37 protein-coding genes and 1 pseudogene (1 of these 38 running past the window's edge) are annotated in these 57,671 nt (G+C 41.7%); 17 read left to right on the top strand and 21 right to left on the bottom strand.

All coding sequences use genetic code 11. The annotated features are described in order from the left end of the window. On the bottom strand, positions 1-2,235 hold the 5' portion of the coding sequence (locus C942_RS17225) for a DUF6035 family protein (protein WP_007468078.1). It extends 3 nt beyond the left edge of the window; the window shows 2,235 of its 2,238 coding nt (coding positions 1-2,235); the start codon lies at positions 2,233-2,235; the stop codon falls past the left edge of the window. 702 nt (positions 2,236-2,937) lie between these two features. On the opposite strand from C942_RS17225, the gene C942_RS17220 reads away from it, so the two are divergent. After that, the gene (locus C942_RS17220) at positions 2,938-3,633 is read left to right on the top strand and encodes a hypothetical protein (RefSeq protein ID WP_007468076.1); all 696 of its coding nucleotides are present in this window, start codon (positions 2,938-2,940) and stop codon (positions 3,631-3,633) included. Between the two features lie 141 nt (positions 3,634-3,774). Here the strand turns inward: C942_RS17220 and prfH are convergent, their stop codons facing one another. The 3 genes from prfH to mobI all read right to left on the bottom strand — a co-directional run bounded on the left by prfH (position 3,775) and on the right by mobI (position 6,718). Further along, positions 3,775-4,389, bottom strand: a complete 615-nt coding sequence (gene prfH, locus C942_RS17215) for a peptide chain release factor H (RefSeq protein WP_036800804.1) — start codon at positions 4,387-4,389, stop codon at positions 3,775-3,777. Further along, on the bottom strand, positions 4,386-5,528 hold the full coding sequence (locus tag C942_RS17210) for an RNA ligase RtcB family protein (RefSeq protein ID WP_007468072.1): 1,143 nt from the start codon (positions 5,526-5,528) through the stop codon (positions 4,386-4,388). The genes prfH and C942_RS17210 overlap by 4 nt, the downstream gene beginning before the upstream one ends. A gap of 929 nt (positions 5,529-6,457) precedes the next feature. Then, the gene (gene mobI, locus C942_RS25770; RefSeq protein WP_036800801.1) at positions 6,458-6,718 is read right to left on the bottom strand and encodes a conjugative transfer protein MobI(A/C); all 261 of its coding nucleotides are present in this window, start codon (positions 6,716-6,718) and stop codon (positions 6,458-6,460) included. 1,146 nt (positions 6,719-7,864) lie between these two features. On the opposite strand from mobI, the gene C942_RS17200 reads away from it, so the two are divergent. The 3 genes from C942_RS17200 to C942_RS17190 all read left to right on the top strand — a co-directional run bounded on the left by C942_RS17200 (position 7,865) and on the right by C942_RS17190 (position 14,234). After that, positions 7,865-9,130: an SIR2 family anti-phage-associated protein gene (locus C942_RS17200; protein WP_007468069.1), complete on the top strand. Its 1,266-nt coding sequence runs from the start codon at positions 7,865-7,867 to the stop codon at positions 9,128-9,130. Beyond that, entirely contained in the window at positions 9,127-10,962 is a 1,836-nt protein-coding gene (herA, locus tag C942_RS17195) for an anti-phage-associated helicase HerA (protein WP_007468067.1), read from the top strand. Before C942_RS17200 ends, herA begins: the two co-directional genes overlap by 4 nt. 1,301 nt (positions 10,963-12,263) lie before the next feature. Next, positions 12,264-14,234 (top strand): hypothetical protein, encoded by a 1,971-nt coding sequence (locus C942_RS17190; RefSeq protein WP_007468063.1) that lies wholly within the window; start codon positions 12,264-12,266, stop codon positions 14,232-14,234. Positions 14,235-14,347: 113 nt separating this feature from the next. Here C942_RS17190 and C942_RS24760 read toward each other — a convergent pair whose 3' ends face one another. Continuing rightward, entirely contained in the window at positions 14,348-14,626 is a 279-nt protein-coding gene (locus C942_RS24760) for a ParB family protein (RefSeq protein ID WP_269744769.1), read from the bottom strand. Between the two features lie 444 nt (positions 14,627-15,070). On the opposite strand from C942_RS24760, the gene C942_RS17180 reads away from it, so the two are divergent. Continuing rightward, positions 15,071-15,727, top strand: a complete 657-nt coding sequence (locus C942_RS17180) for a S24/S26 family peptidase (RefSeq protein WP_007468059.1) — start codon at positions 15,071-15,073, stop codon at positions 15,725-15,727. Continuing rightward, a complete protein-coding gene (locus C942_RS17175; RefSeq protein ID WP_007468057.1) occupies positions 15,715-16,983 on the top strand; it encodes a Y-family DNA polymerase in 1,269 nt (422 codons plus the stop codon). Before C942_RS17180 ends, C942_RS17175 begins: the two co-directional genes overlap by 13 nt. A 146-nt stretch (positions 16,984-17,129) precedes the next feature. On the opposite strand, the gene C942_RS17170 is transcribed toward C942_RS17175, so the two are convergent. After that, entirely contained in the window at positions 17,130-18,050 is a 921-nt protein-coding gene (locus C942_RS17170; RefSeq protein ID WP_007468055.1) for a LysR family transcriptional regulator, read from the bottom strand. Between the two features lie 121 nt (positions 18,051-18,171). Here C942_RS17170 and C942_RS17165 point away from each other — a divergent pair, with 121 nt between their 5' ends. From C942_RS17165 to C942_RS17150, 4 genes are all read left to right on the top strand, one after another. Next, positions 18,172-18,840, top strand: coding sequence for an SDR family oxidoreductase (locus C942_RS17165; protein WP_007468053.1), 669 nt, complete (start codon positions 18,172-18,174; stop codon positions 18,838-18,840). Between the two features lie 80 nt (positions 18,841-18,920). Further along, complete coding sequence (locus tag C942_RS17160; protein WP_007468050.1) at positions 18,921-19,445, top strand: ester cyclase; 525 nt, start codon at positions 18,921-18,923, stop codon at positions 19,443-19,445. Between the two features lie 320 nt (positions 19,446-19,765). Further along, positions 19,766-21,031 (top strand): hypothetical protein, encoded by a 1,266-nt coding sequence (locus C942_RS17155; protein ID WP_007468048.1) that lies wholly within the window; start codon positions 19,766-19,768, stop codon positions 21,029-21,031. Between the two features lie 363 nt (positions 21,032-21,394). Next, the gene (locus tag C942_RS17150; RefSeq protein WP_007468046.1) at positions 21,395-21,814 is read left to right on the top strand and encodes an AGE family epimerase/isomerase; all 420 of its coding nucleotides are present in this window, start codon (positions 21,395-21,397) and stop codon (positions 21,812-21,814) included. Between the two features lie 124 nt (positions 21,815-21,938). Here the strand turns inward: C942_RS17150 and mrdA are convergent, their stop codons facing one another. Further along, a complete protein-coding gene (mrdA, locus tag C942_RS17145; RefSeq protein WP_051035853.1) occupies positions 21,939-23,879 on the bottom strand; it encodes a penicillin-binding protein 2 in 1,941 nt (646 codons plus the stop codon). Positions 23,880-24,059: 180 nt separating this feature from the next. After that, on the bottom strand, positions 24,060-24,629 hold the full coding sequence (locus C942_RS17140) for a cysteine hydrolase (RefSeq protein WP_036800792.1): 570 nt from the start codon (positions 24,627-24,629) through the stop codon (positions 24,060-24,062). Positions 24,630-24,745: 116 nt separating this feature from the next. Here C942_RS17140 and C942_RS17135 point away from each other — a divergent pair, with 116 nt between their 5' ends. The 3 genes from C942_RS17135 to C942_RS17125 are packed head-to-tail and all read left to right on the top strand — an operon-like array spanning position 24,746 to position 27,265. Next, a complete protein-coding gene (locus C942_RS17135; protein ID WP_007468044.1) occupies positions 24,746-25,600 on the top strand; it encodes a LysR family transcriptional regulator in 855 nt (284 codons plus the stop codon). After that, positions 25,594-26,544, top strand: a complete 951-nt coding sequence (locus tag C942_RS17130; RefSeq protein ID WP_007468042.1) for an FUSC family protein — start codon at positions 25,594-25,596, stop codon at positions 26,542-26,544. The genes C942_RS17135 and C942_RS17130 overlap by 7 nt, the downstream gene beginning before the upstream one ends. A gap of 16 nt (positions 26,545-26,560) precedes the next feature. Further along, on the top strand, positions 26,561-27,265 hold the full coding sequence (locus C942_RS17125) for a hypothetical protein (protein WP_007468040.1): 705 nt from the start codon (positions 26,561-26,563) through the stop codon (positions 27,263-27,265). 243 nt (positions 27,266-27,508) lie between these two features. Here the strand turns inward: C942_RS17125 and C942_RS17120 are convergent, their stop codons facing one another. The 9 genes from C942_RS17120 to C942_RS17075 form a co-directional block, all read right to left on the bottom strand. Beyond that, positions 27,509-27,790, bottom strand: coding sequence for a hypothetical protein (locus C942_RS17120; protein WP_007468038.1), 282 nt, complete (start codon positions 27,788-27,790; stop codon positions 27,509-27,511). A 406-nt stretch (positions 27,791-28,196) separates the two neighbouring features. Beyond that, positions 28,197-28,634 carry an RHS repeat domain-containing protein gene (locus C942_RS17115; protein ID WP_007468036.1) on the bottom strand — a complete coding sequence of 146 codons (438 nt, stop codon included), beginning with the start codon at positions 28,632-28,634 and terminating at the stop codon, positions 28,197-28,199. A 453-nt stretch (positions 28,635-29,087) separates the two neighbouring features. Continuing rightward, positions 29,088-29,555 (bottom strand): hypothetical protein, encoded by a 468-nt coding sequence (locus tag C942_RS17105; RefSeq protein WP_036800783.1) that lies wholly within the window; start codon positions 29,553-29,555, stop codon positions 29,088-29,090. Further along, complete coding sequence (locus C942_RS17100) at positions 29,552-33,172, bottom strand: RHS repeat-associated core domain-containing protein (protein ID WP_007468032.1); 3,621 nt, start codon at positions 33,170-33,172, stop codon at positions 29,552-29,554. The genes C942_RS17105 and C942_RS17100 overlap by 4 nt, the downstream gene beginning before the upstream one ends. Before the next feature lie 44 nt (positions 33,173-33,216). After that, positions 33,217-40,332 carry a LamG-like jellyroll fold domain-containing protein gene (locus C942_RS17095; RefSeq protein ID WP_007468030.1) on the bottom strand — a complete coding sequence of 2,372 codons (7,116 nt, stop codon included), beginning with the start codon at positions 40,330-40,332 and terminating at the stop codon, positions 33,217-33,219. A gap of 278 nt (positions 40,333-40,610) precedes the next feature. Further along, positions 40,611-41,168: a GNAT family N-acetyltransferase gene (locus tag C942_RS17090; RefSeq protein WP_036800780.1), complete on the bottom strand. Its 558-nt coding sequence runs from the start codon at positions 41,166-41,168 to the stop codon at positions 40,611-40,613. Between the two features lie 127 nt (positions 41,169-41,295). Then, positions 41,296-41,931: an HAD family hydrolase gene (locus tag C942_RS17085; protein WP_007468026.1), complete on the bottom strand. Its 636-nt coding sequence runs from the start codon at positions 41,929-41,931 to the stop codon at positions 41,296-41,298. A 119-nt stretch (positions 41,932-42,050) separates the two neighbouring features. Further along, entirely contained in the window at positions 42,051-42,506 is a 456-nt protein-coding gene (locus C942_RS17080) for a GNAT family N-acetyltransferase (RefSeq protein ID WP_007468024.1), read from the bottom strand. Between the two features lie 241 nt (positions 42,507-42,747). Next, a complete protein-coding gene (locus C942_RS17075; RefSeq protein WP_007468022.1) occupies positions 42,748-43,320 on the bottom strand; it encodes a DUF2913 family protein in 573 nt (190 codons plus the stop codon). A 2,434-nt stretch (positions 43,321-45,754) separates the two neighbouring features. Here C942_RS17075 and C942_RS17070 point away from each other — a divergent pair. The 3 genes from C942_RS17070 to ltrA all read left to right on the top strand — a co-directional run bounded on the left by C942_RS17070 (position 45,755) and on the right by ltrA (position 50,382). Then, positions 45,755-47,008, top strand: a complete 1,254-nt coding sequence (locus C942_RS17070; protein ID WP_007468018.1) for a ParA family protein — start codon at positions 45,755-45,757, stop codon at positions 47,006-47,008. Further along, a complete protein-coding gene (locus C942_RS17065; protein WP_007468016.1) occupies positions 47,008-47,982 on the top strand; it encodes a ParB N-terminal domain-containing protein in 975 nt (324 codons plus the stop codon). The genes C942_RS17070 and C942_RS17065 overlap by 1 nt, the downstream gene beginning before the upstream one ends. 927 nt (positions 47,983-48,909) lie before the next feature. Beyond that, the gene (ltrA, locus tag C942_RS17060; protein ID WP_036800777.1) at positions 48,910-50,382 is read left to right on the top strand and encodes a group II intron reverse transcriptase/maturase; all 1,473 of its coding nucleotides are present in this window, start codon (positions 48,910-48,912) and stop codon (positions 50,380-50,382) included. Between the two features lie 271 nt (positions 50,383-50,653). Here ltrA and C942_RS17055 read toward each other — a convergent pair whose 3' ends face one another. Then, a complete protein-coding gene (locus C942_RS17055) occupies positions 50,654-52,069 on the bottom strand; it encodes an MFS transporter (protein ID WP_007468010.1) in 1,416 nt (471 codons plus the stop codon). A gap of 109 nt (positions 52,070-52,178) precedes the next feature. Here C942_RS17055 and C942_RS17050 point away from each other — a divergent pair, with 109 nt between their 5' ends. Further along, on the top strand, positions 52,179-53,015 hold the full coding sequence (locus C942_RS17050; RefSeq protein WP_007468008.1) for a helix-turn-helix domain-containing protein: 837 nt from the start codon (positions 52,179-52,181) through the stop codon (positions 53,013-53,015). Between the two features lie 93 nt (positions 53,016-53,108). On the opposite strand, the pseudogene C942_RS25535 reads toward C942_RS17050, so the two are convergent. The 3 genes and pseudogenes from C942_RS25535 to C942_RS17040 form a co-directional block, all read right to left on the bottom strand. Next, positions 53,109-53,402: pseudogene (locus C942_RS25535) on the bottom strand (IS66 family transposase); the annotation flags it as partial. A gap of 560 nt (positions 53,403-53,962) precedes the next feature. Beyond that, positions 53,963-54,358, bottom strand: coding sequence for an H-NS family histone-like protein (locus C942_RS17045; RefSeq protein WP_007468006.1), 396 nt, complete (start codon positions 54,356-54,358; stop codon positions 53,963-53,965). A 512-nt stretch (positions 54,359-54,870) separates the two neighbouring features. Next, positions 54,871-56,838 (bottom strand): replication initiator protein RctB domain-containing protein, encoded by a 1,968-nt coding sequence (locus C942_RS17040; RefSeq protein WP_157372648.1) that lies wholly within the window; start codon positions 56,836-56,838, stop codon positions 54,871-54,873. Positions 56,839-57,671 lie beyond the last annotated feature (833 nt).

Genomic DNA, 57,671 nt, shown 5'->3' with positions numbered 1-57,671 from the left:
GGTGATAGGCTCGAAGGAAGAGCTGTTCCGTATCTCTTCATAACTCTTAAATACCTTACATAACCAATCCAACTGCTTGCCATAACGCTTATAAAACAATCTTTTAATATCAATTTCTTTTGCGTCTGTTTGAAATGATGAGGCATAGAGATCAAAGTCTTCTAATACTTTTTTCGCAGCCAGACAGTCATCTTCATCATAGCTATACCCTTCTCGGCTAACCTTGCTGAAGATGTCGGTCAGAGCCTTACAGATGGAGTCAAAAAAAATCGTGGCAGCCTCTTGCGCCAGACCCACATAGCTATTCCGGAGGAGTGGCAGATATTGCAGAGACTCATCCTTACAGCCAAGCAGTGTGGTTATCGCCACTGGCATACCTTCCGAGCACTGAACAAGCAGAGGAAGAGTATTATCGTAGTCAGTATTTCTGTCCCACACTGAAAACTTAGCAAAGTCCTCCCGGCCTTTAGCCTGATAACGACGCACCATTGTTGTCATTAAGTTATTGGCCTGCTGCCTGAGGCCGGCAATCATCAGTGAATCATTCATCCCGAGAACCTCATCCAATAAACCCGGTCTCAACTCGGATTTTGTCAACTCTGCAGCCAGACGACAGTAAGCAAGATAGGCAGCGTGGTTATCGAACGCAGGAAGTATTTTTTCCAGTAGTGACTGCAACTCCACTTCTTGAAATGCTTTTGTATAACGGATTAGCGACATTACTCGCTTCCGGCTATCAGATAGCCACTGATCCGATTGCTGATGTGCCAGAGCCAGTTGGAGCGAGTCAGTATATTCAATAATGTAACGGTGATGACAGTTATTACAGACAGACTTCAGCCGACTTGCCGCCTCATCCAGCTCAAGCAATTTCAACTGTCTGAAGAGCTGCCGTCCTTGGTCACTCAACTTACTCTTTGGATCCAGCGTGTTTCCCCGGATTTGCTTAACAAATACCCGAGCCTTTTCCTTCAACTCCTGCTGCTGTACCTCTTTGGCTGCTTTCTCACAGAGGTAACTGTCTATAACAGACTGCACTTTGCTTTCTGCCCTTGCTATAACCAACCGGATCCGCAATGTCCGTGGGACAGGAAAAACATTCAGCTTATCCCCACTGCATTGCTTCAGTAATTCTCGGCATTGTTCGACAAGAACATCATTCATCGGCACCCGGCGGAGCAAACGGCGAAGCTGGCTGAGATCCCGACGGATGCTACTGAGCACAGACGCCTGTTGCTGGCGTTGCTCCTCTTCTTCCTGCCGGGCAAGAATCTCCCGGGCAGCATCCAGATGAGTTTTAGCCTGCTGCAACTGAACCGCCGTCATAACCCCGAACGGTAATCTTTCCTTAGGAGAAAGAGACAGCGAATGCATACTCATGATTTGGCGCTGATAAGTGATATCGATAGCTCCAATCGTCTCATCGACCTTGAAGTGCGGGTAGACCACCTCCAAATGCAGAGCCCCCTCAGATTCACTCTGGCTGATAGCAGCTTCAGATAACACAAATGCATTAAACTGAGCACCGTCCTGCCCTAACCTTTCTGGCGGCAAATCTTCGCAGTAATTAGCACCATAGAGCAACAGATGAAATGTCGAACGATTCTTCTCCTGACAATCAGGGCTGAACAGCCAGACCAAGTTGTATCCCAACTGACGGTAGAAGCGCTGACGAGCAAGGGCGGTTTCAGGGTTCAACCACCAACGGGTCAGTTCAAAGACCCAGTGATTACCATCCTTATCGCAACAGTAAATATCTGGCTTGCGGTGGGTATTAATCTCGTGGTCTCGCTTGAAGATATAAGGCTGCATTGCCACTGAGTCCGCATCAATACGCGGATCGCCGGACAAAATCTCCGCCACTTTTTCCTTATGACTGAGATGCCAGTCCCCCTCACCACGAAAGACTTCATTGTATAACTTACGCTGCTCACGATCAGGATGACAAAAAGGACAGTCTTCAACTTTCTGCTTATGCTCGAGGGATTTTGTAAAGTGACGGAAGTGAAGGCACTGCGAACCTTTACCTTCATGTGTCCCCCCAGCTAAATGTACGGGTACCAGGCAGTGCGCACAACGGTAACGGTTATTATCTTCTGCGATTTCCTGACGGGTAATCCCGTTAGTTAAATCTGAACCTTTTTTGATTTGTTCTATTAATCGACGGGCCAAGATAGGACGGGTATGAGTACTCAACAATATCTCCCAACCGTTATGATCACTGCGATAACTCATCCCCCCTCCCGGTAAGCGCAACTTAATAATATCAAAAATTTACAGCCTGCCTGTATATTTAACCCAGCGCGCCTTGCAACTCAAGTGATTGCATATTAAGACTTACCTGCCTACCCGATCCGTATCAAGTTATGAGCTTCAGCGCCAAAATTTATTTCGAATAAGGCCCGGAACAACAAAAATAACGTGACACCGTCACTATAAGAGTTCGACTGGCGGTCTCTTCCTCTCAGAAAGACGCTCAAAGAAGACCCATGACTTTCAGATTACTGAGGTTGCCAACATCGTAGAAGAGACCATCAAGCAGGGTATTTCATACTTTCAGCGGCTGAATCTAGTTGGCTGTAAACATGCTCGTTCTCCTTTTCTCATTCACATAAAATGAAATTCAGGCCCTTGTTCCTAAAGCGGCTCTCTAAAGAGAAAGAACTTAGATCAGATTATGCGGTCTCTCAGTTACTCCCAGGACAGACAGCCCACCGCTTGCCGGGCAATAACCCACAGATTGTCGCGGTTCTGCCTTCAGATTAACTATTTTCCTCTATTGTTCGCCCTTTTATATCAACTGATTTGATATTGCCCATATGGGCACTAAATTGTATATGCCGATTGGATATTTTGCCGTTTTCCTGAAGTAAAGGTCGATGTACTAACGCTACATCCAGAACATTTATCTGAACAATCAAATAAAAGGAAACAAAAATGGCCAGTGCATTACATGAGTTGCAAGAAACTCTGCTTAACCTCAAAAGCTCAGTAAACCTTTGGACAAGCAGCCTTAACAAAGCCGTTGTTACGTCCTCAAATACTGTAATGATTGATGAAAAAACAGTACTGAACAGTAACCTTGGCGGTCTGGGAGCCTTTGTTGGTGTATGGGAAGGACTGAGTGCGCCAAAATCGATGAACGAAATTGTTGGTTTGACATACCTAGACGGAGTATCTCAAGGGCAGTTTGCCAATAAAACAATCGAAACCAATCATGCCGGTGTCAATTTATTAGATGGCCTTTACAGCATTGGGCTGTTTATGCGCCAAAATGACGTTACTTCTCTGGTCGCCACCGCCATATTAAATCAGTCCACCCCGCTGAACTATCAGTCGACCTCTGTCTTTGTTCAAAACGCGACAACACAAAATATTAGCGTGAGATACCAGATACCTGAAAATCTTTCACCACAGTCACGTTCTGACTGGATTTACCTGTTTAAAGGTGATCAACCTGTAATGAATAACAGCGATTACTTACGCCATGTCAGCGTTGGTTCTTCTCCTGCAGGAGTGCTTAATATTCAAGTAGACGATATCGTTCTCAAACCAGGCAGTTATATTGTGCAATACAATCCTGGTCACTCATTAGCAACAGTGGGTGCCGCCTACTCGTTTGTTATTGAATAATCAGCTGTATTACAGTTGCTGAAAAGTGACACACCAAAATTAGCCGCACATCGGATAGAGCAGAGAACTATCAAATATTCGATTGCGAACATTATTGCACTAATAATTAAGCCGGCGATGTATACCGCCGGCTAATCAACTTTACGCTTCCTTGAACCTCTCCCCTTTAAATACTCGGACAGGATTTCCGCGTTCGAGCTGCAAGTGTGCCAGCCAACGCTCTTGGGCTTGAGCACTGACCTGCTTCTCCCTTAACTCAGCCAACTTGTGAGCCAGTAATGCCTTCGCAAGACGCTTATTCGCATGCTGACTGCGCTCCGTCTGAACCTTGACACTAATACCTGTCGCTAAGTGCGTCGCATGCACTGCTGAGTTGGTTTTGTTCACATGCTGCCCACCTGCACCGCTGGAACGGCACGCCTGGAAGGTAACTTCGCTATCTAAAACAGCGTCAGCGTCTTCGAATAAACGACAGCTGATAAACCAGTTCTTACGACCATGCTTAGGTCTCAGTGGACTTTTACAGACCCACAATACAGACCCAACCCAACGCGTTGTAAGAGTTGTTGAAGCATCGCCATCAAGCCCAACCAGGACTGAACGCATGGAGCCTTTCACCGGCCCTTCAAGAGCCTCCAACACCGTTATTGTCACCTTTTGCTGTATCGCTTCCTTCTCAAGCTGTCTTAGCGCCTGCTGAACAGCCAAACAGCATTCTGCTGGACCTTGCCCAGCACTGAGTTGCAACATCATCATCCCTGCGTCCCTCTCGTCTTGTAGGTCAACACAGGACGAAATCGGGCGACAATATCGATTAACCCAGCCTCGCTCATCGCACTGATCACGTTGTCGATAGATTTGTACGCCTGAGGCGCTTCCTCGTACATCAGCTCACGACTGCCGCAGATAACACGACCACCCAGCTCAGTACGCTTCATCTGCTCCACCGTGTACTTACACGATAGCCGCGCCTTGCAGCCACTGCGGATCCACTTACGCCCGGTGCCATGAGCCAGAGAACATAAGCTGGTGTCACTAGGTCGGGCTTGCACCAAATAGCTGTAATCACCACGAGAGCCAGGGATCATCACCATCCCTTGCTCTGCAGGTGTCGCCCCCTTACGGTGAACCCAACCTGAGCCAAGTGAATACGGCTCAACAAGGTTATGATTCACGTCCAGAACCATTTCACCACGAGTCTTTAGGTTTGATAAAAGCCTTCTGGCAATGAACTCACGATTAAGCTCAGCAAAGCGCAAAGCATGATTGTGACGCTCCACATACTCATGGAAAGCGTCCGAGCCAACATCCAGCCCTTTATGAGAATACTTATCTACATGCTGCCTGAGGATCTGCTCACCTAACCCACGTGAGCCGCTGTGTACCAGCAAACAGAGATGTTTAACACTCAGGTTTACCGCAGCGAGTTGCTCCGGCATATAGACTTCGTCAACCATTTGTAGCTCAGCGAAGTGATTACCCCCACCAATGGTTCCCAGTGCCGAATCAAACACACCAGGCATAACCTGCTTGTCTTGTTGGCGCTTCCTGACCATCTCTTGCCAGTCATCGCCTAAAGGCTGATCGATATTGCCCAATTGCTTTTCGAGCTTATCCAGCTTGATTTTGTGCACAGCTAGATCCGTAGACCAAACAGCCATACCACAGCCAATATCATTGCCTACTAGAGCCGGATAGATATACCCCTCACTCAAGAAAGCTGCACCGATCGGATAACCGCGCCCGGGATGCAAGTCAGGCATTCCCACAGCTCGGATCACACCAGAAAGTTCAGAGGTTTTGATTAATTGTTGGATCGCATCGCTTTCGATCCAGGTGTCCCCGCGTGCAACCAAAGAGGCTCGCGCAGAAACGTTTTGAATACAGTTGCCCATAGTCCAATTCCATACAGAATTTGAATAGATATATGTGGATAGACAAGCCTAAGGCTGGGCAACAAACAGAGAGGTTGGATTAACCCAGACGAGGCTTGTAAGAAGATTTATTACGTCGCATTGTCGTTCTCCTTATCAAGTTGAGTGAATATTAGTCGGGCGGATACTAACGTAATTGCAGTTGTTATGCAAACACCAACCACGGGCCTGAAGAGCTTACCAGCGGAGGTAAACAAAGTGTGTTTGAAACTTTCTCGGTACAAACTACCAAGCTACGCATAAAACTTAAAACAGGACAAAGGCGACTTAGAGTAGGTTGTCAGATCTAGTCGTGTTGTTAGTTTGTAATTGCTATCTACAACCGCATAAATCGAATACTTCTTAAATCGAATACTTCTCATCCAGATGCACTTTTCGGAATCTCCACATATTGCGTTCCGGCATGTAATTAACTTAAATTCATTTGCTTTCGTCATGCCAAACCCATTCAACATTAGAGTTTTTCTGGTTTTATGTCGGGTTTGGCTGAATGTACGACCAAATCATCCTTCAGATACTCCCCCAAACGCTGCCTGACGACTTTAAACTGTTTAGGTTACAGGTCACTAAAATATAATACCGGAAAGCACCAGAGGCTTTTTAGGGCGCTTCAGCGCCACATGGAAAATCTTTAATTCCTCCTGCGTCAGTTAACCATTGACTATACGTTCGATACGGACTTCCTTTTAAGTGTTAAAATCTCACAATAAATTTTGAAGTGTTTAAGCGAATTGTTGCTTGTAGTCGCTGATGGACATTTTGTTGACTTCTACCCGCTCGTAAATATTTACGTGTTCAAACTCAACACCTTCAGTCTTTGTCAATTCAGTTAACACTTTGTGCATAAGGCCAAGTTTTTTCAGCTTCATCCTATTGGTTGAAAGGCTTCTTCAATACGCATTGATAATTTCCAGCTCCCATTCACCAGCACACTTAAAATCACCACGTTTGTATCCTGATTTGGATTTTGGTTGTGGGACAGTCTTCAATAACCTGTGACGCCTCCCTGACTGAACTACCCACTTGATTTGATGCCACCTGATTGAAAAGTTATAACGTGGAAAAATCACCTGTAATTCATACGTGGTTTTCTCCGACGAATCGACCTTTCTTTGTGAACGTACAACTCCCCTTTTCGCAACATCCCTCATCCCCGCCTTCTATAACATGGATGTAAAACGAAATTCTTCATCAATTAAATCGTAAATATTTTTTTGTAGCTACGCGATTTTTTCCATCACTAAAATCCTCCCTCTAGCAGTTTAATAAATAACACTACTAGTCTACTGAAGTGACAAATGACCACCTATTTGTCTCTAACAAAAAGCAGCAACTCTATTTGTCTCTTAGAAAATGACGAGTCTATTTGTCTCTAGCTATATATTAAAAATGTAGTTTGTTTTTTTGACGATAAAATGCCAAATTTCTTCAAAAAAATGAGGCTTTATTATGGATATAGCGACAAACAATTAAGCTAACAACTCAACCATACTAACCAATTTTAACCATTGGAGGTGTGTTACATTTCAATATAATCGCAAAGAAACACATTCAATAAAACACCCTTCTGAATTTTTCTCTTCTGAATTTTTCTCTTCTGAAAGTTAACATTACAGTAATCACAGGGTGAAAAAAATTGTTAACTTAGCCAGCGAATTAAATACAGGCTAGATTCAATCGTTATATTAGCATTTTACAAATTCTGCATTGGGTGGTTTTAAACAGCACTCAATTAAAAATAAAGCTTGGAGATTTAGCATCTACGATTGCATTAAAGATGTTGGCATTATTGATTTTACCACCGTGAAATCAATAACATTACGTAAATCAAGTTCAAAAAAACACTACAATATGCGTTGGATTTAAATACATTATCATTGGTTAATAATAGCAAAATGCAATACGACCTAACTGATAATTATAGCAATGAACAGTAAAATCCACAGTGAAAAGCTATAACTCTCCATTAGTTTTTATAGTTATGTCTTAGTGTACTTGCCTTCCAAGATACAGATTTTGGGTACGGATTATTTTCCTATTTATAGCGATTAGCGTTAGGAGCACCTGGCTCTGAAACTCACAATTGGACAATAGTGAGTTAGGACAACCACTTCACTCACTTGTAAAGCATAAGAATGTTTAACGACCAACCTTGCAAGCCTACACACTCATCCCATGTGTAGAAAGTACAATAAGATACTTGTCTTTCCTCAGCTCATTTGACTACGTGATTCATTGTTTTTATACACATAAAGTTGCACAATATTCTCAGTGTGTTTTTATTTGAGAATAATCAAATGAGTAACTTTATCTATCAAGGTGGTATTGCAATTTCTGAGGATGACTTTCAAAGTCATCTAGGCTCTTTATGCCAATTAGAAAACATTGGTGTTCTTCTTGGTGCTGGTGCATCCGTAGGATGTGGCGGTATGACAATGGAAGGAGTATGGCTTGATGCAATAAACTGTTCGCCTGATCTACTCGATGAATTACTTACTTTTAATCTCATAACTCAAGAAAATATTAATAATAAAGATGTAAATGTGGAGCAACTTTTAGATCAAGTAACTCAATATTTATCGGTATACAAAAAGACAACACCATTAAACATCGAAACAGATTTTGAGTCCCAACCAGTGGGCAAGCTTCAGAAAATCCTCCTTTGCTTATATCAATCAGTAACTAAAGCTGCACTACTGGTAAACCAAGAATCTTTTGGTGATGAGAAATTAGGGTCTCAAGACAAGTTCAAATATCACAGAGAACTGCTTGAAAAATTAATTTCAAATCGCCAGCCAGGTCAAGCAGCCCCGATGCTTTTCACCACCAACTATGATCTGTCATTAGAATGGGCAGCCGAAGAAATAGGCATCCAACTTGTTAATGGTTTTTCTGGACTTCATACGAGAACTTTCCAACCCCAAAATTTTGATTTGAGCTTCAGAAACGTTAATGCAAAAGGTGAAGCCAGATTTGGACACTATCATGCTTACTTGCATAAATTACATGGCTCATTGTCATGGATTCAAGAGCATAACAGTGACATTAAAGAAATCCCCTCTGCTCTGGCTAAAAGTCGCTATATTGATCCATTGCTAAATGGAGAGCCTGTTTATGACAAGCAATTCTTAATTTATCCAGGTGCGAATAAGTACCACCATACAATCGGCTTTGTATATGGCGAGATGTTTCGTCGGTTTAGTGAGTTCTTATCAAAGCCTCAAACAGCTATCATCATCAACGGATATGGTTTTGGTGACTACCATATCAATCGGATAATTCTAGGTGCACTACTAAACCCATCTTTACATATTGTTATTTTTTATCCTGAACTTGATAAAATCTCGGTAGATGCCGAAGGTTTAAGCGAACCTCAAAAGTGTATTAAAAAGCTCAAATCACTGTCATTGAATCAAATTACAATTGTTGGTGGAGGCTCATCTGCTTACTTCGATTCATTTGTTAAATACATCCCGAAACCAGTTTTATTCCCTCGAGATACTTCAACGCAAGATCTTGTAGCTGCGATCAATGATTTAGTTCAAAGTGGAAATCAGATATGAGCATTGAGACTATTGATTCTATTGGGTATGTGGTTGCTCTTGAGGGAACGAAAATTCGCGTTAACTTACTGGAAGGACATAAAGGTCAATTAGCATCTCACCGACGCGGTATAAGTTCTGTTTCTCAGCCAGGTGATTTAATTGGATTAGATGCAGGTACTAATCTTGTGATTGCCAGAGTTACAGACATGGCATTTGTTGATCCTGATAAAGCCCACTCTTCTAATGTGGGGACGATGAATGTAATTGACACTCCTTTAAGGCAACTCATAGCGTATTCCATCGGCTATGTATGTCAGGATGGCGATAATCGAAAATTTATTTCTGAGAGTTGGAAGCTACCTACGCTAGGCGCGAAAGCTATTCCACTATCGAGCGACTACCTAGAAAGTATCTATGGTGTGAATGAAGATGAAAAGAATTCCACTGTTGAGCTAGGTCGAGATTCTAGAACCAAAACAACGAAAATTAATGTAGGCATCAACTCGCTACTTTCTAGACATCTTGCCGTGCTAGGCAGTACAGGTTATGGAAAATCAAATTTCAATGCTTTGTTGTCACAAAGAATTCGTGGAAAATTCAAAAGTTCTAGAATCGTTATATTCGATATAAATGGCGAATATGCTGATGCTTTTATTGGGCAAACACGAGTTAAGGAGACAATCTTAGGAAGTGTTCCACCTTCTCCCGCTAAATTATTCTCGCCTTTAGCAGTACCACCTCCGCCCCCCGAGGTTTTTGACGGTAAACACCCTGTTTATCATCGAATCCCCTATCAAGCATTTGGCTATGCTGGATTAATCAAGTTACTAAGACCAAGCGATAAAACGCAACTACCTGCACTACGAAATGCATTGAAATCACTCCATATGGTTTGTGCAGACTCTAATAGCTCCATATGGACTGGAGAAACCATATCACCTTCAACCACTCAAACTTGGTTCGAACTAGTTGATGATTGTCGGCAAGACGGGCAAGAGCAATTAAGCCTGTGGCTGAAAAAGTTGAGAAGTAACGCAATACCCCCCTTTCAAAAATGGCCTCCATTTAAGTCACTAGCTAACCTCGTCGCAGAGTTCGGCTGCCAAGCATTCACACCTAACGGCGCAAGTAAAAGGGATGCTTTTAGCTATGGTAACGTATTACCATTAGTTAAGATTATTCAACAACTCGCCGATGACCCACGCTTTAATAATGTAGTTAACCTATCAGGTGACCAAGCTATCAACAATCCTGCAAGTATGTGGCAAGAAGAAGTTGAAAAAGAAGTCGATTATATTTTTGGTAAAAAAGTGGGGGAAGCACAAGATTGGGATGTCCATATCATTAATTTAAAGAACATTGCAGACGACCATGCCCCAATGATCTTAGGTTCACTTTTAGAAATGTACTCAGATGTGTTATTTCAAAGAGGTCAATACAACAATTACCCCACACTGCTTCTTTTGGAAGAAGCCCACCACTACCTTAGAGACCCTTTCGCTGAAGAAGGAACTCAGCTTAAAGCATACGAAAGACTTGCAAAAGAAGGGCGTAAATTTAATTGCTCATTGCTCGTAAGTACACAGAGACCATCAGAGTTATCTTCAACTGTTCTCGCCATGTGCTCGAACTGGATCTCTCTGCGTTTAACTAACGAGAGGGATATCAATGCATTAAGATATTCAATAGAAAACGGCAATGAACATACACTTAGTGAAATTTCAGGTTTGCCTAGAGGTGATGCTATCGGTTTCGGTTCAGCTTTCAATATCCCAATTCGCTTTTCCATTGATGAAGCTGCACCAAAACCAAAATCTTCAGATGCTGCATTTGCATCAATATGGTCATAAGTATCTCTATTGGAATATTGGCTGTAGTTGCCAGACTTAATAACAAGTCAAAATTGATTAGCATTTGTATGGCACATTAAAACTAAAAACTCGTAGTAGTTATGTCGACCTAAAACGTTTTGGGGCACTTCTGAGTTACGATGTGCCAATTGTGAAGTTTCTGGACAAAATCGTGCCAGTGATGAAGCTGGCACGAAACGGGATGAAACTGCGCCAAATTTTAGCTGTTAGAGCCATAACCGTTTGTATGGAGTCTTTTTGTTAAAATTAAAAGCTTATTGCTTACTCACTTTCACGTCTGCCTCCAGTGATAGAGTGAGTTGCGTTTAGGCTCGGAATTTTCTGTTTTTTGTTAATTTAGATTGGGCGAATGAGCTAGACAACTTTGTTGCTTGAGAGCATTGACTGCTAACGCGGTCTGAATAGACCTATAACGTTGTGATAATGGACTCTATTAGGCCCTAGAATAAACCACAGAGCGAATAACTTACGCAGTGTTTCGCCTATAGCGAGAAGGATAAAGGAAATTAGGTGATTGAAGTATAATAAAGAGAGCTTAGGTTAGTGGGCCTACCGAGGCCAAAAAGCTTGCCCCCAGTGCCAACGCTACATCAGCGACTGAAGCAACCACATATTTTGCGTACATTTTTGCTTTCCCCATATTGCTACCCTCCTTGCCCGGATTTTGGCCAGGCTCCAATGTTGTTAGTACACGATTCTTCACATAAGAACAAACGATCAACAAAGTAACGGCAGCTGAGGACAAGACAAGATGGGCAGGATTTGAACCCACACCACTAACCACTAACCTAAGCACTCGAAATCAAGATAAATATAACACGATAAACAAGATTTACAATGGGATAGCAATGATATCTATTGGTAATTAGTACAGATATGGCCACTACACCTACCTCTTATCGCTTCACCATACCACTACATAGAGCTATAAAAAGTAGCTCCCTGCTCAGAATTCACTGCGCTGCTTAGCGCATCATTCCGTTCACCTCTTTGACCAAAAATTCCCTCAACTCTGTGATTTAGTTCACATCACACTGCACAGAATAATCCATGCTTATGAGTTAATAGGCATAGTGAAAATGATACTCGCAATAAGTCGACTCAAGCTTGGGTAAAGTCAACGTTATGGCTATCACGTATGGTTCTGTCGTAAAACGAAATCACACTATCTCTAATTGGTTAGCTCATTAAGTGGACGTGATTGCTTGTCGTGAACAGCGATTTAACGCGGCTGCATTTGGTTCAAGAAACAAAACTTTTAGCTAATATAAGGGATTAACATGAAAAAATCTGTTCTGATATGTTCCAGTCTAATCGCTGCTTTATTCGTTATCTACATCAGTTTTGAAGGCGTCACGGCACTAGTTAACAAGCTAATGCCGCCTTTAGATACATACTCGGTACGAAAGGCATCAGTAGACAATAACTTGCAAAAATTAAAGGACAATCGGTTTAGTCCAGAACTTTGGGTTTCCATTTCAAAAGATGACTTTGTGGCAATTGCTGATGAAAGCATTCAAAAATCAAGAGCTATGAATAAGATACAGCAACTTGATATTGAAGGGCTGTCAGATATCTTTATCAAAGACTATAAACTGAAGCTCGTAGAGCAAGGTATTGAGATAAATATTGATGCTACTGTGACGATAGATGCTCTTGAACTTCCTGTTTATGCATATTTGAAAGGGCTTCTTACGGTCGATCCTGGCATCAACAAAATCGCTCTGCGGCCTTCAATTCACAGCTTACAATTGGAAGCTGTGAACAAATTTAGCGACCGTATTATTAGATTTAAAGGCGTAGATGAACCGGTTATCTCCTCTATATCGTCTGTACTAGATTTATTCATTGATAACATTAATGGCATGTTTTTGTCTGACCCTATACCAGTCCGGCTTGACCTTGATTTCTTCGAGCCTATCAAATGGTCTGAATTAGAAAATGTACCACCGAATATAACGGTCAGCGGTGACAGTTTAGACTTAAACCCGCAACGGGTAGACATGGCATTTATCATGACTCCCAAAAACTTAAATGTCATCGCGTCTACTGTGAGCAAGGGATCCGAGAACGCTCCATTGGAAGCCCAATCCGGTATAACTGTGGAAGATTTTTCTCAACGATATAATGAGTTAATTAGTCAGGCTGAGTTAACCCTCAAAGATAAATTTGGGCTCACAAAGCAACTGAGATCAAGTACTACTATTGCAGCTATCGAGAAAAGGGCTGTGTCAGGCTTGATTAACAGAAATCTCGCACATCTCGATTTGAAAATTGAAGCTAAACACATTCTCGATGTTAAAGATGGCTTTAAGGAGAAAGTCAGAATTGCTGACCGCCTAGAACTTCCTAACTGCTCTGGACTGCGTAGACCTTTTGAAGGGGATAGTTGCGACTATTCCTGCAGTTATTCTAGTATGTGCGATGGATACGATTGTGGATGGCGCCATCCTGACGAATGCATTGCAGAGGCTGCATGCAAAGCAGAAAGAGAAACAAGAAGAATCAATTGTCAACGCCGTAAAGCCCAATGTAAAGTTGATAGGGAGTCGAAAAGAGTAATTAATGACACAGAAAATGAGATACGCGTTGCAAAATGCAAGACAATCCGAGAAACAATACGTATCGGAGATCAAGCACTAGAGGTTGTAGAAGTTAAAGGGCATTACAAGATAGAAAACAGTCAAATTGTGGCAAATCTTAGAAGCTTAGCTGTATCAGATGCATTAACAAAAGCAACTATACATGGTGCGATTCAAGTATCAGTCGATAGCAACCTTGACGTAGATGTAAATCCCGAGGGCCTAGGGCATATCGCTTGCGTGTTCAACTTCAACCAAGAACTAGATACTCATGCGGAATATAACAACCCGAGCCAACTTGTAGTTGGCGACATGTCGTTTGTGAATAGCGCAAATAAGTTAAAGCTGGTGATTACGACTAGAGAGTTGGAGCTTCAGGACATAGAGCTGAGTCCTGCTCCTTATAAACAACTGGTAACTGACCCCAAATTTGCGCTTAACTGCAGCTTCCTAACTATGGCCATGCCTGTTTTAGCTGGCGCTGATCTGTTGAACAAGGAGTTAATCACAAAAGGCGATCCAAATAACGAGCTTCAAACTATGTTTGGGCGGGCAAATTACACAGTCGAAAGTGAGGAGTTATCAATATCTATTAAACCGATAGAGTTAGGTATGGATCGCTCTCTTTCACCTAGTGTTGGCGAGAAAGCTATATACTTTACTCTATAGTGAGCAAGGCTAGTACCAGTAGATAACTATTAAACCAAATATGTACCTATCAAAAAGGGAGCCCAAAGGCTCCCTTGATTACTAATAACTTATTTTGTTGATAGTAGGAAAATTCAGGTATTGTGCTTCCCAATCACCCGATCCAATTCATTCAGCATCGCTCTAGGCAAACGACCAGACTCATACGAGAAATTCCGTCCCTTCACCCGTTTGCGGACATAAACGCCTTTGGTCTCAAAGTCTGCGATAGGGGTGTCCAAAGCCTTGTCGCTATCCTTCTTCGCCGCGGCAATTTTCAGCTCGCATTTCACAGCGTTGATCAGGGCATCCTTTTGCTCATCGTAGCTCTGTTCAGGCTGAACATTGACAGAGGCAACGCTGATTTTCTTGATGAAAGCCGTCAGGCCTTTGCTGTCTATCTAACACTCATGTCCCGAGTCATTAGGTATAGTAAGTCAATACGCGATGAACAACATACGAGTCATACGAGTGAGTCTTTACTCTAACTAGAAAAGGGGCATAAACGTGCGAGGTGAAGTTAACCATTCGTAAACCAGATAAATACATCATGTGCTCGAGCATCAATTCGCAGCAATGTACTTAAGGTTTTACGAAGTAGATGGCGCCTTTTACAATTTCTAGCTCTTCTGCTTACTCCGCGTGTTGCCGCTTCAGCTTGGCGACTTCAGCTACTCACTCAGTTTTCAGCGGCTATTAACCTCCTGCAAAGCCAGCAATTCTGATGAATTACCAACCAAACGAAATAGCCTATGGTTGTCAGGATTCATCACTAGCGCTAACATATACTGTATACATAAACAGTATCGGTACATTCAATGTCTGGTTTCACAGGGTTTGAGAACCCAACAACCCCATATCGAGAAAAACCACTGAATTTGGGTGATATTATCCTGCGCCCTGCATCTACGTTCATCTATCAAAAAGCTCATTCCGATAGATCGGTCCTTGTTCGTAAAGATGACTGGGTGGTGGTTGATGCGTCCATGAAACCGGAATCGACGGATTTAGTCTTGGCTGAACAATATGGCGAGCAATCAATTGTACCTTTAGCCAAAATCCATAACATCCAATCAGAATTAACCGTGATAGGTACCGCCACAGCCATTATCCGTCACCACCGCCCTGCTCCACCGCTACCTAAAGGTAAACTGCAGCAAGAACTTCATGCCGCACTTATTCCCATGCCGGCCGCCGCTTTTTTATCAAAAGCAAATGGTTCACGGATGGCTGGTTTAGGAGTAAGGGACAACTCATTGCTTATAGTCCGCCGTGATGTTGATTATCAGCAAGGTGATCTAGCGGTCGTATATGCCGACAATGCATTTCAATGCCGCCTGCTGAACTTATCAAATGGCACACTCGATGACGGTTTGGGTATCCAAACACCAATTACAGGACCACTGGCTATCGAAGGGGTTGTTACAGCTTCAATCTCGTTTCAGCGACAAGTGATCCCACAATGGCAGGCTTAATAGCCATCCTAGATGGTACCCGCTTCTATGCCTCAGCCAGTGGTATTCTGCACCCTGAATACCGCGAAAAGCCGGTAGTTGTCACAAGTGGTAACCAAGGAATTATTATTGCAGCGAACCGGCTTGCAACGGACAAGTGTGGCCTGAAAAAATTCAAACCTGTATTTGAATACAAAGACAAAATAGATACGCTAGGCGTACAAGTACTTGAAGCCAACTTTAACCTGTTTGGATATCATTCAGAACAATTCCAATCCATAATCAAAAGCCATTTCCCAGAAAGCAGCAGTTACAGTGTCGACGAGGTGTTTTGCCAGATGCCTTGCCACATCAATGCGTTACATTATCTTCAAAAGGTTAGGCGCAATGTCTACAAGCTCACCCGCACCCCCATTGGCGCAGCGGCAAGTCACAACTGCACACTGGCTAAAGTGGCAGCCTGGGCATCAAAGAAGCAACCGGGCTATAAAGGCCTGTGCGTACTAGAGTCACTCCCAGAAATCGACCGGATACTCTCAACAATCCCAGTTGGAGATTTATGGGGTGTCGGCCGGAGAATTGACGCCCGGTTAAAGCACATGGGTATTAATAAAGCCATTGAACTCAAACATGCCGATGTAAAAAAGATGAAAAAGGAGTTCGGCAGGCCTATTACCTCATTGATTGCTGAACTGCATGGACAGCGAATCTTTAACTGGCGAAAGCCCGATGAACTACACATCAAAGACATGATCAGCAGCACCCGCAGCATCAAGGAACGACTGCATAGCGTCGAAGAATTACGACAAGCATTGGCGTACCATGTCCATGAAGTCTGTGCCAAGGCACGCAACCAACAGAGCAAAATCAAGACGATCCAGTTCTTCTGCCGAACATCACCTTACGATAATCAAAAATATTCTGGCGGCACATGCGTGAAACTGGATTATCCAAGCAGTGACACCGCAATGTTTTTGAAGTTACTCTCAGAGGCCATACCCAGACTGATACCACAGAAAGGAACGTGGATACCTTTATATAAGATAGGCGTCACCGCCCTTGAAGTGACCGATTCCAGGCATGATCAAGGCGACTTATTTGCCCCTATTGAAGACACGAGGAAAATGTCAGCGCTCGATAGCATTAACGCACTTTTTGGTAAAAACACACTATTCCTGGGCGCCAAAGGCACAGGAACCACAGGGGAAAGAATGGAGTCAGGCCAGCTCAAAAACCCTCACTCCCGATGGAGCGATGTACCCACTGTCTTTTGCTAAAAAGGAAGAGTTAACTAGAAGGCCATCACTCTATTCATAGAACAATCACTCGCAACAGCCGACCAGAGGCCTTCATCAGTGCGAATGTGCCAGGTATCGGGCGTTTAGATTAGAAAAAGTTACCGAAGCGACAATGAGGATTTGCGTTAACCGAACTTTGCAGCAAAACGTTCAATCAAGAAATCGAGGAACAAACGAAGTCGTTTCGGCTGATACTGACGGCTTAAGTATATTACGTTCAAGTTAGCCCCCGTAGAAGAAGTCGACGCGTTGAAATTCTTCATATAACCATTGAGCACCGTAACTAAGCGCTGCTGCTTGATATCCTCTTGTACGTCGAGAATCGACTTCAGCGCAATACCTGCCCCACCCAATGCCCATTGGCGAATGATCTCACCATCATCGGAGAAACGCTTTGGCACTACGGTAACCACATTATGTTGCTTTTCATCTTGGAAATGCCATGTTTTCAGCTCTTCATTGCTACGCACCATGGCTAGGCAATCATGTTCAGCTAAATCTTGTGGCGTTATTGGCATGCCTTTCTTCGCCAAGTACTGAGGAGAAGCGCACAAGACACGTCGACTGGAAGCGAGCTTACGAGAGATAAGGTTGCTGTCTACCAACTCTCCGTAGCGGATTACGATATCTAGCCCCGACTCCGCCAAATTAGATAAGTTATCGTTCAAGTATAAGTAAGGTACCACATCAGGATATTGCTCACTAAACTCCGACAATATCGGTGAGATGTATTGTTTACCAATATCTCGAGGAGCGGAAATTTTTAACGTTCCGCGTACTTCTTTCGTTCCCGTTTGGAGCAGATTTTCCGTCTCTTTGACGCTGTCAATAATTTCCAGGCAAGCTCGATAATACATACTCCCAGTTTCTGTCAAAGAAATGTGCCTTGTACTGCGATGGAGCAACTTAATCCCATAGCGATCTTCCAGCGCTTGCAGTCTTGCCGTGACAGTTGCAGGAGATAAACCTAACTCTCTACCTGCTGCTGCTAACCCTTTATTCTTAACGATACTGGCAAACATCGTCATATTAGAAAACTTGTCCACGGCCTCTCCTTTAACTTTATTATTCGGCTGAAGTGAAAAGTGAATTCGAATATCACCTAATTATCATATTCACTCAATTTAATATACTAACTTCATAAAAACGACATTAGAGAAACAAGTTATGACAGCAGAGAAAACGTCTTACGTCGTATTAGGTGGCACATCAGGCATTGGTGCTGAACTTGCCAAACAACTAGAGAGTGAAGGCACCATCGTATACGTTGCCAGTCGCAAAACAGGATTAGACATCAGTGACGAACAATCGGTGTACCACTACTTCGAAACCATCGGTACCTTCGACCACCTAATCATAACAGCAGGCTCTTATGCGCCAGCAGGCAAAGTTGTAGATGTTGACGTCTCCCAAGCGAAACACGCCTTTGATACCAAGTTCTGGGGTGCCATTAATGCCGCGAAACACGGCGCACGCTACATCAAGAAAGGCGGTTCAATCACTCTAACTTCAGGCATATTGTCACGCAAAGTCGTAGCCAACACCTACGTAAAAACAGCCATTAATGCCGCAATCGAAGCGACCACCAAAGTATTAGCAAAAGAGCTGGCTCCTATTCGTGTTAATGCCGTCAGCCCGGGGTTAACCAAAACCGAGGCCTACCAAGGCATGAATGAAGACGACAGAAATGCCATGTATGAAAGCACTCAAAATAGCTTGCCCGTAGGAAAAGTCGGCGAAGCCAGTGAAGTGGCAAAAGCATACCTGCTTCTTATTCAAAATACATATATGACAGGTGCCGTGATTGACGTCGATGGTGGCGCTCTGCTTGGCTAGCGCTTGATTGATACCCTGTATCAATGCTTGCAAAAGCTTGGTGCCAATGGATTCAAGCTAAATAAAAAAGAGACTCCCCCATGAAGAAAAACAAAATTTTAAATTCAATTCAGACCACAGCTATAGGTATCGCCATGTTAGTAGGTAGTACAGTTCAAGCTCATGAAATTACACCCGAAATTTTTGTCAGTGCCGTTCCATCAGCACATACAGAAGAAATTAAACAAGCAGCCATGAACTACGCCAAGTTTTGGGATACGGGCGACGAAATATATGCTCGTGAAGCTTTGTTTGAAAACTTTAAAGATATGACTCCGCCAGAAGGTAGAAAAGAAGGTGTTGAAGGTGTACTGGAAGCCTCTCAAAATTTCCGTAAAGCCGTACCTAATTTACATGTAGAAGTTGAGCATTTACTCATAACTGGAGACTTTGCAACGATTCGATACCGTTTTAAAGGCAACTTTAACGGCAGAATGGGAGATATTATAGGTCAGGGACAAGTTGTTGACTTTCCAGCGGTTGATATTTATGAAGTACATGACGGTAAGATCATAAAAAATTGGCATTTAGAAGACTATAATACTTTCTTTTCTCAAGTGAAATAATCTCAGCTATCAGCTCTTTTCATAATTGTCAGCAGGATCTAGATAATATTCATGTTTATGATGAGCTGAACTGTCAATTCCAGACAGTACATAAAGAATACTTGTAAGCGCACTATTATCTCTAGGCATGCTTACACTAATTTATTTAGACAGTAGAGATAATCCATATCAGCACAATATAAAACTGGTTAATCGCAATATTTAAAGCCAACAATTAATTTTTCATATAAGTACGTTGAATGAGCAATTATTCAAATATAACTTTGGATTTGAATATAAATCAGCTCTCATATTTAAATTACAATTCAAAAGGAAGAATTATGTTTAACAAAAATTTATTAGCTATATCAATAAGTGTAACCATGTTAGCTTCTCCTGTGTGGGCAAGCTCGGATTTTGATTCGACTTCTACTCGATATGAGACTCTGCAACAAAAGCTAGTTTCACAAAATAACAAACTGGAAATACGATTATTTAATGGAAGTGGAATGAATTACGGGAATGGCCACCTACCTATTAATGCTAAATTACAGGATGAGGACTCACGGTTAACATTGACTTTTGATCATGTCTATTATCGAAATGTCGATTCAATTAAGAATCTTTTGATTGCGCCAAGTGATGGTAGCAATAAGATAACAGAGCCTGAATTCAATGCGTTTCTTTACCATACCATTGCTCCGACGATCTCCTTAGTTCCTTATTCCTTTGAGGCGAATAATGCTAGAACGGAGAAATCGTCTAAAATTCCTGAGATCACATGCTATCTTGATGGTATTAAAGATGCAACTACTCAAGAATTACTTGCATTTAACTCTGATTATTCAAACGATAAGCGACTCTCTTTCACGTACGCTTGTCCTATTGATACTAATTATGTAGATAATGATACTTTCTATAATATATCGTGGAATGTGCCTAGCGATGCGATGTATAAGTTTTATAAGCCGGCTGAAAAAACACAATATCGACTCGCACTAACACGTGGCGATAGTAATTTTGCTCGCAGTGACGTTAATAATTTAACACCTCGTCTATTTATGAATATGGCTTTAAAAGATGTTGCGGTTGGCGGTGATTATACAATAATGCCTCATGCGCTTGGGCCAAATGGTATATTCAAGTTCAACATACACTTATCATCAGAAGCCGAGATAAAACAAGCTAAAACCACAATTGAGAAAATGAAAACGTCACTTGAGGCACTAGGTTATCATCCTCATGTGGAATTTGTTGATAATTGGGCGGATTCTAATGTCATTATTTATAAAACACCGCTGCCCAATGCAGAGCATCAAAACTCAATGATTCGCGGCGGGGCTCAGTGGGTAAAACTCTCTAATAGAAATGCTATGATATTTAATAGTGATTTTGATTTGAGTACGAATTTTGGTTCGTTCGTCATGTTGCATGAGCTATCGCACATCATTGGATTGGCACACCAAACAAGTGATGTCGAAAGCTTGATGGGTCAACATAACTATTTGCCGGTGATCTTAGCGCCGTCTGAAAACTCACAGCCAAACACGGTATTCTCTTATGCGGATGCTCAAGTGTTGGCGCATATTGCTCAGCAAATGCCATAAAAAAGATAGTCAAGGATGACGAACTCTAGGCTGTGTCCCGTAACTAAATTTCTATATTTGTCTCATGCTAATGTCCTGAGGTAAGTGGTTATGAAATTTATGACGAAAACATCTTGCCTATTCCCCTCCCTCCGATATCGGAGGGAGTACCCTAACCGTTAGGGATGGGATAAAACACAAAATTGCCTCAGTCGAAAAATAAAAAAATCAGCAATTCAACTAATCTATGCTCCTCCCCCCGCCGGATAGAACTGAGGGTTATTTAGTGTCTTGAGTATTATGAAGCTGGCGCTAAACAGTCTCACTATCACAATCTGAAGGCCCTCAACTTCTAAATACAAGCTCACCTCCTCAAATGACAACATGGCGGTGATTTGCGAGTTCATCACTCATCATTTAACCGATCAAAACCATGGAGTCCGATATCTATCGCAAGATAGCCAAAAAGGTCAAAACCCACACATGCACCTGTTCGAAGCACTGATCGTCAGCTTTGAACTTACCGACAACGCACTGTGGCTAGAGCGAGCTAAAGCGCCCTACCAACTATTCGAAAATCATTTCCTACAACAAAATCACATGACAGAGTTTTTCGATGCCGAGTTTAAACTTGGTCCCCAAACCGGCACGCACATCGATCCGGGACACCACTATGAGTGGATTTGGCTTCTTAACCACTACCATAAACTCACTAGGACCGATGTCTCCCAACCCAGCTCAGCTTTGCCCGAAAGTACGGCCACAACTACCAAGCAATCCATAAAAATAGGGTTCAACGTTTGAATTCTGAAAGATAATGATGGCTATAGTTTAGAGTCCAACTAGGCAAATAGCTTACCGAGTTTGAACATACTTTCTAACTCGGTAGGTTTTAGGTAAGGAATCGATTAAGCTAAAATATTGATTTTTAACCAGAAGTTACAACACCAGTAGGCTGACAGTGAATAAAAACAGTATTTTTTTTACGCTTATTACCTTGATCTAACAATAAATAATCAAACACGTGCCGAATAAAAGGAGCACCAACTCTCGCCCCTCCATTACCATGTTCTATGACCACAGTTGCTACAAATTTCGGATGCTTGTACGGTGCGAAAGCAGTATATAACCCATGATCAAGTAGCTGTTTAGAGAGTGTCATAGAATTATACTTTTCATTTTTTCTTAGACCAAACACCTGCGCAGTACCCGACTTACCGCCACTGACATACTGAGTACCATTAAAGGCATGGCGACCTGAACCATGCGTTCCATGATTCACCAAACGCATAGCGTTAATTGAAATAAGCCAGTTTTTTTCGGATACGCTATCAAACAATGGGAGTCTTTCTTTCTTAACCTTAATCTTTTTTTCAGAACATGTTTGAGGGTCTAAGACCGCTTTTAGCAAATGTGGTGGCATTACAGTCCCATGGTTAACGAGTACAGATGTAGCCTTTGCGATTTGAATGGGCGTTGCGGTCCAATACCCCTGACCAATACCGATCGGTACAGTATCCCCCTTATACCAAGGCTTGTGATGACGGGTGAATTTCCAATCACGAGTCGGCATGTTTGCCCTGGTTTCTTCATGAATATCAATACCGGAAAGCTGCCCAAAGCCGAACTGGCGCATCCATTTTGAAATACGATCGATACCTAGATCAAATGCGACCTGGTAGAAGAAAGAATCTACCGATTCTTCAATAGCTCTTGTAACATCGACACGGCCATGTCCCCAACGTTTCCAATCGCGCCAAGCCTTAGAGTTTGGTTTTGAGCCTGGAATACGCCATACACCATGGTCATTCCGAACTGTTTGGGCAGTGATAACCTTCTCCTGAAGTCCAGCAACAGCCATAAACGGTTTAACCGTCGAGGCCGGAGGATAAACGCCAAGAGTACTGCGGTTTATCAACGGGTGGGCTGGATCCTTAAGCAAAAGACGATAATCTGTATCTGATATACCATTAACGAAAAGATTTGGATCATAGCTTGGTGTCGATACCATCGCTAATATACTGTTATCTTGGGGATTTATCACCACGGCGCTACCCTGGCGGTTACCCAACTTGTTATAAGCATACTTTTGGAGTTCAACATCCAAGTTCAACACAAGATCCTTGCCGTCTACAGGGGGAACATAATTAATTCGACGAATGACTCGGCCTCGGCTATTAACTTCCACTTTTTCATAACCTTGAGTACCGTGCAGTAGATCCTCATAATAACGCTCAACACCCAATTTACCGATGTTGTTTGTAGCCTGATAATTTTTTAGCTTCCCTGCTTTTTCAAGTTGTTTAATGTCATGTTCATTGATATGGGAGACATAACCTAATACATGTGTCAGAATTTTCCCATAAGGATAATGACGCTTTAAAACAACCGTCACTGAGACTCCTGGAAATTTATACTGATTAACTGAGAAATGAGCGATCTGTTTTTCAGTCAATTCATTTAGAATAATCACATGATGATAGTTAAGTGGATATTCATGGCGCTCTCGAAAAGACCTAACTTGTTCAGTCTTGAAATCAATGTATTTCTTAAGACGTTCAAGCAATGAGTCCACATTCCCTACCATTTCCGGAAGAATACTCAAACAATATATTGGCCGATTCTCAGCAAGCAAAACACCGTTTCTATCTAGTATCTGTCCTCGCGTTGGAGCTATAGGTATTATTTTAATTCGATTATTAATAGATAAAGTTTGATAAGAATCATATTGCACAACTTGCAAATTATATAAATTTGCAACCAATACACCAAACAAAACAATCATGCATAAAAAAGCAATAAATGCACGACATTTAAAGACCCCAATCTCCTCCTTAAAATCTCTAAACTCATTTTTATTGGATGACATACAAATTCTCATCTTTTGTCATTTAAAAACAAAACCAAGTAATACACCCAAGATCACATTTATCTTATAAGAGCTTAATAAAACATTTAAATGAAGATTTAGCACTCAGTAACAAACCCTCACAATAAAGACCACACTTAAAACAAACGAACCACTCTAAAAACTTATCAGTTTCAATAACTATAAGTCCTGCAGAGTGATAACATCAGCTAACATTCTACAATTATCAAGTGCATTCTCATGCTCCATTGAACTTGAAGCAGCACAACAGTCACTAATCACAGTAATCATTATATCTAAATCGTGTGCACTTCGAACACACGACTCAATAGCCCAACGACTACTAACACCTGTAAGATAAATATGTTTTATATTATTAGATAATATGTATTCTTTAAATAAAGTACTAGAGAATGGATCTATTGCATTCTTTTCAAACTCCTTTACATCATCAGCGATATTTAAACCATCAACAGTCTTAGTACCCCATGTACCTCTCACTAGAGCACCAGTAGATTTAATTGGGTTCAATAATGGTGAACATAAAGGCATTTCAATATAAGAATCTGAAAATTGCACTTTTGATTGAATTATTTTAATATTCATCTCTTTCATTTTGCCAATAACTTTATCCATATTATTCAAAAACACAGAAAACTCAGATTTATTGGAAAAGCATGAAAGCTTACCTTCTGGATGAACTATATCATTAATTACATCTACCATTACGAAAATAGAGTTGTGAACCATATTAATAACCTCACCTATTGAAAAAAGGATAATGTAGAATATACTACACGTAGTTATTAAGGTTAATTTAGAGTTTTAAAACAACCATCAACTTTTTCTTAATCAAGGCTAAACACATGTCAAAAATGTCAAACATATACTCGCTCTACGTCTTCTACAAGGTATGCAAGACATTGAATTACAAAGATGTTTCAGAAGAGCTAAACATAAGCACTTCATCAATAAGCCAACACATAAAAAAAATTGAAACCTATTTCAATAGTGTATTTTTGATAAGAACCACAAAAAATATTAAATTAACTCATGATGGTAAAGCTTTCTTTGATAACATCAAAACAGGTTTCGAAACAATTGAAGAGGGATTCATAAATCAAAAGAAAAGAAACATAACAATATGTAGCACAAGTTCTATAGCTTTAGATGTCATAATACCTATCCTTAATGAAAACAAAGATATTATTGATAATTTATCTCTCAAGCACATTGATGACACGAATAACAACGAAGATTTTATAGTATCATATGGTTCACTGCCAGAAAGTAACCTCTACGACCAACACCTAATATCTAAAAGAGACACATTATCTTTATTTGGGGTACCATGTGATAAAATTGAAAAAAGCAAGTTCATCTCAATACAAAACAAACAATTAATCAGTGACTTTGAACAATGGTGTAGAACGTTCGATATCAATAAAAATGAGTTAGAATTCATCTCTGTATTTAATATAGAGCAAGCCATTGAGTTACTAAAAAACGAAATAGGCATTTTAGTTATAAACCGAAATATACTCTTAAAAAAGAATGGAATAACATCGATACCAGAAGTAAAAGATTTCAAATGTGATGCATTGAACCACTTCTATTTATACAACAAAAAGCAGCTTGATCCTAAAGCAATAAAACTAAAAGAATTAATCATCAATAACATTACAAATTACTACTCAGTTGAAAAGGAACAGCAATGCTAAGTTTAACAAACACAATAAGAAAAGAGTTTTATCTTATTTTTTTTGGCATTGTACCAAGCCTATTGATGTATGCAATAAAAAATGACCCCATATATGTAAAAATGGCTCTCATTTCAACTTCCATCATCATCACGCAATTAACGCTTAGATGCTCCATAAAAATAGTTATCGCTCAGTTTTTGCAGATAGTTATAATTAGTACAATTCTGTTCCTACTAAATAAAAACTTAGTTGGATACACCTTAGTTGCTAGTTTAATATGCTCTTATTACCTTAATCTAAGCCGTTATGGAAACAATTTAAGAGTTTATTCATCATTCATTATAGTTCCAGCCTTTTACTTATCTACGGAAATTACCCGATTGGGTATTGAGCATCATGAATTATTTAACACATATATAATTCACCTCCCATTTTCTATATTACCCTGCCTTATTTTAAGCAAGATAATAAAAAAAGAAGATAAAGAAATTGAATTAGGTGAACATTATAGAGATTATAACGAATTAACAATCACCGTCTTTATATCAGTATTTCTTTGTTGCATCTTCAGTTACTACTTCGAGTGGCACCACTCTGAATGGATCCTTTGGTCTGCGATAAGTGTATGTACAGGTGAAATTTCAACTATGAAAAAGAAAGTCAAATATCGATTCTTGGGAGTATTGCTTGGAATAACTACAGGGGTAATACTTAGCCTATATCTACCAAACGAAAGTTTAATTAGATATCTATCAGTATCACTAATACCATTAACTATTCCCCTCAAAAATTATTTCTTTGCATTTTCGTTAAGATGCATGTTGACGGTTTTGTCTGTTGGAATGGTCAATCAAATTGATGGTATCATCCTTTCTAAAATCATGAGCATATATATTGGTGGGGCAATTGGCTATAGTATTGGTTTTCTTGTTATCAACAACAGACTCAATAGAATGAATTAGTAACAAGACTATTTGTATGACTCTACGGTTTATCATTCATTATTCAAACACACAAAAAGCAATGAAACATATTCTCATTATTCTTCTCGCATTGGTTGCCTCAACACATGTGCTGGCCACTGAGTTAGCTATCGGCATACAGGCCACAATAAATAGTATTGATATTCAAGATCCAGATGATAGTGAAAGAACAATTGCCCGCATGACCAGTGACATGAAGTATTACCCGACGGTATCGCTCCTGTCAGACGAATACTACTTTAGTAAAGACTCGAATGTGGGTGTTCAATTGCAGTTTGACTGGAGTATATTCAAAGCCGATAAACAGGAAATTGGCGAAAATGACACTGGCATTGATTTGGGAACGTCCATATCGGGCTACGCCCTTTCAGCTGTACCGGTCATCTTTTACCACTTTAACCGTCACAACCAAGACGAGTGGAATGTAAAATTAGGAACAGGATTGGGACTTGGGTACTTGAAACTCAAAGGGGACTACCAAGTTACAGATGTGACGCACCCTGATTACGGTAAGATTAAACAAGCTAACTTGGACAAAGTCGGTCTTGCTGTCGGTGTCTACTTAGAAGCAAATAAAGGAAATCACATTATGTCGATTTACAACTTTAGCCCTATAACCCAAAGTGATGCCTCACAATTCAAAGAATATAATTTTTTCTTAACTTATAAGTATCGCATTAACATTGATGATCTACTTTAACACTATCCTTGTGATTACTGAGCATTAATAGCTGACGTTAACGTTGCTTTTCCTCTCATTATGAATAAAACCAATCTCATAACATTAAAAGGTCACAACAAATGTTGTGACCTAGCTATTTAAATAATGCTTGAAAGCATAAACCAATAAACACCTAACGTCCTTACAATTAATTCGCTTAAGAAGAGTGTCATATTTTAGAAAGAGCCATTCATTAACTCACTTAGAAGTTTCCTTTCTATATTAACTATCTGAAAAAGAAATCTTCTTGGCTTCAAATTCTATTTTATCACCAGACTGAATCTCAATTTGTAAATAGAAGTTTCCATTATCTAAAGCTGTTGGGATGTCAACTTTGTTAACAGATGCACTCTCTCCCCAATCCTCACGTTTAGGTATTTTCAACTCAGCTACCCCCTCAGCAATAAGCGTAACTTCCTGTGAGTAGCTGTTTTTAAATGTAATAGTGGCTATACCTTTTAACCAATCAAACACCAATGTAACTAATGTCCAATCATGCATCATTGTCATTTTATCCTATGTGAAATTTATAGGTAAATATGCTGCAGGTGACTCTTAAGGAGCACCGTTACCATTGATATCAATCCATTGTATTTGCGGGTTATTTACGTGAACATGCAGACTAGAATAATTGTATATCAAAACAATCTTTGTTTTCCCGTAACAGGCTCCCGTCCCCATTAACCGAAACCGCGCATCCGCTTGCTTTCCACTCATGGAAAAGTAGCTTTTCGTCAAGCTTCAGCACCATAGTCAGTCGTGAACAAAATATCATCGGGAAGCAGCCCACCTATAAAATTACCGCCAGAGTCATAGTGGAATATCACTTCGAGTATCCCTAAGAGTACTTGGGCTCAACTTATTGAAGCTAGCCTGTAAGCGGCTCAGCTCAACCCCATGAAATAACACGCTATTGTCTGATTACTTCAATTACCTCATCATCAAAACTATTTTTAAACTTTTTATTATCAAGAATCTGATTAGGAGCACAAATAGAAGCAAGAACAACTTCTTTCCCATCTGGATCAACATATCCTAACGGTTCAGCATTAACATAAGCATACAGGTTTATTCCACCCTGTTCTTGCAACGGATCGCGGTTTAGCCAGCGCCCTAAATTTGGCATATAGAAACGGTAACCAAAGTATACTAAACCACTTGCAAAGTCGCTGCGTTTGGTCGACATACCAAATGGCTGTAAATCGTAGTTACTACTACCAACTGAACCATAAGGTGAATAATCATATTGACCTATACGCTGGCCTTGCTGATTAAATACACCTTGTACATGACCTAAATGGTTTGTTAAGTAGTAATAATGAGTTTCTCCCTGGCGACGAACAAGCAATCCGCCAACTTCGCAAGCTCAATCCGCACTCCCGGTATTTTGCGCAGCGACAGTACCTTTTACATCCTTCTATTGCAGTTCCAACAAACCGAAATAAACATAATAATCAGGAATAACTTAGCGATATTTATTCGCAATAAATATAATACCTTTCCTTTCTTGAAAATAGGCCACGGCCAATATTCATATTTATCTTCTTAATTATATAAGATGTATCACAGTCAGAAATCCCTTCATAAATAAATCCATCGTCACTTTTTTCCTTTGCATGTTTTGCGTGACAAATAGAACCACCTCGATAAATAATCTTACACCCTACAGCCATCAGAGTAACAAACTTATGTTGTTTATGACTCACTCCATGCTCGGTATAAAATACTAGACAAGAGAAATATTGTAATAGTAAACATTTCCAAGCGATACTTTTGCCGTCCAGTGAAGCTATTAAGCTCACTAAAACACATCATCACACTTTATAAAGTAAAGTGCATTATTGTTTATAACTTTAAGTTTATTAGAAAAAACAAACAAACCTTCACTAATCAACGGTGCAAAATATTCATAATCACTTTTATAACGCAAGTTAGAAAGATCGTAGATACTATCATTTCCACTTATCGTGCCAACTTTATTCCAAAGTTCTTTATTTGGTAACTCAGAAAAACTCAAACTATAAACATCTAAGAAATCAATATATTCTGGTTGCTTTATCAATCGAGCATGAGGATATTTACCTTCAACCTTCCCGCCAAGAACCCACCCTTCAGGAACCTTATAACATATATCATTTAGTACAAACTCTGTTCCTTGTTTAAATCTAAAATACTCATAAACTATAGCATTTGAAATAACCTGCAAAACTGGTGTATAAATCATAATAATGATAAGTATCAGAAAAGGAGTAACTTTTATATAATTCATTGATTAGCTAGCTCCGCAACAACTGCTCCCACAGCATAGTCTTCGACACCAAGAGGTAAGGGACCTGTTATTGAAGTCCCTGGAACTGATGTCGCCAAACCTTGTGCGCAATCATGCGCATCTTTTAACCCTTTATTACGATACTTTATATAATTATCAACATGCTTATCAGCCTGTTTATTGGAACAGGAATTATCAAAAATACAGTCTATTGCTTTTTGTTGTTCTTTACCCGTTTCTCCTAAATTATCCATACTATCGGCCCCTGATTCCATCGCATTTGTAACTCCTTCATAGATTCCAATAACACCAACAGCAGCAGTTACACAAACAGCAGTTCCAACAGGCCAGGCAAGACATATACCAACACCATAACGCCCATCCGGATCCACATACCCTAACGGATCACCATTCACATAAGCATACAGGTTGATCCCGCCCTGTTCTTGGAGCGGATCGCGGTTTAGCCAGCGACCCAAATTGGGCATATAGAAGCGATAGCCAAAGTATACTAAACCGCTCGCAAAATCGCTGCGTTTGGTCGACATACCAAATGGTTGTGACTCAAAGTTAGCACCACTGACAAAACCATAAGGCGAATAGTCATACTGGCCAATACGTTGACCTTGCTGATTAAACACACCTTGTACATGGCCCAAATGGTTTGTTAAGTAGTAATAATGACTTTCTCCCTGACGACGAACAAGCAATCCGCCAACACCACCGGCCAAATCCGGACGCCAGGCATTTTGGGCGACAACGTTTCCTTCTTCATCCCGCTCTTGCAATTCCAACAACCCGAAACGAACAAAATCCTTCGCAATGACTTGGGTATCATCTTCATAACGCTCATAACGCCTTAGGAAATGATCGTAACTATAACGAAACCGCTCCTCGATTTGCTTTCCATCTTTAGAAAACTGGATTTTCGTCAAGCGGCTTTCAGCATCATAGTCAGCACTAAACGGAATATCGCCAGGTAATACCCCTTCAATAAGGTTACCGTCTCGGTCATAGCGGAATATATCACTACGATTATTCCAAGAAGCAATCTGGTTCAGCGAATTGTAGCTTGCCAGTGGCCTTGTCTGCTCAAGCAATATCCCTTCATTCGTAGCCAAACGGGTAATATTCCCTGCCTGATTAAAGCCATACTCATACTGACTAATGATTTGATTGTTTTGTTTATATACCAGCGTATCCAAATCACCCGCACTATCATAATGCCTGTTTTGTTCAAGACCATTTGGATAGGTCAGCTGAGATGACACGGCTCCCGGCGTGTCGTTATAGCTAAAGCGAAATACTTCACCAAAGGCTGCTACAGTTTGTAATCGGCCTATCGCGTCATATTCATAGCTTGCTTGCACCTGATCTGACACCGCCAGCGATGACAACTGGTTAAGTGCATTGTACGTAAAACTGATTGTGTCATTTTTCAATGGCCCATCAATTGAAAGAGGGACACCGTCATTTCGATAGTTATATCGTGTGGTACCCAGTGCATCTGTGATTGATTCAACTCGACCAAACTTGTCATAGCTATAACTGACTGCCGGGGTATCGTCACCATATTCAACGCGGATCAGCTGGTTATTCGGATTATAGTGATAACGTTTTTCTATTCCCCTGGCGTTCGTCGCCTTCTTTAAATAGCCTTGCTCATATTCATAATTCAACTCGCTACCGTCATCATAACGCTTGGTGGCTAACCGTCCCCCAGTGTCATATTCAAATTCAGTGCGAGCCTGGTTGGTATCGACAAGAGCAGCTACTCGTCCTATCGCATCCCGGATTAATCGGGTTTGCCTTTGCATAGGGTCAATAACAGAAACCAACTGTTTTGCAGAGTTGTACTCATAATGGAGCGTTCGCCCACCTGGCAGTGTTTTACTCTCCACCATCCGCGGACACGTACCATAGACAATATCAACATTGCGATCGCCTTCATGCTCGACACGAGTGACTTGGTTGATCCTGTCATACTCGTAGTGAGTCGATTTACCATAGAGATCGGTAATATCAGTTACTCGGCCAAGATCATCGTACTGATAAGTAAGCAGTAACTTATCGGCAATAGTCAGAGAGCTAAGCAAACCATCTGTGTAGTGGTAGGTCAGCACATTACCTTGTGCATTGGTAAAAGCCGCGAGCTGACCTTTCTCGTTGTAACTGTAAGCAGATGTAGTGCCGGTAAAGTCGGTTTTCTCAACCAGACGATTCAACTTATCATATTTGAACTTGGCTTCACCCTGCTCATTCGCCAATTTGATAAGGTTCTGATGCTGATCATAAACATGAATCGTCTCATTCCCGAGGTTGTCGGTAGACTGAACAACTTTTCCTAACGAATTATTCTTGAACTTGATGACATTGCCATCTGATGATGTGACCTGAGATAGGTTACGGTTTTCATCATATTCATAAGACTCCCACGTATTATCTGGATGAGTAATCCGGCTTATGCGGGAATAACCTTTCTCGTAACGTTTATATTCATATATGGTTTTAGGGACATCCGACTGTCCGTTATTAGTTTGGTGATCAACATAGTTAACATAATCCTCTGGCGAAATGTACCAAGCGTTACCAGATTGAGAGTTATAAAAATACTCTTCACGGTAGCCAAGTGGATTGGTCACCGTAATGCGACTACTCATTCCCATCGGGTCGCCAACTGCGGGATAAACATCAATTTTCGAGCTATCCGGGTCCCCCAGTTCAACTAAGAACTCAGTGGTACCTTTGGCATCAGTCAGCGTTTTAATCAATCCTTTATCATCATAATCGATACGCGCGGTGTATCCCTGCATATCGGTAAGCGCGGTCAGTTCTCCTTTATCGTTATATTCAAAACTGGCTTGATAACCTGTAGGTCCGGCAACAGAGGTTAAGTAGTTTGAAGCATCATAATTCAAATCTACCGTTTGTAATTGCGCATTGGTAATTTGATGCAGTAACCCATTCTGATAACTAAACGTAAGGCGATTACCTGTCCGATCAGCTGTTTCTATTAGGCGGTAACGTTCACCATCTTCTTTCCGGAATAATTTATAAGCACCATTTGCGTACTGGGCTTTAATATCGGCGCCTTGTACCGTTAATCTCGGCAACCAGGTGGCCTCTCCCGACAACAGTGACTGCTTATTCAAGATATAATTAACGCCAATTTTCTCATATTCATCGACGCGACCATCCCCCCCGTGCAACACAAATGAGCCGGTATCTTCATCTACCCCGATAAATTCACTGTAATTATGAGACCACCTCGCACCGACCGTACCCGATCCTGATTCCTTACCTAATGCATTGTAGGTTAACGTAATTTCGATATCTGGCCCATAGGCGGAATCAACCCATATTGGGGTATCTTGCACCACGAGATTAAGATTATTGAAGTCGATATACCATATTGGAGCCCCCCGCTCACAGCCATCACCATTCGAACCCGAATTGGAATCTGAGCCCGTTCCGGCCCCCGAATTTTGGCCAGGATCGGGATGCTGGCCCTGAGGAGCCCCGCCCATTGGGCCAGTTGGCGGCGGCGTAGGAGGCGAGCATGACTGTAGCAAAGTCAAAAAGACAAGTGCCATTGCAGCTAATATAGCAAGTACCATTTATTATTCCTTTAACGCTAATATCAATAGCGACTACAATGAGTTTAATTTTCCAGATAATGATTATTTGACTGTTTTAGTAATTCCGGTGAACTCAAAATCAAATCATATTCTTGAGTTACTTCATTCCTAACCAGATCGTGCAATGAATAATTGAAGTTATAGAAAGCTTTTAAATTTGTTTCGGTTCCTGTTGGTGGAGTAGTCCGATATTTATTTACTGACTCACTGTCCAAGCCGACACTCCAAACCTGAACATTATCTATCTCCGCTTTCATATATTCATGATTATTTAGTGCGCCCAACAATATCGGAGTCTGACTATCCTCACTAAAGCTCACATAATTTAACGATGCTATCTTTTCACCGTCGATATATACGTCAGCTACAGATGCTTTATAACTAAGGGCAAACGAATACCAAACATCCGGCTCTATTACGAAACGTTTATAATGTTTTTTATTACCAACACCATAGGAAACATCCCCATCCTTATCGATGCCGAGATAAAAGCGGTGATGATGATCATCATCTGTGCCTAAACGCTGATTAAGATCTTTGATTTGAGTAAACTTCACATCGTAGATGAGGGACATTTCCTCACCATTTGGATAAATCCCGGTGTAACCAACACCGTCATTCTCAGTCAAGTCCAATACTTGCTCTTGATGCCTGACCACCGCACCATTATTTCGCCGTTGATTTGCTTTCCATTCTGTATATGAATACCAGTTTTTTAAACCATCACCATCAGTGTCCATATTTGCATCTTTAACTACCGGATTACTTCCAGCCTGATATTCATATCCATCAGACATACCGTCATTATCAGTATCCCTATCACACGGTTCGGTCGTTTGTGAATAAGGAGAGTGAATACCAAGCTCAATGCTATCAGACACCCCATCGTTGTCTGAATCGGCACTTAGCGGATCAGTACACATAACAAGCTCAAACCGGTCTTCAATCCCATCATTGTCCGAATCTACCGGCTCTGCCTGGCGAGTTATCTTGATGTCGCCGACTAACTTAAGGTCAAAGCGATTGGTCGCCCGGTTTAATACCCAATTTGATTTATAAGTCGAGAAATCATAGTAAGCCTGTAAACCGGCAGCATTCTCATCTGGTTGAGCAACCATATAACGATGTAATTCACTCGGGCTAAGCGCCCGATCCCACATCGAAACATCATCGATCACACCATCAATAAAGCTGCCTGGTTCACCTTCTTGGTTTAATGCTCCTAGCCAAATAGAGCGCTCAAATGCCTCACCGAGATCTTTTTTCGCAAAACTATCGGACAGCTGACCATTGATATATAGGCTAACCCTGTTATCACCATGAATTAACGCAACATGCGTCCATTGTCCTGGCTCATAGTCAGGCTCATCCCAACTATATCCCTTGCGTTTATTCGCACCCCAGCCCCAGAACTCCTGCGTTTGCTTCAGTCCTGCATAGTAATGACGATGACCAGAGTCCGTAACGCCACTTACTTGTGAACCCTCACCGAGGGATTTCACCCAATACATAAAAGTCATCGTGCCATTGTGCGGGAAAATCGGTGTGACCGCATAACCCGTCGCTAACCGGTTATCCAACACGCCAGGAGCCACAACAGACTCATCGTCGAGATCACTTGCCACAGCGGCATATTCAAACCAATTGACGATACCATTGGCATTACTGTCAAAGTTACCATCAGGCAACAAGCCATCTGAGTTGTTGAAACGCTCATAGCCATCAGTCATGCCATCCCTGTCTGTATCGTCATCACATGGGTTAGTCACCATGGCAAAAGGATTGCCAAGTCCCAGCTCTTCACCGTCATCCAAACCATCTTTGTCGCTATCCGCCACTAAACCATCAGTGCAGAAACTAAGCTCAAGTCTATCAACCAACCCATCACCATCTGTATCCTGATCGGCAGGCTGAATGGCTAGCTTCGCCCCATTTTCTAATTTCAAATCAAATTGCTGATTAGCTTCGTTGCGTACCCAGTCACCACGCACGGCCGTAAAGTCATACAGTGCGGTGAGTCCTTCTATATCTGCGGTTGGCTTAGAGAACATATACTTACGTATTTCATGATCGCTAAGTGCTCTGTTCCACACTTGTACATCATCAATCAGACCATCAATGGGCTCAACAGCAGTTCCTTGTTCATTCACCGCGCCTAAATACATGGCCCAAGGGCCAATGACATTCCTATTTTCCGACCTGTTCGAATTGGTAGCTATCAACTTACCATTGACGTAGAGTCGACGCACACCAGATTCAACGCTAAAGGCAAGGTGGATCCAACGGTCCCGCTCAGCACGTGGTCCGTAATGAACATCCCATCTCCCCCATCTGCCATACGGGGCGCGGAACTCATAACCCAAGGTCAATTGGCTGCTACCACCGTTCTCATTAACAACTCCCATTTTTTGCATATAAGGCTCAGAGTTGAAATTAACCCAATACATGAAAGTAGTGTCTTTGCTATCTGGGAAAAGTCCCGTATGGGCATAGCCGTCCACCTTCCTGACATCCAGCACTCTTTCGTTTTGGGTTATGGCAATACCCGCAGCATCTGCTTTCACCTGCTCTTGCTGCGCATAAGTCTGCCAGTGTGTCACGTCCGTACCGGCTTCGACAGTGCCACTATCCACGCTAAGGGCATTCGTTCCCATCGCAAGCTCGGCTCCATCGGGGATACCATCATTATCGGTATCCTCATCACAAGGATTGGTGATCGTTGAATACAAACTATTGAGCCCATATTCCTGGCCATCCAGTAACCCATCTCCATCACTGTCTGCAACGCGATTGCTTAAACAATTGTCGTGCTCAAATTTATCATCCAGGCCATCGTGATCACTGTCGACAAATGCTTCTTCATCAATCAAAGAAGCTCCGCCTTTCAGCCACATATCATACTGTCCGGTCACTTGGTTCTTGACCCAGCTACCCCGAGATTCATCGAAGCTGTAATAAGCTTTCAAGTCACTCGATTCATCCTTAGATGGTGTCATCATCAAGCGACGGATTTCCGTATTGGTCAATGATCTGTTCCATACCTGAACATCATCAATCAAGCCTTTCATTGGATAGACAGCCTGGCCTTCTTTGTTCAAGGCTCCAATGAAGACCGGATATGGGTAAAACTGATTTGGATACCAGCCAGAGCCAGCACTTCCCACGTAATGGCCATTGACATATAACTTTCGCTTCTGTTGTTTTACTGAAACGGCAACATGTACCCACTGCTGATGTTGAAGCCTTTTCCGTCCGCCACTATTGGTGCCCCCTCCCCAGTATTCTTTCGCCTCAGCCCTTATCAACCCCAGTGAGAACCCTTTACCCTTACTGCCAGAAAAACCATTTCTTGCCCCTGATTCAGCTTGATCCCACGCTCCTACGGTATCACCAGCCTTATACCAGTACATAAACGTCATATCTTGGCCATCAAAATACAGGCCAGTAAGCGCAAAACCATGCGTATTACTGGTATCTAGGACGCGAGGGCGTTTTTCAGAAGAAACGCTATTCAACGAAGCTTGCTCTTCGACATAACCAAGGTAGTTTTGCCAATATGTTTGCCCCGTCTCATCAATCGTTTTATAGCTATCTGCTTCGACCGGATTCATTTGGTGATGGAGTTCAAAATCATCCGTCATGCCATCATTGTCGGTATCGATATCACATGGATTTGTAGCAACCTTCTCACCATTAAACAGCTGAACTTTACCTAGCTCCTCACCATCAGACAGACCATCGCCATCGGTATCAGAGGACAACATATCCGTACATAACTGTTTTTCAACATCATCGGATAAACCATCTCTGTCTGAATCGCCACTCGTAGCTGAATGCGTGGTATGGGCCCCGTTAACAAGCAACATATCAAACACACCCGTTGCTTTATTTTCTACCCAATCACCGCGCATTGAAGAAAAATCATAGTGTGCCAATAGCCCTTCGCGGGGAATATCCTGGGCTGCCACCATGTAGTGACGGATATCTGACTGTGTTAATGGTTTATTCCAAACCAAAATGTCATCCAAAGAGCCATTCATAGGGAAGCGGGCACGACCTTTATCATTCAAGGCCCCGAACCACAGGCTGTAAAGGCTTGACTCGGCAAAATTCTTGCCTTGAATCGATTTACTACTTACCAAATTACCGTTGATGTAAAGTTTCAGCGCCTCAAAATCTGCGACCAAGGCTAAATGAACCCAATTGTTCACTGACGGCTTCTGAGCTATTGAATTGTAAGTCCCCCATTGACCGACTTGATGTCGATATAGTGCGTCATAACCGAGTTTCGTGGTGCCATTTTCAGCAATGACTCCACTATATTGGTCGTCCTCAAGCTTGTTGTACTTTAACCAATACATTATGGTGATAACTCCCCCTTCAGGGAAAGCGCCCGACATTGCATAACCTTGATTATCAACAAGATCTAATTCAGCATCCTGTATGATGGTATCCACTCCATTGATTTGCTGCTGCCGTGCAACATAATCAACATATTTGTGCCAATTAGACGTGTTATCAGCTCCAATCCGACCACTATCATGCTGAAGTGGATCCATGCCATTTTGCTGCTCGAAAGTATCGGAAATACCATCATTATCGGTATCAGTTGAACATGGATTAGTAACAAATTGATACGAGCTGTTAATGCCATATTCTTGTCCATCCAAAATGCCATCACCATCCGTATCAGGATTATTTACCCCGGTACAAGTACCACGCTCGAAGCGATCGCTGATGCCATCATTGTCGCTGTCAATGTCCTCAGGTTGTGCTGTTAATTTTGCACCCTTGACTAATTTCAGGTCATATTGCCCAGAAGCTTTGTTTTGAACCCAATAACCGCGAGACTTCATAAAGTCATAATAAGCAATCAATGCATCTTCATCACCATGAGGTGGCACCATCATATATTGGCGAACCGATGCCTGGCTTAAGCCTTTGCCCCACACCTGAATATCATCAATCACACCTTGAGTCAGACTGTCTGCTTTTGCTTTATTGTTTAATGCGCCGAACCATAAGCTATAAGGGCTCAACGCAGAGTTTGACCGGACGCTAGTTTCATCCACACGATGACCGTTAACATAGGCAGAAAGGACATTTTGCTGACGACTTAATGCCACATGCACCCACTCACCAGGTTGCCCCTCCCCTTCGCTGTTGTTTTGATTACTGCGGTATCCCAGTCCCCAAAGCAGCTTTGAATTACGGTTGACCCCTAAGTAAAGGCGATTATTACCATCGTTACTGCCTGAAAGTTGCTCTGCTGCCTGGGAGCTATACAGCCAATACATCAACGTCATATCACGGCCATCAGGTACAACCCCTGAAATGGCATAACCGTCATTATCAGTGATATTCAACACCCGCGCGCTGGTCTCAACAGGTATCCCTTGTTTATCAGCGCGTTCAGATTGCCAGTTCACATAGTTATTCCACGTTGTTTTTCCGTCACCATCAGCATCAAGGTGTCCGTCACTAAACAACGCATCGCTGCCATGAACTAATTCGAACTTGTCATCGATACCGTCGTTATCCGTGTCGGTATCACATGGATTCGTAGTTGATACAAAAGAGGAGTGAACGCCTAATTCAACACCATCCGTGACACCATCACCATCGGTATCGGCATTGTTACTATCTGTACAGAGGCTTACCTCAAATCTATCAGCAAGCCCATCATTGTCCGCATCGCTAAAGGCCGGCTCAGGGCTCAAATGCGCACCACCAATTAGCTTGAGATCATAACGACCCGTTACCCCGTTTTTCACCCAGTCACCGCGCGAATCGCTGAAGTCATACCATGCCTTTAAATGGTTGTCGCTGTTCGAAGGTGCATTCACCATAAAACGGCGTATTTGGTCTATCGATAGACTCTGGTCCCATACCTGAATATCATCAACAACCCCATCCATAGGTTCTGGGTTCCAAGCTTTTTTCTGATGTCTATCACCAAACCAAATTGTATAAGCACTTGGCTTATCGAAAGAAATACCCGTAAGCACTTTGTGCAATTCGCCATTTACATAAACCCTTGCCGTCCCATCGGTGTATGTCAGGGCAAAATGCGTCCAGCGACCAGACTGATATCTCGGGTTTTCCTCAACAGAGGCTCTGTTACCCACGCCAAACGACACATTGCCATTGGCATCATTACCGATGTAAAAGCGACGATTGCTGTCATCATGCGCCCCCATGTGTTGCGGAACATCAGTAAAGCGTTCCGTTTTTACCCAGTACATAAGGGTAATATCGTCCCCATTCGGTACGATGCCAGACAAGGCATGGCCATTATTATCAGAAAGATCTAACAAACGTGGTGCGTGCTTTTCAGGTACGTTTAACTCTTTCGCTTTAGCCGACGACCAATTGACGTACTCTTCCCAGTTGTCACCTCGATTATCATCGATGGCCAACAAATCACTTCCATGACTTCTCTCGAAAGCATCCTCCATACCATCCCCATCACTGTCTGGGGAGCAAGGAGAGGACAGCGTCCTAATCACCTCATTCACTAGGATTTCATCCTGATCTTCAACGCCATCTCCATCACTATCTTTTGAAGATGCGGAGGTACACAAACCGTATTCAAGGTGGTCCGGTAAGCTATCAGCGTCTGTATCAAGGGCAGAGAATGATTGCAGCTGACTCTGAACACGGGATTGATCAGGGCCAATCGATACCACCTTCCAATAAATCGGCGCCACGTCATGGATGCCGGAAAGGTCAATATCAACATTGGTGGTGAGCATTCCGCTCTTTTTCAGGTATAGTTTTTCAGGCTCTCGTCCCATGTACAGCTCGTAAATAACGCGCGGACCTGAACTCTGCCATTGAAAGTGAATTGGGAATTGGAAATTTAAAATTTGGTGTGTTGCTGGCGCAGTTAATGTTGCTGGTACAAAAGATGAAGAGAAATCTGACACAACGGCCAACAGATTTCCTTCACCGTCATAATGATATCGACGCTCATCGTCTCCTTGGTTATGACCGATAAGACGGCCAGATAGATCATAAGAAAATGTATTTGTTTCTAGCGCTAAAGAGCTTACATTATTCACACTCGCATTAGTAAATGCCGACGATGTAAGCGCTATGGCCCACGCAACTCCCACAAAACTCTTTAGACCTGTCATTTAACCACCTGCATAACAACACCACACATAGATGGTTATGTTACAACGAGGTAATAAAACGCTTACATCATGATTCGTTATACCTAAATAAGTACCCGTTATGCCAAATAGTTCTAATACACACAGCTTTATCTGTATCAGTAAAGAGGGAGAAGCTAAGATTGTTTTGGATGAAGAAAAGTGAATTTAACAATTATAATCTACGTCAGATAGAGAATAACCACCTCAAATTTGATGTATATAGATAACCTATTCTTTGCACTATAAGTGCTTAAATGCTACCAATTGGTAAGATAAGGACCTTTTTTATTGCGCTCTTCCCATTCACTTCTGAGAACTCCGTATTTAACAGAGTCGTAGTAATGCCCTTGATAATAACGAACTTTACGTAGACGGGCTTCTTGCTGTAGCCCAAGTTTTTCAGCACATGCCATCATACGAGGGTTTCCCGACCAAGTAGTCAATCCCACACGCTCAATTTCAAGTGTTGAAAACAAGTGACTTATCCATAGAGGAAGTGCCTTAGCTGCCAACCCTTTACCCCAAAAGTTGGAGCTATATATGATGATACCTACCTCTAACCAACGAGTCGCCTCGCATTCCCAATAATAACTGACCGAGCCAACTGGTATATCATTGACAGTTATCAACTGCATGTCTGTACCGTCACAAAGGCGTGAGAATGTACCTTTAGCAAACTCGTTAAGTGTCGGCGTAGAATAAAGAAAGTAAGGACCATTAAACTTGGTCCATTCCTCATCTGAGGTCACTAAATGGTAGAGCTCGTCTAATTCACTCGATTTAGCACTTCGAATTTTCACTTCATCCAGTTTCATCTTTTCTTGTCCTGCCAGGCAGCTAAAACATTCTATACAGCATTTTGATAATCTTACTTATCAAACCTCCAACGCCGTCCATATGGAGTTATGTACACCATCTAACAACGAGCCTCATAGTCAATGTTTATACAAACATTTCATCGTAATCAACTATGAACTTTATCGCCTTGCTGAGATCGTTATTTCGATTGAACTCGTGGATAAATGCGACAACATCACAACCAGCTGCAACACCAGCCTCAACCCCTACGTTTGAATCTTCAAACACTAGAACTTCAGAGGCTTTCAAGCCCAACTGATTTAAAGAGAGTGTATACGCTTCTGGGTCCGGTTTATGCCTAGTTACATGCTCTTGAGTAATGACGACATCAAACAGTTCCGTTAACCCCAAAGCAGCCAATATACTGTTGACCATCCAAGTTGCCGCCGAACTCACTACAGCACACTTTCTGCCTGATCTTTTCAAGTGCAAAAGATAATCCAGAGCGCCTCGGTTTAACTCAAGTTTTTCCGACAATAACTTTTCATAATGGCCTCTGAAAAACTGATTAAACTCAGGTAAGTCTGGATTGATTTCAGCATGCTTGAAAAAATGACCGGTTACAACAGACCAACTTTCTCCCATGACACCTTTGTAAACATTAAAGTCTACATCCGAACCATAATGGCCACATGCTAACGACAAAGCTAACCCTTTGAGCGGTTCCGAATTTACCAGCGTCCCATCCATATCAAACAGATATGCTTTATATTCCTTCAACTTTCTCTCCCTGATTAGTTATCTCTAGAAAGTCTCACAGTTACGAGAAGATACGCTATTATCACCGCAGAAAACCTAACACCAAAGCCATCAATTGTAATGCAGAGCCTTAAGCCTCTTTATACCATTACATCACGCATAAGCTGAACCTCGACAGCTTTTGAACCATCTTGCAGCTCAAATAGCTTTGAGTAAAAGCTTTGAGTTACTTCAAAGCCTAAGTGTTTAAATACCGTAACATTACCAGTTTGTTCAACACACCAAACTGATATCGATTTAACTCCAGAATACTTTGGGAGTACACCATCAATCAGCTTTCTTGCGATACCTTGTCGTCTATAACCTTTAGCCACAGCCAATGTTCTTAGGTTCATAACATCATTGTTTATACTTACCTCAATACATCCGACCAAGTTATTACCAATAAAATAACCAAAAGGCTCCCACTTTTCATGTGATTGAGATTTTTGTTCGTGGGCTAATTTTGTTGGTTGATAAATAGTACGAAGCTCATCAAAAGCAATAGTTGTAAGTCGATGAAAATGCTCTTCAGTACTGAGTAGTTTATGAATCAATATTTTCCCCTCATTGGATCACACCGCGTAATTCATTCATCTCGCAACACTTCTTCGGCAGAACTAACAGTCATAAACAATTCAACAAACCCAGTTATTTTCAACAGCCTCAATACACTAGATTTGCGCGACACATAAACCCACAACCATACAAACCTAATTGGCTAACCTGGTAGTGCGAGTGAAAAAACAAATTAAAGGAAGAGACTCTGAACAGTGAGATTACTAATAAGAAAACCATTTACATCCGAAACAACTCAATCCTTAAATGTATTTCATCTTCATAGGCAACAACAGATTGAAAATATCGCGTTTGATCTATCACAGCAGAAAACACATCTTTAAGCTCAGCATTACCAATAAAGAGAATCTGGGTTGATTTAATCATCAGCCCTTCACTATCAAAGCTAGACGTTAAATCCTCATCAACCACACAGACCAGTACCTTGCCATACCGCGCATTTAAATCAATATCACAAGCTTTCGAATATTGAACTTTTGTGTTCAACGTCAGCTCAAGGTCAGCAACAAGTCCGACAAAACGGTACAAGTCAGTTGAACAGGTCTGCAGCAAACGCTCAACTTCAGTATCAAGGATTGACTCCAGGTTGGTATCTGACTGGCGACCAAGTGATATCCATTGTTTGGCCGATTTTCGAATAGTACGATAGCGATTTGCTTTTACAATACGCTTGAAATACTTAACCAGAAGGTTATTTCTTTCAATTAAGCTAAGTGGTTTGTCTAGTTTTTTAAATTCGAGGTGTAGTAGGGCGTTAGTGCTAACATCTAGTAATAGCTGGGTGTGGTTCATTTACATAACAATCTGTAGCTGAGGTTACTTGCCATCATACTCTTATTTATCCCAGAGCATAGCCTCAACTTTACCGCGACCGCTCAGAAATATCCGATTGATGTTTTACACATAATGACTGATGCGATTTATATTTTACCAAGCCAGAAATAGGCAAGGGCCGTACTTCCCAGTAGCCAAGCTTTTAAGACTGTAATTCGCCAGTATCTTACAGTGAACACATCCATCTCTTGATTCATTCTTCAAATGCACTTTGAGATTGATGCTCATCATATCCCGGCTATGCAACTGTATCTTGGGTTTTCCGACAACAATTTCCTCAACGATTGAGCCTATTAATATTCCAATTCAAGCTCATTTACTGATAACAATTATCCAAAATACAAATTAAAGGGGAGGGGACCTAACTTACATGAAAGCCGATAGAACTCTGCCAGCATCATTTACCTGTGGAACAACTGCTGAATTCTCCACTATAGAAAATCCGATTGCTCATATGTTATCAGTTCAAAAGTAAATACAGATATTAGCTCAGCTGCGACAAATAAAGTTGATTGCAAGACTCAACTAACCAGCACTAAAATCTTTTGCACGTTGTGCAGGTACAATCATTTAAAATCAACAACTTAACAAAATAAGAAAAATGGTATTTTTGATAACAATGAATAATACATTATCAATCGCAGAATTACTCTCAACTGAAACTGATACCGCGATTATTAAACACTGATTCATACGCACACAGATAAAATATGGTAACTAGCGACTGATACTGCCATATCTTCGAGCAAACTCCTCAACGATACCGCAACAGCCTCCTCAGGCAAAAAGACATCACTTATATATGAACAAGAGCCAATATAAAACACCATATAATTGCGAAGGCGCTCAAATAAACAGCAACATAAACTTGCCCCGTTATTAACCAGGCTGTCAATATTGACTTGTCTGTGACAAGACATGTTCATAAAATCAAACTGACTCAATTGATACTAGCCTTATCGCTATATCACCTTACTGATATTGAACCGCCATACATCTTTTGTATGGCGTTTTTTTATTCTATGATTTCAGCAAGTATTGATTCCTTCCTTTTCGCTCTACAAACATGAAAATCATTAAGAAGCACACCTTATTAACACGTCCCCAAAACCGCTTCAGCTCCTAACAATTACCGCTTGTCAGCTCCCTACCTATTGGAAAAAAACAGTAAAATAATTCACTTCCTTTCAATGAGTCCTAACAAGCAAACACTGAGTCGGCAGTTAGAGAAGTTGAGGGGGAGGGAGGTATCGATTTAGAATTATCACAATTTGCTATTTAATCTGACGTTAAAAAAGAAGCAAATCCAAGGTTTGTTGAGTGTGCAGAGAAAAACCTCAGACGTAAACAACATCAGCTATCATGCCAGAAGAATAGCGCCAATCTAGCTAGAGCGAGTTGCTTGTAGCTAAATGCCACGAGTAAACGCTAATACTCGTACTGATTTTCAACACAGACTCAGTCACTCTCTCGTTGTCGATAAACGGAGATAGTAGAAACGCTGAAATGAGTCAGTATGAGAAGAATCACAAGCTAGCTAACTAAACACATAGCAGTTCCTTATAGCATAGCTTTGCTGAAAAGCTAGAGTACAAAGCCAAGATGCACGGCACACACTTGATAAAATCGAACAGTGGTATGCCAGCTATAAAGCTTGTAACTGTTGCGGACATAAAGTTGAAGATATTCGTAAATTGGATTGCCTATATTGCGGAACTAAGGATATAGATCCGGGTTAAAGTGCCACTCTTAATATCCGCGACAAAAGCATAGTGGAATTAAAATCGACTGAACAAATCATCACTGCTTGCGTAAGCCCAGTTACGAACTGGTTGCAGCAAAGGAAACAAGCAGTAACTCTCAGGAGGGAAACAGATAGCTAATAACAATATCCTCTTTTCCAAAAACAGGTGAGGGTGATTTGCATCCAGATAGCTCACCATGGGCAAAGATGGGATGATAACGAAATTGACACGCAATGGCTGCGCACTTAAAAACCATCAACCACCGCATTAACAACAACCAGTAGCTCACTTTATTGTCCGCAATACAGACACAAAACGGAAAAGGTAGTAGTGATCCCCTGGCAAATAGTACTGTAGCGCTTAACTTATATCTCCCTAAACTAAAAAAGCACTCATAAAATATACTGATTGAACGCCCGAACCGCAAAAATAGACAAAAATAAACCTAAGAGATATTGTGCAGGTACAACCTTTTATAATCAGCTACTTATCTAAATAAGAAAGTGACAAAAAAGTACCATCTTATCTGTCAAAGTAAATTAAAGACAACAATATTCCACAATAAAATACAAAAATCATTGCTCTAAGGTGGAAACACCATTATCATCATCGCATTAAATATTCTTTAGTTGAGTGGATGGTATAAAATGGATGTATTGTTAGCACTGGATGATTGCGCTGAACGCATGCAGCATGAAGATGTCCGTTTAAAAGACATCATCAATGAAAAGTCACGTATAAATGTTACCGACAGCGAACTTGATGAAGGTGTCGATCGCCTTATCTATAACCATTCATTAAACAAAACTAAAATCCGTGAAATCGTCAATCTATCAACCAAAACATTCAACAAGCGCATCACCGCGCTGGAAGAAGAAGAGGTCATTGGCGAACCTATCCAACAGGGTAAATCTTCTCTTTATAATCGCTTTGATGTCCAGGTGATCCTAGACCACCTTGGTCACCGCCAATACCGTGATGACTTCACATCCAGCGTTATTTCTGTTCAGAACCATAAAGGGGGGACGGGTAAGTCCACAACAACGAAATCCTTGGCAACGGCCGCTGCTCTAGATTTAAACCTCAATGCCCGGGTGTGTATCCTTGACCTTGACCCTCAGGGTTCCGCAGGTCTTCAAGCCCAGCCGAAAGATGACGATGGGATCTATCTGACTATTGCAGATATCGCACTACGTAAATACACACCGTCCTTTAACGAATATATCGAAAACTACGGCCTTTCAGAGCAAGAGGTCGTATTGGGTGCGGCATTCAACACACACCTGCCTAATTTAGATGTGTACTCAGCATTTCCGGAGGATGAGGTTTTCAGTGATATTTATGCTGAGCTTAATGATGAAGGCAAAGCAGAACTGCTTCAGGAGCTGCGCAATTTCATCTTGCCTATCCTAAAAGAACATTACGACATTATCTTTATTGATACTCCGCCACAGGATAGCCCCATTTGTTGGTCTGCTCTTGAAGCGGCAGATTTCCTGCTATTGCCGGTAACACCGCACAAGCTCGATTACCTATCAACGAAGAACTTTATCACCTTTATAAAAGACCGTATCCGCCAACTGCCAAGCGGTGGCGAGCAATTGAAGATGTTCAAGTGCTTACGTGTCAACGTGGATTCTAACAGTCCTCAGGTTGAGCAAACCTCCAACATGATTATCCGCTCATTTGTTGAACACCTGTGCTCAAATTCAATCAAGCACTCTGAACTGTTCCTAGCTGCGGACAACCTCAACCGTAGTATTTTTGACATCCAGAAGACCGAAGCCCGCGACAACAAATACGCGTCATCATCGGCTTACGACAATGCCGTGGTTTCAACCAAAGCGGTATACGAAGAAATCATGGCTAATATCAAGAAAATTTCCGGACGGGCTAACTAATGAATAGAACAAAAAAAGTGACCGGCTTCGGTGGTATCAACCGAGGTGCATCAGGTATTAAACCGCAGGCAAAACCGGTAACGAACAAAATCAAACTGCCATCAGGCCAAGAGATATCACTAAGGCTCCACACATACAAAGGCACGGAAGAGATCCAAAAGCATGTTCGAGTCGATCCACTCAACATCCGTCGCCCGGAAGAACTGACCCGTGACAAGCTGGCTGATATTTATGACGGCATTGCCAACGGCAACCAAATCACCAATGCCATCGGTTACCAAGGGGAAGATGGGTTAGTGTATGTTGTTGACGGTTCGCGCCGTATGACATGTGCAGATATGGCCGATGCTCCACTGCGGATTGATGTAAGTGACACAAAGATAGCGCCAAAAGATGCTGAATTTATCGTTCTGCAGTCAGACAAACGTAAAGCATTCAGCTACCTGGACTGGGGACATTATTTCGCTGCCAAACTAAATCTATTAAAAGATGAAGCTCCAGATCTTACCCAAAAACAATTTGCAGAAAACGAAAACGTAGATCCTACACTGATGTCTCGTTACCTCAATGCGATCACATTGGATCCTGTTTTCTGGTCGGTTATGGGCAGCAATGAGATCAGTGCGCGTTTGATGAACCGTATGGTCACATTGAATAACTCGCTAAAAGACAGCACCGTTGAGCCCCAACAACTACATGAAAGATACCTTGGAAATATCGGCTCAACCGCACCAGACGAGCTGACATCTAATGAGCGCTTTGACCTGCTTAACCGCAGCTTCAACCAGCTAAATATCAAAAAGCGATCGTCAAGCAAGAAGGTTGAACCTGAAACCCTGTGGAACGGGAACACTGCAAGACAGAAAGTTGAATGGAAACAAAAAAACAGTAAGAGTGCAGTTATCAATCTTGCAGGACTTGACGAAACGCTACAGGCAAAAATCAAGCAAGCCGTAATTGATGCCCTAGCGTAAGATAAGTAGAAAAAATGCTGTCCTCGGGCAGCATTTTTAATTCATCCCACCCAAAGTACGCCCAGCCACCAGCACACAACCTTATATAGCCAAGAATATCTCACTCCATTGTGAATACATCTTCTCCATGCAACTGACATACAGCATCAGACGGTAACATCAATTTTAGTCGAATATCGCCTTAAACATGTAACAACAAGTGCAACCAATCATAATAACCATCGTCAAAGTTATAATGCCTTAGTTTATCTTAGTTATATGGGGTGGGGGTATTTTGCTATGCGATAATATATCGATTTACGATTCAGAACTAAATAGTACAACCCGTCTATTAGTAACTCACTACTGGACGTGCGACGTGAAGTCGTATGAAGCGCTGTTCACCGCTTGATGAGTGAACCATCTGTATCACCAGATGAACCTAGGAGCCTGAATAAAGCAGCGGCTCTGACAATGTAACGAAGATTGGTCATATACCGATCGGGGTTGAAATCGTGAGAGAACGATCCTCCTGAGAACCACAGAATCGGGTAAGTGCTAGGTAGTCAGTATGATGAACATACGTGAATCCGTGTAAGGTGCGTTATGTGATGAAACAGCGGAAGTGGTTAATACGCTGTAGCCAAAAGGCAATGAGAGCAGGAAAGAGGTTGTCCAGTACTCTTTCGTGGTCAATAAAGCTCTCCGCACCATAGCGGGCATCTACCCTGACATTGCGCGACATACGGAACACGGTAAGCCTGTATCGCTCCCTCTGGGAAAGCCTATGTGGCCGATAGTGATGCAGGTATAGGAGGTCGGAGAAAGCGAAGGCTGCATTGTAACGATGCAGATACAGATTTATATCTGGTCACGAAAGTGAGCCCACTTCCGACTGGTCTCCCGTTGCGAGAGAATTTGAAGAACTTCATTCAAGGAGAAACGCAAATGATGATTTCAAAAGAGATTAGTGCCTCTCCTGACAGTACTCAATGGCAGTCAATCGACTGGAAATCCGTTGAGTCGCATGTATTAAAGCTTCAGATGCGTATCGCAAAGGCAACTAGAGAAGGTAGACACGGCAAAGCGAAAGCCTTGCAATGGATACTAACTCATTCTCGCTCAGCAAAACTTCTTGCTGTTAAACGAGTATCACAAAACAAAGGCAGTAAAACGCCAGGAATAGACGGTGTCATCTGGAACACAGATGCACGCCGCATGAAAGCAGTTAATCAATTGAGCAGAAAGGCGTATAAGGCCAAACCGCTCAAGCGTATTTACATCCCCAAAAAGAATGGCAAGCTTCGACCGCTGGGTATCCCGTGCATGATAGACAGGGCGCAACAAGCACTCCACCTTCTTGCACTAGAGCCAGTATCAGAAACACTTGCAGACCCTAATAGCTATGGATTTAGACCAAACCGCAGCACCGCCGATGCAGTTGCGCAGTGCTTCAAGTGTTTGGCTCTAAAGCGATCCGCTGAATGGGTTCTTGAGGGAGACATCAAATCTTGTTTCGATAAGATCGGACATCAATGGCTTATTAATAACATTGCCGTAGATAAACGCATGTTGGAACAATGGTTAAAGTCTGGCTTTATGGACAAAGGGCTGTTTTATCGTACTGACGAGGGAACACCACAAGGAGGGATTATATCCCCAACCTTGATGCTAATGACTCTTGCAGGGCTTGAACAGAGCATAAAGTCTACCGCACTCAAAAAGGGTGCGAGAGCCAACTTTATTGGATACGCCGACGATTTCGTCGTCACCTGCGCTTCAAAGGAAGTACTGGTGAACGATATCAAACCGTTGATCGCTGACTTCTTAGCGGAAAGAGGCTTAACACTCTCCGAAGAGAAAACGCGCATTACCCACATCAGCAGTGGTTTTGACTTCCTAGGTTTTAATCATAGAAAGTATAAAGGAAAATTGCTCATTAAACCGAGCAAATCCAACACGCTGCTGTTCTTGAGTAACCTTCGCGAACTCATCAAGAAGCACGCAACCATCCCCGTTAACGATCTAATCAAGTTGATAAATCCGAAACTTAGGGGCTGGTCGAATTACTATCGACACTGCGTTGCAAAGCAGGTATTCGGATATGTAGGTCATAAGCTATTCCATGCGTTATGGCATTGGGCTAAAAGGCGTCATCCAACGAAGTCTACGAATTGGGTCACCCACAAATACTTCCTCAATCGTAAAGGCCAATGGCAATTTCACGGTTGGCAGAAGATCATGGAGATGGATTGCCAATTCAATCTCTTCCAAATAGCCAAAGTGCCTATAGAGAGACACGTGAAAATCCGAAGTGCGACGACACCATTTGACCCTCAATACCGAGATTACTTGGCAAAGAGAAAGTCCAAAAGGCCAGCTCGCAACTCTTGGCACGATCCTGCTCTAACTGCTTTATAAGTTGCTGGGTATCATACGATGCCTTTGTGGAGGCTTGAGCCGTATGCAGTGAAAGTTGCACGTACGGTTCTTAGGGGGACGGCACTTGGTAACAAGTGTCGTCTACCCGACATTTTCGTGTTAAAGCTTGTGCACTAAACCCAGCGTGACGGATTAAAAAGTATCTCTAACCACTTAACGTCACTGCCTCTATTCACTCTGTAATGCCCATTATCGGGAAGAAGTAAGGTATACGCCCCATCAAACCACGGCGATTGATTAAACGCCCCCTTTACCCAAACTGGCCCCTCTTAGTTAGCGCCACATTTTTTTGTGGTCTTTTGCAAAACAGTACAACGCCGATTACGAGTAATAATGCGCTGAGCACACCGATTGACGTCGCAATGGCAACTAGATAACCGTGAGATAACATCGCCGCATATATCGCCCCGGAAAAGGCTGTACCTATGGCAAAACAGCCTTGTTGAACAGTGATAAGTGCGCTACTTGCTTCACTGGCATGGTGTTTGCCTACTTGAGACAGCGCGATACGAAACGCAGAGGTGAGCATCATCGCATTACCCAATCCAACGAGACCGGTCGCCACTATGAGACTCCAGACATGCAGTGTGCTTTTAAAAGACCAAAATAAAGTGATGGTCACCACAAAGCCAAGGAAGGATAAGCCAGTTCCAACTACATAGCTGCGATGGTTACCTAAACGCTGACTCATTGGTTTGCTGAGCAAAGATCCTACAAAAAACATAATGCCTAAGGCCATAAAAGTATTACCCGATTGTAGTGGGTTAAAGTGCAGCTTGCTTTGCAGGCAAAGCGCGGTCACAAATAAATAACCAGGATATGTAAATGTGACGGCAGCTTCACCAATGAAACCGGTTATCACCGATGGTGTTTTAAATAAAGACAGTGGAAAAAGCGGTTGTTCGCCAGCGTTCTCTTTCCGTTTTTCTACTGTCCACAGCCCAACCCCTGTCGGTAATAAACCAAGTAGCAACCACCAAAGTTGTGGCCAATGTTCACCCATGGCGATCGGTAGCAATAAACACAGTAGAAACAAGGCAAATAAAGTGATGCCGCTAGTATCCATATGTGGTTGGTTCTCAGACCGAGTTTCTGGAATGATAAAAAAGCCAAGCCCTAGAATCAGCAGGCAGACGGGAATATTGACAAAAAATGCAATCCGCCAGCTCAGTCCAAATAGATCCGCCGATACCAGCCACCCGCCAAGCAACTGCCCGATAACAACAGAAAGTCCAGCAACAGAGGTATAAATGCCAACCGCACGACTATGACGTTCACCTTTGAGCGTGGCGTGGATCGTGGCAAGAATTTGTGGCATCAATAATGCCCCACAAATTCCTTGTAACAGACGGCCGATCAACATTGGAATGATGTCGGTGGCAAGTCCGCAAACAACAGAAGCGATACAAAAACCAACCACTCCCAGCATAAAAAGACGTTTTCTGCCGTAGCGATCACCTAAACGACCTCCGGTAGCAATCAAAGTTGCGAAACTGAGCCCGTACAATGCAACAATCAACACTAGCCCTGTTTCATTCGTGTTAAGGGTGTCCCCCATCACATCGAGCGCAACATTAACAATGGAAAAATCGATTTGCGGTAGCAGTTGTCCTGCGACCAATAGCAAAAGACCGAACGAAGAAAGTGGTTTGTGAGTAGCAGTCATAAAGTATCCTTGAGACGTATCCCAAATCAAAATGTGCCGCTATTATGGTGGTAATTTAGAGTCGTACAAGAAACATGTTAGACACGTATAAATCATACCAGGATAAATAATGTCCAGTGAGAATTTACAACTAATTGGTGACTTTTTGCGCCGTAAACGGGAAAGTCTATCGCCGGAAGTAATGGGGTTACCTAAACCACCCCGTACTCGTACTCCCGGGTTGAGGCGTGAAGATGTAGCAGCCATTGCAGGTATAAGCACCGTGTGGTACAGCAAAATTGAACGCGGTAAAGCAGGTGGTATCTCGCATGAAGCACTGACCGCTCTAAGTAAGGCACTGCGTCTGTCACCATCAGAAAAACAATACCTGAAAACGCTTGCCACTCAGGAAGATGATGTCGCAAAACAACCCTGTATGAATATTACTTCTGAGAGTCAGCGACTTTTAACTAAACTCAACCCCTTACCAGCTTTACTTATAAATGATTATTTCGACATCATTGAAACCAATCAGAGTTTTAATCGTATGTGCGGATTGGATATCAATGCCTTACCAGAGGAAGAACGAAATTATATCTACCTAACAATTACTAACCCAACATGGCAACGTTTCTTACAAGTAAGCGATGACAAGGATTTAGCAGCTCAGCTAACACGCATGGCGGGATTTTTACGCAGCGTCACAGCCTCGCGTCCTAATGATCTCACTTTGAAAGCACGGGTCAGTCGCTTTAAGGAGCTGTCGGAAGTTTTCTCTTATTTTTGGAATCGTAACACTGTGCAGCAGCCGGAACAGCTCCATTCTACCTTTGCTCATGCAGAACTCGGTTTAATCACACTAAATAAGCAAATATGGTGGAACTTCAATGGAGATATTAGTGGTCGATTAAATATTTATCACTCTGTAAATGAAGAAGATTACAAACGTCTTGAGAGCGTTATCTGACACTCTAAAAACAAGTCAACCGTAGAACAAGTGGTCGGTGGTAAAAGATAAGAATGAATATTCCCTCGTATGAGCCACAAACGTCACATAAACTCACTGGTGATTATTAATGTGAGATGTTCCAGGGAAGGGAAGCAATGCATTGATATCCGGCTCTGGCTTGGCCAACGCATTCATGCTCTGTACCAGGTAGTCATACATAACCTGGCTATTAGCCTTTAACGTTTCAATGATGCTGTAGAATACAGCACTAGTGTTAGTGCCGCTTGTCCTATCGGTGAACCGCCAGTTTTTTCTGCCAATAACCAGCGATTTTGTTATGCGATTGTTGTTGATAGACAGGTGGCCATCTTAAACATAACTAATCAACTTTGGTCCATTCCCTAACAGTGAGTATTGCGACAAGCTGTTGCAAAATTAAAGGAGATCGTCAGAATCCATGAGCCTGTTTTATAGTAAAAATCACGCGTTCTAAAACTGTTTGGGGCATAGAAATGATTCAGCCAATTAAGACGTCGCGCCATTCTTTCTATTGGGAATCAACCGATAGCGCACGCGTCGTGCATAGCCTCGATAACCAGGCAACTCTTCCTGCAAAGTCTGATCTTCAAGTTTGATGCTGCAAACATCAAATCAAAAATCAACACATAACAATTTTAAATACGGTTGCAGCAAAACATTCGCCAGTGTAATATTCGCGCGAATACAGACGCATTCTATTATTATTATTTTGGAGCCTTCTTAGCTCAACATAGGGTTGCTCTAAGCAACCCTTTTTATATTGTGAAAAAAGTATAAACGGCAGTGTGTTTTTAATTTTGTATAGCTATCGACATGTCACCAGAAACAACGAATTTGTTTCAAGACAGCACAATATCTTGGCTTTAAGGGGGAATAGTACTGACACAACATTGAAAAAAATCCCCCTCTCGTTGAAGGGGATGGAATTAAATCAGAAAATCATCCAATGATTTTCCCTCTTGCTCGATAGCGTCTTTCAGCGGACTAGGCATACGTCCCTGGCCAGTCCAGGTACGCTCTTCACCATCCACAGTATACTTATACTTAGCTGGTCTTGGAGCTCGCTTAGATTTTTGCTTCGAGTTTAGCAAAGCCAACAGTTCTTCAGGCTCAATACCCTCTGCAGCCAACATCTCCCTATAAAATTTTAGCTTCTCTTCACGCTCTTTATTTTTAGCGCGTTCTTCCGCTTCAGCTTCTTCCCTTTCGACAACAACAGATTGTAATTTGTTTAGTCCCTCTTGAAGCTCTTCTAACGTCAATTCACGTGCAGCAGCTCGCAGTGAGCGCAAGTTCAACAATGTGCTAAATACATCACTCATATTCAATATATTCTTTCTTGTTTAAGATAGAGGTACTGTAATCAAATCTAACGAATTAATCCAATAGTTAAAATAAAGATTAAATTATCATTGTTACCTACAGCATTATTCATAATGCATAAATAATCTAGAAAGATAAACATCCGAGAAGAGGAACATAGAACTCACTAACAATTATTATTTATAGCTATTCATAGAGCAAGTATGAGCATGCATATCATATGGCTCATAACATGAGTCGATGCAACCATGTTTTCTTCAGTAAGAAGGGGCTTGCCTCATTCTCATAAACATCACCAAAAACGCAGTAAGACAATGAAATTTAAAGTTTTTAATTAAAAAAGATAGAAATATCGACGACCTATCACAATGAGACAAAAAGTAATCTTTCTCCCCTTAACCGATGAGGAGAAGAATGGAAAAATCTAGGTATTTCAAAACCATCAAAAGGGTAGGATGGCGGTTGCTCCAATATAGTACCAGAGCAAGGCCCGCATAAATCAATTAACGTATTATTTACTTACCGCCCTGACAATATCATGGGCCAAGATATCTAAAGCATCTTCATTACCATCCGTCTGATAATCAGCAAGCAATTTACGTTCAGCTTTGCGTCGAGTGAAAAACGCGATGACATCGCCTAAAACCCAATTATCAGTGATCTGATACAAAGCATCAGACAGGGCATCAATCGTTTGCTGTTGAATAATCACGTTATCTTGTTCAAGTGGTGGTGTTTCTTTTCTTACCTGCTTCAAATAGGCAAGCACCTTGCTGTGAGAGACCGCACTTTTATTTTTAACGGTCACCAACTCAGCCAACTCAAGGCAATCACTGTCATTGTTATAATGCGTCATAGAGATACTGACCATCTTCGACAGACGAACAATGGTAACGTACTTACGACGCGTGATATTAATACCATCGACAGAGCGAATACGTGCAACAGGTTCAGGATTCACTACTTTCTCATCAACAACAGGCTTAGCCACTGACATCTCAAAGAATTTACTATCAGCCAATTCACTCATAGGATTATAAATCGTTGGTGCATCTTGCGTATGGCTACTTAGCTCAAGCGCAGCTTTCCAACTCTCCTTATCAAGATGAATCGAAATCATATCCTCATAGAAATCGATCACGATCTTGTAACCAAACAAATTCATACGAATCAGCTCGGCTTTATTCCCTGTTTTTGCGATTTCAACATTACACAATTCTTTGGTTTTCCGGTGTTTACAACTGCGCTTTAAATCAGCTGTAAACTGATTGTAAGAAACTTGACGCGCTATACGTGTGTGTAATGTCTTCAAATCCAATGAATACGTTTTTTGCTGAGTGTGGCTCTCTTTAATTGAATTTCGACAAAATAGATACAGAATGAACAAAGTTCCATCGACCGCCAAGCTAGCCTTAGGGAAAACATAAGGTGTTTTGCCAAAAATAAGTTTATCGAAAAAGTGTTGTGGCCAGCGAACGATGTAGGCCGTTGCATTATCCTCTAGTTCATTATCTACAATAGAAGCTGAATGGCATGAAACAGGTGTTGCATCCAAAATCCGATAGCGCTCAGTTGCGAACATTTCATGCAGTTCATTATTAATGTTCACTTCTTTCAGTGCATTGAAATCGTAATGGCTGTCTCTAAGGGCGTTGATACTGGTACGAATTTTTTCGTAATTAGGTTTAGACCGAGACATCCCCCTAACTCTCAAAATCTCGTTGATCGTTATTGGGGTTTCATTTTCTGGCCGTTTACACTCACGAAGATAAAGATCCCGATAATGTTGGTGGTAGCCATAAGTCAGGGATATCATGGTGTAATAATTTTGTAGATCGTCTTGATTGACAATGCGTGAGGTTGACTTAACTTGAGCAGGACATTTGTGTAATTTACCCTCTTCATCCTTGATGTTTACATAACCTGCAAGTTGTTTGACATTTTGCTTTGTAAAGGCCAGCAGTTGCTCAAATGGATAGCTAGTTTGATGGCGTACAACCTGTGTAGACTCTGGGTTTGGTGACTCGTTAAAGCCCAAGTCTTTAAGTTTTTTTTGTGTTTGTTTTCTATTCTTTTGGCCTCGACTAATATTGGCTTTGACCAAATGAGTCTGGTTGATATCTTCAACTATATGACGGGCACTGTAAGCATTCAAAGAGAACATACTGATGCGTCGTTTTGATGCACTGACAAACTGGAAATCCATGTCTTTAAGGATTTCCTTCTCCTTCAATTTGGAGATACTGTAAGCAACTTGACGATCAGAAAAAGGGGTAGGTAATAGTTCTTTGATCTTCTTGATCGAAGTTAGATTTGCTTCATCCTTAAAGTGTTGACCATTAATGATGGCTTCGATGAACATTAGTTCTTTGTCACTTAAAACACCGCTTTCTGCAAAATCTTGAATCCTAAACTCAAACGGTTGTTGATACGTAAACAAGTTTCCATCGTTTGGCGTTTTTGTCGTGACAGTAATCATCGCTCGTGGTGTAAAAAAGTTGTGGTTTAGGGAGTATATGTCTTTTCTAAAAAACAAAAAAGATCTTTTCTTATTTTTTGGATCTTTTGCCTAACTCCTTAAGATCTCTCTTAAAATAATCTTTATCTTCTTTTTTTTTATTTCTTGATCTTATGATCTTTTATATACACATTGGGATAAGTCTAATTTGTTTATTATTTTCAGTGTCTTATGTTAATTGGCTTTAAAACGACAAACGTTGAAGATCAAATAGACCAACGATAAATAACCAAAATACAAACGATAGATGGCTGATATACAAACGAAAAAAACAAGTAAACGGACGAAGGATTGCTAATAAACAAACGATAGTCTCTCACAGGTTATCCACAGGATGTTGCAATAAAAAAGTTTAAAGATGGGGGTTATGGATTTGTTGGTTCACTTAGGCGCTATTTTTTTTGATCACTAGATTATTTTTTAGTTGAATTTTGAGAAAAAGTCTTTCGTCGTGTAAAAACGCCATACTGTTTTGTATATTAGTAATTGATTACTTTGTATGCAGAGCTATGGCTTAAGTAATTAACTATCTGATTTATTTGGGTAATTAATCAAATAAATTAATAATCTAAGGGGAGTAAATTCCAAGTTATAGCTATTTATGACCTCGTTTAGTAAGTACGATTATCTAATCGAAAAAGGATAGTCGGTATTGAACGCTGATATCTAATCGACAAACGATAGTTGGGTGTGAACGCTGATATCTAATCGACAAACGATAGTTGGGTGTGAACGCTGATATCTAATCGACAAACGATAGTTGGGTGTGAACGCTGATATCTAATCGACAAACG

The organism is Photobacterium marinum, assembly GCF_000331515.1.
Classification (GTDB): domain Bacteria; phylum Pseudomonadota; class Gammaproteobacteria; order Enterobacterales; family Vibrionaceae; genus Photobacterium; species Photobacterium marinum.
This window is presented reverse-complemented; position numbering and strand designations above follow the sequence as displayed.

Excerpts from the sequence above, each read along its gene's own strand:
- C942_RS17100 (WP_007468032.1), bottom strand. The coding sequence starts at position 33,172 with ATGGTACTTGCTATATTAGCTGCAATGGCACTTGTCTTTTTGACTTTG.
- C942_RS17065 (WP_007468016.1), top strand. The coding sequence starts at position 47,008 with ATGAATAGAACAAAAAAAGTGACCGGCTTCGGTGGTATCAACCGAGGT.
- prfH (WP_036800804.1), bottom strand. The coding sequence starts at position 4,389 with ATGATGATGTTGCAACTCAGTGCTGGGCAAGGTCCAGCAGAATGCTGT.
- C942_RS17105 (WP_036800783.1), bottom strand. The coding sequence starts at position 29,555 with ATGAATTATATAAAAGTTACTCCTTTTCTGATACTTATCATTATTATG.
- mobI (WP_036800801.1), bottom strand. The coding sequence starts at position 6,718 with ATGAGGGATGTTGCGAAAAGGGGAGTTGTACGTTCACAAAGAAAGGTC.
- C942_RS17210 (WP_007468072.1), bottom strand. The coding sequence starts at position 5,528 with ATGGGCAACTGTATTCAAAACGTTTCTGCGCGAGCCTCTTTGGTTGCA.
- C942_RS17075 (WP_007468022.1), bottom strand. The coding sequence starts at position 43,320 with ATGAACCACACCCAGCTATTACTAGATGTTAGCACTAACGCCCTACTA.
- C942_RS17190 (WP_007468063.1), top strand. The coding sequence starts at position 12,264 with ATGAAAAAATCTGTTCTGATATGTTCCAGTCTAATCGCTGCTTTATTC.
- C942_RS17120 (WP_007468038.1), bottom strand. The coding sequence starts at position 27,790 with ATGATGCATGATTGGACATTAGTTACATTGGTGTTTGATTGGTTAAAA.
- C942_RS17150 (WP_007468046.1), top strand. The coding sequence starts at position 21,395 with ATGGCGGTGATTTGCGAGTTCATCACTCATCATTTAACCGATCAAAAC.
- ltrA (WP_036800777.1), top strand. The coding sequence starts at position 48,910 with ATGATGATTTCAAAAGAGATTAGTGCCTCTCCTGACAGTACTCAATGG.
- C942_RS17200 (WP_007468069.1), top strand. The coding sequence starts at position 7,865 with ATGAGTAACTTTATCTATCAAGGTGGTATTGCAATTTCTGAGGATGAC.
- C942_RS17175 (WP_007468057.1), top strand. The coding sequence starts at position 15,715 with ATGGCAGGCTTAATAGCCATCCTAGATGGTACCCGCTTCTATGCCTCA.
- C942_RS17070 (WP_007468018.1), top strand. The coding sequence starts at position 45,755 with ATGGATGTATTGTTAGCACTGGATGATTGCGCTGAACGCATGCAGCAT.
- herA (WP_007468067.1), top strand. The coding sequence starts at position 9,127 with ATGAGCATTGAGACTATTGATTCTATTGGGTATGTGGTTGCTCTTGAG.
- C942_RS17045 (WP_007468006.1), bottom strand. The coding sequence starts at position 54,358 with ATGAGTGATGTATTTAGCACATTGTTGAACTTGCGCTCACTGCGAGCT.
- C942_RS17220 (WP_007468076.1), top strand. The coding sequence starts at position 2,938 with ATGGCCAGTGCATTACATGAGTTGCAAGAAACTCTGCTTAACCTCAAA.
- C942_RS17090 (WP_036800780.1), bottom strand. The coding sequence starts at position 41,168 with ATGAAACTGGATGAAGTGAAAATTCGAAGTGCTAAATCGAGTGAATTA.
- mrdA (WP_051035853.1), bottom strand. The coding sequence starts at position 23,879 with ATGTCATCCAATAAAAATGAGTTTAGAGATTTTAAGGAGGAGATTGGG.
- C942_RS17140 (WP_036800792.1), bottom strand. The coding sequence starts at position 24,629 with ATGGTTCACAACTCTATTTTCGTAATGGTAGATGTAATTAATGATATA.
- C942_RS17050 (WP_007468008.1), top strand. The coding sequence starts at position 52,179 with ATGTCCAGTGAGAATTTACAACTAATTGGTGACTTTTTGCGCCGTAAA.
- C942_RS17165 (WP_007468053.1), top strand. The coding sequence starts at position 18,172 with ATGACAGCAGAGAAAACGTCTTACGTCGTATTAGGTGGCACATCAGGC.
- C942_RS17135 (WP_007468044.1), top strand. The coding sequence starts at position 24,746 with ATGTCAAAAATGTCAAACATATACTCGCTCTACGTCTTCTACAAGGTA.
- C942_RS17040 (WP_157372648.1), bottom strand. The coding sequence starts at position 56,838 with ATGATTACTGTCACGACAAAAACGCCAAACGATGGAAACTTGTTTACG.
- C942_RS17180 (WP_007468059.1), top strand. The coding sequence starts at position 15,071 with ATGTCTGGTTTCACAGGGTTTGAGAACCCAACAACCCCATATCGAGAA.
- C942_RS17160 (WP_007468050.1), top strand. The coding sequence starts at position 18,921 with ATGAAGAAAAACAAAATTTTAAATTCAATTCAGACCACAGCTATAGGT.
- C942_RS17155 (WP_007468048.1), top strand. The coding sequence starts at position 19,766 with ATGTTTAACAAAAATTTATTAGCTATATCAATAAGTGTAACCATGTTA.
- C942_RS17130 (WP_007468042.1), top strand. The coding sequence starts at position 25,594 with ATGCTAAGTTTAACAAACACAATAAGAAAAGAGTTTTATCTTATTTTT.
- C942_RS17095 (WP_007468030.1), bottom strand. The coding sequence starts at position 40,332 with ATGACAGGTCTAAAGAGTTTTGTGGGAGTTGCGTGGGCCATAGCGCTT.
- C942_RS17055 (WP_007468010.1), bottom strand. The coding sequence starts at position 52,069 with ATGACTGCTACTCACAAACCACTTTCTTCGTTCGGTCTTTTGCTATTG.
- C942_RS17125 (WP_007468040.1), top strand. The coding sequence starts at position 26,561 with ATGACTCTACGGTTTATCATTCATTATTCAAACACACAAAAAGCAATG.